Raw genomic sequence first — 56,816 nt, forward strand, 5'->3', positions numbered from 1 at the left:
CAGCTGGGGCTCCGGTCTTCGCCCCTCCCGGATGTCGCAGGGAATAAGGGCGGGGGACAAACACAGGCACCTTCGCCCTTGGACGGCAGCGGGCCGTGTCGGTGGGCGCATCCCGAGGGGGGCCGGGACACTGGAACGGGCAAACATCCATGCGGGGGTGCTCCCGGCGATGTCTGCGCGACGGGCGGTACGCGTTTGTCTTCAGATCGAAGGCGACACGGCGGGTCATTTTCACTTTTCAGGCCATTGCGGGCGCGCCCGGCATGGCCCCGGTTCCGCCAGAACGAGGGCTCCTTCCGCGACGTGACCCCCCTGTCACCACGGCAGGCGCACAAAGCGATTTCAACTCTCCGCGCCACCGCCTAAGCTCCGCGCGGATTTGCCGGTACGACCCGGCGCCGACGGGAAAGGGGCGCGTGATGGACATCCTGACGATCAATGACCGGCCGGGGCAGTATCCGGCCAGCTGGTACGCCGCCACGGCGGAGGCACCCGGCCTCTTCCCCCAGGCAGAGGGGGAGATCCGCACCGACGTCTGTGTCGTGGGCGGCGGCTTCTCCGGTCTCTCGGCGGCGCTGCACCTGGCCCGCCAGGGTCTTTCGGTGGTCCTGATCGAGGCCAACCGCCTGGGCGGGGGCGCCTCGGGACGCAATGGCGGGCAGGTTGGCACCGGCCAGCGCGTTGAACAGCCGGAACTGGAAAACCTGGTGGGGGAGGACAGGGCGCGCGAACTCTGGCAGCTTGGCCTCGACTCCGTCGACCTGGTGCGCGACCTGATCGCCGAAAGCGGCGAGGACTGCCAGCTGGCCCCCGGTATCCTGCATGCCGACCACCGTATCCGCTATACCCCCCATACCCGCGCCTTTGTCGATCACCTGCGCGACCGCTACGATTACGACAAGATCCGCTTCCTCGACCGCGAGGCGGTGCAGGCGGAGGTTGGCTCGCCCGATTACGTCTCCGGCGCGCTGGACATGGGAGGCTTCCACGTTCACCCGCTGCGTTATGCTTTCGCCCTGGCGCGACTGGCGCAGGCGGCGGGGGTCACCCTGCACGAAGGGTCACGCATGACCGGGCTGACCCCCGGCGCGGGCGGCCAGCCCGCCCGGGTGACCACCGACCGCGCCAAGATCAGCGCCGACCACGTCGTTCTGGGTCTGAATGGCTATCACAACAACATCGCCGCGCCGCTGGCCCAGCGGGTGATGCCGATCAACAATTTCATCGCCGTCACCGAACCTTTGGGCGAGGGCGCGGCGCGGGCGCTGATCGCCAACAACCACGCCGTGGCCGACAGCCGTTTCGTCATCAACTACTTCCGCCTGTCGCCCGATGACCGCATGGTCTTCGGCGGCGGCGAAAGCTATGGCTACCGCTTTCCCGCCGATGTCGCTGCCAAGGTGCGTGGCCCGATGCTGCAGGTCTTTCCGCAGCTGAAGGAGGCCCGGATCGACTATGCCTGGGGCGGCACCCTGGGCATCACCATGTCCCGCCTGCCGCATTTCGACCGGCTGGGCGACAACGTGCTGTCGGTGGCGGGCTTCTCGGGGCATGGGGTGGCGATGGCGACGCTTGCGGGCCGCATGGCGGCGCAGGCCGTGGCGGGGCAGGCGGGGCAGTTCGACCTGATGGCGGGCTTGCCCACGGCGCCCTTCCCGGGGGGCAAGCGCTTGCGCTCGCCACTGCTGGCGCTGGCGATGCTGTGGTACGCGATGCGCGATCGGCTGTGACCCTTGCACCCCGGGGGCGCCCGCGAAAGGATGGGCGGCAAAGGGAGTGCGACGATGACCGACTACAACCAGCCGCTCGGCGGCAACGAGATGCCCCGTTTCGGCGGGCCGGCCACGATGATGCGCCTGCCTGCGGCGGATACGGCGGCGGGGCTGGATGCTGCCTTTGTCGGCATCCCGATGGACATCGGCACCTCCAACCGCCCTGGCACCCGCCTGGGCCCGCGCCAGATCCGCGACGAAAGCCGGATGCTGCGCCCCTACAACATGGCCACCGGCGCCGCGCCCTTCGAGCGGATGCAGGTGGCCGACCTGGGCGACGTTCCGATCAATACCTTCGACCTGAAGAAATCGGTGGAGATCATCGCGAGCCATTACGCTGATATCCTGTCGCACGGCTGCATTCCCCTGACGCTGGGGGGCGATCATACGCTCACCTGGCCGATCCTGCGCGCCATGCGCGACCGCCATGGCCCCGTCGCCCTGATCCACGTCGATGCCCATGCGGACATCAACGACGAGATGTTCGGGGAAAAGGTCGCCCACGGCTGCCCCTTCCGCCGCGCCTGGGAGGAGGGCTGTCTGCAGAACGACAAGGTGTTCCAGATCGGGCTGCGCGGCACCGGCTATGCGCCCGAAGACTTCGACTGGGGCCGCGAGCGCGGCTGGCGCGTGGTGCAGGCGGAGGAGTGCTGGTGGAAATCCCTGACCCCGCTGATGGCCGAGATCCGCGAGGTGATCGGCGACACCCTCTGCTACCTCTCCTTCGACATCGACAGCCTGGACCCGGCCTTCGCCCCCGGCACGGGGACGGTGGAGCCCGGCGGGCTGACCACCTGGCAGGCGCTCGAAATCGTGCGCGGCTGCGCCGGTCTCAATCTCGTCGGCGGTGATCTGGTCGAGGTCTCGCCCCCCTATGATCCCACGGGTAATACCGCGCTGATCGGGGCCAATCTGCTCTATGAGATGCTCTGCGTTCTGCCGGACAAGACGTGACCGCCGGGGCCGGGCCGTCGCGCCAGTTCGGCTTGCGGTGGTCCCCGCACCGGTGCATCTTCGCCCCATGGCAGAGCCTTCCGACACCCCCGACAGCGCCCCGCGCCTTCGCATTCGCCTGTCCTACGGCGACGGTCAGGTGATGGGCCCCGGCAAGGCCGAACTGATGGAGGGCATCGCCCGCACCGGCTCCATCTCCGCTGCCGGTCGCGCCATGGGGATGAGCTACAAGCGCGCCTGGCAGCTGGTCGAGACGATGAATTCCATGTTTTCCCAACCTCTTGTGTCCTCCTCGCGGGGGGGCGCGAAGGGCGGTGGCGCACATCTGACGGAGGCGGGCGAAGAGGTGTTGGCGGCCTATCGCGCGCTGGAAGAGGCCAGTCGCACCGCCGGCGCCCCGGCGCTGGCGCGGCTGGCCGCCCTGCGATCCGATATGTCCGGCGGAAAATAACGCTTGGCACTTCGGGGGATTGCGTTATGTTTTGTGAAACATAACGCGGATTTCCCCATGAAGACCTTTCGCCCCTTCCTTCTCTCGATTGCTTTCAGCGCCCTGGCCCTGACTGCCGCCGCGCAGGAGGTCACGCTTTTCGCCGCCGCTTCGCTGAAAACGGCCATGGACCAGCTCGAACCGGCCTTCGAGGAGGCCACCGGCGCCGACCTCCGCGTTTCCCTTGCCGGCTCCTCGGCGCTGGCCCGGCAGATTCAGCAGGGGGCGCCGGCGGATGTCTTCATCTCCGCCAACCCCGGCTGGATGGACCAGCTCGAAGCGGACGGGCTGATCATGCCTGAGACGCGCAGAGACCTTCTGGGCAACGACATCGTGCTTGTGGCCCACGACCCTGACGCCGCGCCGGTGTCGCTGAACGCTGACCTCGATCTGCCCGCGTTGCTGGGCGGTGCGCCGCTGGCCATGGCGCTGGTCGATGCGGTGCCCGCCGGCATCTATGGCCGCACCGCCCTGCAATCCCTGGGCCTGTGGGACAGCGTCGCCCCCCATGTGGCCCAGGCTGACAACGTCCGCGCGGCGCTCGCCCTCGTCGCCCTGGGGGAGGCGCCCCTGGGCGTCGTCTATGCCACCGATGCGGCCGCCGAACCGGATGTGACGGTGATCGGCACCTTCCCCAAGGGCAGCCACGACCCGATCCTCTATCCCGTTGCCGCGCTCGCAGACAGCGCCAACCCGCTGACGGCGGATCTGCTGGATTTCCTCTCCGGTCCCGAGGCCCGCGCGATCTTCGAGGGGCAGGGGTTCACCTGGGCGGCCGACTGACATGACCGACTGGCTCGGCCCCGAGGAATGGCAGGCGCTCCGGCTGTCGCTGAAGGTTTCCTTCTGGGCCATGCTGGCGAGCCTGCCGCTGGGCCTGCTGGCCGCCTACGCCCTGTCGCGCTGGCGCTTTCCGGGGCGACAGCTCTTGAACCTGCTGATCCATCTGCCGCTGGTGCTGCCGCCCGTGGTCACGGGCTATCTGCTGCTGCTGACACTTGGGGCCAGGGCGCCCCTGGGCGAGTTCCTCGGGCAGTTCGGCATCACCTTCGCCTTCCGCTGGACCGGCGCCGCGTTGGCCGCCGGGATCATGGGCTTTCCGCTGATGGTGCGGGCCATTCGCCTGTCGCTGGACGCCGTAGATCCCAAGCTGGAGGAAGCCGCCGCCACCCTCGGCGCGCGCCCCCTCTCGCGCTTCTTCACCGTCACTCTGCCGCTGATCGCGCCGGGCATCCTGGCGGGCGCCGTGCTGTCCTTCGCCAAGGCGATGGGAGAGTTCGGCGCCACCATCACTTTCGTGTCGAACATCCCCGGATCGACCCAGACCTTGCCCTCGGCCATCTACGCCTTCCTGCAGGTGCCCGGCGGTGAGGCCTCGGCCCTGCGCCTGGTGGCGCTGTCGGTGGTCATCGCCATGGGGGCGCTGCTGCTGTCGGAACTGCTGGCCCAGCGGGTCGCGAAACGGGTGGCGGGCAAATGAGCCTGTCTGTCTCCCTCCACCATGATTTTGGCGGCTTCGCCCTCGACGTGGATTTTCGCGCGCCGCCCGGCCTGACCGTGCTCTTCGGGCGCAGCGGATCGGGAAAGACCAGTGTGATCAAGGCGGTGGCGGGGCTTTTGCACCCCGACGCGGGACGCATCGCCACCGCCGATCGGGTGCTCTTCGACGGCGTCACGGGCCGCGCGCTGCCCGTCCATCGGCGGCGCATCGGCTATATCTTCCAGGAGCCGCGGCTCTTCCCGCACCTGAGTGTGCGCCGCAACCTGACCTATGGCCGCCGCTTCGCCCCCCGGCGCGGCGACAGGGCCGAGGTCGATCGCGTGGTCGAAATGCTGGGCCTCGGCGCACTGCTGGATCGTCGCCCCGGCGGCCTCTCGGGGGGCGAACAATCCCGCGTCTCCATCGGGCGCGCCCTGCTGTCGGCGCCGGAGATCCTGCTGGCGGACGAACCCCTGGCGGCCCTGGACGAGGCCCGCAAGGCGGAGATCCTGCCCTATTTTGAGCGCCTGAGAGATGAGACCGACATTCCCATCCTCTATGTCAGCCACTCAGTACAGGAGGTGGCGCGCCTGGCCACCACGGTCGTCGCCATGGAGCAAGGCCGCGTCACCCGCGCCGGCCCGGCAGTAGAGGTCTTCGCCGATCCTGCCTTCTCCCCCACGGGGCCGCGCGACGCCGGCGCCCTGATCGAGGCGCGGATCCTGACCCACCATGCCGACGGTTTGACCGAGGTTCAGGCAGGGCCGGCCCGCCTGCACCTGCCGCGCACGCCCGGCACGCCGGGTGATCCCCTTCGCCTGCGCATCGCCGCCCAGGACGTGATGCTGGCGCGCGAGGCGCCGCAGGGCCTCTCGGCTCTGAACATCCTGCCCGGCACGGTCACGGCCATCCGCGAGGACGCAGGCCCCGGTGTGCTGATCTCGTTGACCACGCCCGCCGGGCCAATCCTGGCGGCCATCACCCGCCGCTCTCTCGCGGCCATGGGGCTGACGACAGGCACGCCCTGCCATGCGATCATCAAATCCGTGGCCATCGCGCAACGCGAGGACCCGCGTGTGGGCTAGTCTCATCCGACAGCTGAAAATACTCCCGCCGGAGGCCCCCGCCCGCAAAAGGAAAACGGCCCGCGGGATCTCTCCTGCGGGCCGCCAAATGCATAAAGGAAGAACGCTCAGGCGTTCCAGGCCTTGTCTTCGCCGTTCACCTCGACCCGGGTCGGCAGGCCGATGTCATCCAGGATGGTGAAGAAGGGCTTGGGGTCCATTTCCTCGACGTTCTTCATGGTGCCCGCGTCCCAGTCGCCCTGCGCGATCAGCATGGCGGCGGCGACGGGCGGCACGCCGGCGGTGTAGGAAATGCCCTGGCTGCCCACTTCCTCGTAGGCTTCCTTGTGGTCGGCCACGTTGTAGACGAAAACCTCTACGTCCTGGCCGTCCTTGGTGCCCTTCACCAGATCCCCGATGCAGGTCTTGCCGGTGTAATTCGGTGCGAGGCTCGACGGGTCGGGCAGGCAGGCCTTCACCACCTTCAGCGGCACGACTTCCTGCCCCTCGGCGGTGGTGACGGGCTGTTCCGACAGCAGGCCGATGTTCTTCAGCACGGTGAAGACATTGATGTAATGCTCGCCAAAGCCCATCCAGAACCGCACGTCGGCCTGGGGGTAGTTGGTGGCCAGCGAATGCACCTCGTCATGGCCCGATTGGTAGGCCCGCTGGGTCCCGACGACCGGCAGGTCCCAGTCGCGGCCGGAGGCGAACATGGTCGTCTCCTTCCACTGCTGGTCTTCCCAGTAGTAGACCACGCCGGTGAACTCGCGGAAATTGATCTCCGGATCGAAGTTCGTGGCGAAATACTTGCCGTGGCTGCCTGCGTTGATGTCGACGATGTCGATGGATGTCACCTCATCCATGTATTCGTCGATGGCAAAGCGGGCGAAGGCGTTGACGACGCCCGGATCGAAGCCCGCGCCCAGGATGGCGGTCACGCCCTTCTCGGCGCAGAGATCGCGCTTCTTCCACTCGTAGTTGGCGTACCACGGCGGGGTTTCGCAGATCTTGTCGGGCTCTTCGTGAATGGCGGTGTCGATATAGGCGGCGCCGGTCTCGATGCAGGCGTCCAGCACCGACATGTTGACGAAGGCCGTGCCCACGTTGATGACGATCTGGATGTCGTTTTCCCGGATCAGCGCGGCGGTGGCGGCCACGTCGAGGGCATCCAGGGCATGCGATTTGAACACGCCGTCCACTTTCATCGCCTTCTTTTCCTCGACCGAGGCAAGAATGGCGTCGCATTTCGATTTCGTCCGGCTGGCGATGTGAAGATCACCAAGAACATCGTTGTTCTGGGCGCATTTATGCGCCACGACCTGGGCGACGCCGCCGGCGCCGATGATGAGGACATTGCGTTTCATCAGTACGGGAAACCCCCTTTTTGTTCAGGTTGGTCTCCGTCCCGGCCAGGGATCACCCCAGGGCCGAGACGAAATCGTCATAGTCGAAGTCGCGCACGAGGCGCTCGGTGCCATCCAGCTCGCGGATGGCGATCGCAGGCATTTTCACGCCGTTGAACCAGTTTTTCTTGACCATCGTGTAACCGGCCGCGTCCTGGATCGACAGGCGATCGCCGGGCTTGATGGCGGAGGGGAAGCGGAATTCCCCGAAAATGTCACCTGCAAGGCAGGACTTGCCGCAGATCATCCACTCCTGGTCGCCGCTCTCGTTCATCTTGGCGCTTTCGCGGTAGATAAGCAGATCCAGCATATGCGCCTCGATCGAGCTGTCGACGATGGCCAGGTTCTTGCCGTTGTAGAGCGTATCCAGCACGCTCACCTCCAGGGTGGTCGATTTCGTGATCGAGGCCTCGCCGGGTTCCAGGTAGACCTGCACCTCGTTCTCGCCGGCAAAGCGTTTCAGCCGTTCGGCCAGCTTCTCCAGCGGGTAGCCCTCGCCGGTGAAATGGATGCCGCCGCCAAGGCTGATCCAGTCCATCCGCCGGATCAGATGGCCGAAACGCTGTTCGATCATGCCCAGCATGGCGTCGAAGCGTTCGAAATCCGCGTTCTCGCAGTTGTTGTGGAACATGAAGCCGGAGATCATCTCGGCCACCGGCTCGATGTCCTCGGGGGCATGTTCGCCCAGACGCGAGAAGGGGCGCGACGGATCGGCCAGGTCGAAATCGCTGGTGGACACGCCCGGGTTCACCCGCAGCCCGCGGATGTGGCCCGACGACTGCGCCTCGAACCGTTGCAGTTGCTGCGCGGTGTTGAAGATCACCTTGTCGGAGTTGGCCAGCACCTCGTCGATTTCATGATCGGCCCAGGCGACGGAATAGGCGTGGGTTTCGCCCGGAAACTTCTCGCGCCCCAGCTTCACCTCGTAGAGCGAGGAGGAGGTGGTGCCGTCCATGTAATCGGACATGAAATCGAAGACGCCCCAGGTGGCGAAACATTTCAGCGCCAGAAGGGCCTTCGCGCCGGAGGCTTCGCGCAGCTGGGCGATCTTCTCCATGTTGGGCAGAAGGCGGGCCTTGTCGATCAGGTAGTAGGGGGTCTGAAGCATGGCGTCTCTCCGGTCTGGCGGCGTGCGTCGGGCGGGCCGAGTCGGCCCTGCTCCCGTGGATGGGGCGCGGTGGCCCTTTCGCCGCTTTGGCCCCCCCGCGCAAGGAAAAATGCAGCCTTCAGGGAGCTGAGGACCGGCGCCGGGCAGGGTTAACGACTGCGTAACCGTTTTCCAGTTAGCTCGATCCCAGGTTCGACAAGGCCGCACGGGCCGTTGGGGGCGGGATGGGGCGTGTTCTTTTCTTCGTGCATGTGCCGAAATGCGCGGGCATGTCGCTGACCCGGGCGCTGGAACGGCATCTGCCTGCGGACGAGGTATACCAGAGCACGTCGCTTATCGCCAACCTGCGCGCCGGGCGCCCCGATTTCATGGAGATCGCCCAGCCGGATCGGTTGCGCGCGGTGATCGGCCACTGGCTGCACGAGGCGATGCTGCCTTACCTGCGCGGCGATCTGCGCTTTGCCACATCGCTGCGCGAACCGGCCGCGCGGATCCGCAGCCAGTACCGGTTCGACATGGCCCTGCGCGCACCAGGCTGGCAGCCCGCCAGCCCGGAGGCCTTCCTGGCGCGCAATCGTAACGTTCTGTGCTCCTTCCTGCTGGCCCCGTTCCCGACCATCCGCGCGGAAAGTGCCTCGGTTCTGGAGGGGGCGAAGGCCGTGCTGGCGGGGATGGACACGGTTTTCGACATGGATCAGGCGAGTGCGGCGCAGGCTGCGCTGCTCGCCGACCTTGGCATCGCGCAACCGGAGCCGCGGCGGGAGAACGTCTCCACAGGGCGTGGCGGAGACTTCCCCGGAGAAGATGCCGCGTTGCGCCGGGCGGCGGGCGATGACGTGGCGCTCTACGAGTGGTTCCGCGACGCCAGGGAGCGGCAGCGGAGCGAGAATCCTCTGGCCAACCCGGTCTTCGACCCGGCGGCCCGTGCCAGGCTCGGCGCGCTGCGCAAGGCCCCTTTCAAGCCCGACCTGCTGGCCCGCTACCTGGCCGGGAAACTGGCGCGAGAGTTGCAGATCGAGACGCCCGACCGGGCTGCGATGCAATCGCGGCTCTACCGCCGGCATGTCTATGCCCAGGCGCTGCACCGGGCTTTCGCGGAACTGCGCGAGGGTTAGCGCCCGCGCACCGTCACGCGGGCAGGTCCGCGCGTACCATGTCCACGTGCATCTGCGGCGCGTCGAGATAGGCGAAGACATAGCTGTCGCCGAAGGCGTCGAGCTGTCGTGCTACCCGTTTCACCTCGCGCGCGAAACTGTCGGGCAGGGCGCGGTTCCGGGCGAAGGGCTCCAGGTCCGGGCCCCAGACCTTCAGCATGTAGACCCACAGCTCTGCCGCGCCGCGCAGGAAGCCGTCGCGCAGATCGGGGCGCAGGCCCGCGTGGCTCCATTCCAGGGTGTGGAAGAAAGAGACGGCGACGGGACGGAAATCGGACCAGCCCTCGGCCACGGCGCGGCGCAGCACCAGGCGGTACATCTCCAGCGAATAGACCGCGCGTTCGTCCCCCTGGGCGATGTCCTGGCCCGGGTGTTGGCGGTAGAGATAGCGCAGGTCGGCGCGCGCGGGGACATGGCCCGCGTGGTAGCCGCTGACGATCTGAAATATCTGGTCGTCGAAGGCGCGGATATGTTCCGGGAACCAGATGTCGTGCCCGTCAAGGAAATCGCGCCGGTAGACACGCCGCCAGATCGTCGGCGGGCCGATGACGACCTCGGGCCAGGGCACATCGAAGACCTGCGTCGCGCCGAAGGGACGGCGGGGCAGCTCGGCATGCGCCTCCGCCTCCGGGATCGGCTGCCAGATGCGCCCGCGATCCGCGCTGTCGCGGAAGGCCTGGAAGGCGCCCTGGACCGCGCCCTGACCGGAATAGCGCGCCAGCTCCAGCAGGGCGGCGTAGAAGCCCGGGTCGACCATGTCGTCGGCATCCACGAAGGCGATATGCGCGGCGCGGGAGTGCATCCGTCCCCAGTTCCGCGCCGAGGCGCAACCGCCGTTCGGCTTGTGCAGCAGGCTCAGCCCCGGGGGATCGCCGAAGGCGGCGCGCAGCCGGCCCGCGCCGTCGTCGGTGGAGCCGTCGTCGACCACCCAGATATGCTGATCCGGGGGGGCATCCCGCAGCAGGCTGTCGACACAATCGACGATGGTCGCGGCGGAATTGTACATGGCGACAATGATATCGAGACCCGCGGGATGGGCCGAGCCCGTCGCGTCCTGCAGCCGCCAGGAGGTGCCGGCCAGCGGCATGTGGACCCGCCCCTTGCCCTGCGCCACCGGCGTGGAGGCCGGGGGATCGCCCCAGCATTCGCCCAGCACGAACGGGGGCAGGGCGGTGCCGAAGGCGTCGAGGATCGCACGTTCATGGCCCGGCGCGGTCAGTTTCAACAGTGTCGGGGTCAGCTCCGCCAAGTGTTCGGCGGATCGGGCCGGGAAAGGCTCGGCCCGCGTGCCGCGCTGCCATTGCGGCGTGTCGGCGCTGAGGAACCCCGGGCGCTTACGGTCGCGGCGCAACAGGCCACGGTCCCCCGCGCCCGGAAGGATCGCCGCGCGTTCTGCCCGAACCTGACGACCAAGGTTCAGCGCCGTGATATTGCGCCGGAGCGCCTCGAAGGCGCTCTGCTCGGGCTCGAAACAGGTGACCTGCCAACCGGGATGGGCCAGCGCGAAGAGCAGCGCGAAGGCGCCGAAGCCCGCCCCCACGTCCACCGCATGCCCGGTCTCGGGCAGTGCCCATTGCGCCAGGGCCGGTTCATGGATTTCCCGCAGGCGCCACCGACTGTCGTCGGCACTGAACCCGTCGCCGGGGATCTCAAGCGCGGCGCTTTGGCCAAAGGCGTGGAAAACGGATGGGGTCGGGGGCATCGGAAACCTCTCGGATCGGGGGGGCGGCCAGTCGCGGATCTGCCAGCACCTCCTGCAGCCAGCTGCGCGCCGGGGCGAAGGCGTTGAAGGCCGCGGGCAGGTCGCTCGGCAGGTCCCGCACCGCCGGGTCGGACAGGGCCATCACGGCCGTGAACCCGTCGCGGAAGACGGCCCGATGATGATGCGACAGCATGCTTTCGCACCAGGCCGCCAGCTTCGCCGCTGACAAGAGCAGCGCCGCCCGGCAGTGCGGGTCGCGCGCCTCCGGCAGCGGCGCGAAGCGGGCCAGCAGCAGGCGGATCACCGCAAGAATGTCGAAGCGCAGCGCATCGCGCGCCCCGGTGATCTGCCGCGCGCCGGGGCGGCGATGATAGGTGAAGGTGGGCTGCGGACAGAGGGACAGGTTTTCGGCAGCCGCGACCGAGAGCGCGTGGAAGTAGAGATCCTCGAAGAAATGCCCGTTGGGAAAGCCGAGGCCCGCCCTCTGCAGCAGGTCCCGGCGCAGGCACTTGTTGGCCGATTGCGGCTCCGCCAGAAGGGCCAGCGCCTGAGTGCGGCGGTAATGCGGCGTGCCTTCGCCGCCCGGCGCGGCGGCCAGCTGCCGTTGAAGCGCCTCCAGCGTGGCCTGGTCGTAAAACCGTGACAGCTGCCCCGTCTCCTCCGACAGGATGCCGGGTGCCAGGATCAGGTCCGGGGCGCCGGCGTCGATCGCCCGCGCCAGGCTTTGCAGGGCCCAGGGCGGGCGTGTGTCGTCGGCGTCGAGAAAGCAGACGTAGTCGCCCCGCGCGGCCACCAGCCCACGGTTGCGCGCCGAGGACAGCCCGTCATTGGCCTGCCGCAGGAGGCGCAGGCGCGGGTCGTTCTGCCGTTCCGCCTCTGCCCGCGTCGCGGCATCGGCGCCGTCCATCACCAGGATCAGTTCGAAATCGCGAAAGTCCTGCCGCCACATCGACTGCAGGCTTTGCCGCAGAAGCGGGCCTTCGTTGTAGCAGGTGGTGATGCAGGAAAAGGTGACCACCTTCGTCCCTCCCGGCCGTCCTCAGCCTCGCCTCTCCCGGCATCGGACCGGCGGCGGACGGGGCGAGTGTTGGGGCAGGAAGGTTAAATTTCCGTTGTGCCGAAACCGGCCCGGACGGGCTCTGAGGGGGCTGCTGGCGGCGGCATGCGGCACAGACATGCGACCGTCCGTCTCGGCCACATAATTTTAACCGGTTTTTAAGCCGCGGCGGATTTTCTCCAAATTGCAACGAGGGGTTGCGGGCCTGGCGGCTTTGCCCGGGCCAGCCCTTCCTCATGACCGTTTCACCCGTGATGCGCGTCCCACAAGGGGGCGCGGCCGGGGGGACAGGGGGACAGATGATCAGATTCGCCGGCCGCGCCTGCAGACTGCCCATGGCACCCGATGTCACCGCCTTCGAGGCGCTTCTCTACGACGGGCGTTCGGCGGTGACCCAGATCCCGGAGGACCGCTGGCGCCATGCGCCCTTCTTCCATCCGGTGCCGGGGACGCCGGGGCGCTGCTACAGCTTCGCCGCCGGCGTGGTGGACGGGATCCATGCCTTCGATCTCGCGCCCTTCGGCATCTCGCCCCGGGAAGCGGCCTACATGGACCCGCAGCAGCGCCTGTTCCTGCAGGTGGTCTGGGACGCGCTGGAGGACGCCTGCCTGAAGCCGTCCGAGCTTGCAGGCAAGGAGATCGGTGTCTTCGCCGGCGCCTCGCTGATGGATTACGGCGCGGGCCTGGGCTACGATCCGCAGGCCGCCGACAGCTACGCGATGAGCGGGTCCTCCCTGGCGGTGATCGCCAACCGGGTCAGCCATGTCTTCGACTGGCACGGGCCGTCGATGACCATCGACACGGCCTGCTCCTCGTCCCTCTTCGCCCTGAATGCCGCCCGCAAGGCGCTGGAAAGCGGCGAGGTGGAGATCGCGGTGGTCGGGGCCACCAACGCCCTTTTGCTGCCCAGCCAGTTCGTCGGTTTCGCCGCGGCGCGGATGCTCTCGCCCAGCGGTCTGTGCCAGGCATTCGGCGCGGGCGCCGACGGCTATGTGCGGGGCGAGGGCGCGGTGGCCTTCGTTCTGGTCCGCGACAGCGCCGAGGCGCCCCTGTCGCCGCGCGACCGGGGTCGGTTGCTGCACGTGGAGACGAATACCAGCGGGCAGACAGTGAACATCGCGCTGCCCTCGGCGCAGGCGCAGACAGCGCTTCTGCGCAGCGCCTACGACCGGGCCGAGATCGATCCCGACCAGCTGGCCTTCGTGGAGGCCCACGGCACGGGCACCGCCGCCGGCGATCCGGTGGAGGCCGAGGCCCTGGGGCTTGCCCTGGGCCAGCGGCGCGGGGCGCCTCTGCCCATCGGGTCGGTGAAGACCAACATCGGCCATCTCGAACCCGCCGCCGGCAGCGCGGGGCTGCTCAAGGCGCTGATGGCGCTGGAGCGGGCGGAGCTTCCGCCCAGTCTCAATGCCGACGAGCTGAACCCGGCGATCCCCTTCGACCGGCTGAACCTCGACCTGGTGCGGCAGCGGCGTCCGCTGGACGGCGCGGCGATGGCGGGGGTCAGTTCCTTCGGCTTCGGCGGGGCCAATGCCCACGCCATCCTGGGGGCGCCAGACCCGCGTCCGCTGCCTGCCGAGGACGGGCAGGGGCCGGTCCAGGAAACGCGCCCGATTCACCTCGCCTCGGCCTTCTGTCGTGAGGCGCTGCGCGAGATGCTGGAGGAGCAGGGCGCGCGTCTTTTCGATCCGGCAGGGCAGCAGAACGCGCGGCTGGTGGACGAGGCGCTGCATCATCGCGACCTGCACCCGCACCGGGTGGCGATCATCGCCCGAACGCCGCAGACGGCACAGGCGGCGCGCGCCGCCTTCGAAGCGGGCCAGCGCCACCCGGCGCTGGAAACGGCCGGGTCGCGACTGGTCGATGCGCCCCCCGTCTTCGTCTTCTCGGGCAACGGCGCGCAGTACCCTGGGATGAGCCGTGCGGCCTATGCCGGCAGTCCGGACTATCGTGAGGCCTACGACCGGATCAACCGCGCCTGGCAGGCGCAGGCCGGCTGGTCCCTGGTGGACCGGATCGGCGCGGAGGATGTGGGGGCGCAGTTGTCCAAGGCCCCGGTCTCGCAACCGCTTCTCTTTGCGGATCAGGCGGCGACCGCCCTGGCGCTCATGGCACGGGGGGCGCGGCCTGCGGCGGTGATGGGCCACAGCGCGGGCGAAGTGGCGGCGGCCTTCATCGCCGGTGCGCTCGACCTCGCCTCGGCGGTGCGCCTGGTGCATGCCCGGTCATTGACGCAGGAGGCGCTGGCGGGGCAGGGCACCATGGCTGCGCTGCAACTGGGGATCGAGGAGGCGCGGGAGATCCTGGCCACCCATGGGGATCGACGGATCGAGATCGCGGCCGACAACAGTCCCCGCTCGGTCTCGCTGGTCGGACCTCGGGACGCGTTGGAGGCCTTCACCCGGCACGCCCGGCGCAGCCTGAGGCTGGCTTGCGTGCCCCTGCGCGTCGACTACCCGTTCCATTCCAGCGCCCAGGAGGCCCTGCGCGCCTCGCTCTTCGACCACCTCGGGGTCCTCGACCCTGGCCCTGAAACCATGCCGATCTATTCCAGTGTCACGGGCAGGCGGCTGGTCGGGGGTGATCTCGACAGTTTCCACTGGTGGCGCAACATGCGTCAGCCGGTGCTGTTCCGCCGGGCGGTGCAGGCGCTGGCCGAGGACGGGCATCGCCTGTTCCTGGAGATCGGGCCGGATCCGGTGCTGACGGCCTACCTGCGCGACAGCCTCGGGACGGAGGCCGGAGATATCGCCGTGCTGCCCAGCCTGGCGCGCAAGGACGAGGCATCGCCGGACCCGCTGGACCGCGTGCTGGCCCGGCTTCTGGTGCAGGGGGCGCGGCTGGACCGCACGGCCCTGGCGCCACCGCCCGACGGGCCCTCGCGGGAGCTGCGGCCCTATCCCTGGCAGCTGAGGCATCTCGCCGCCTCCGATACCCCGGCCCTGAGCCGCGACAGCGGGCGCAGCGGTTTCCACCCCCTTCTCGGGCGGCAGGCGGATGCCAGCGCGACGCTCTGGACCAATGAGATGGATCCTGATCTGCAGCCGGCCTTCGCCGCGCACCGGGTGGCGGAGCGCTGCCTGTTGCCGGGGACGGCGCTGGCGGAAATGGCGCTGGCCGCCGCGCAGCGCAGCCTGGGGGCCGAAGCGGTCACGCTGGATGACTTCGACATGACGGCGGCCCTGCCGCTGACGCCGCGCAGCCTGACCGAGGTCCGCACCGAGGTCGTCCCGGCCGAGCGGCGCCTGCGCATCGCCTCGCGGCCCCGCTGGTCCGAGGAGGCCTGGCGCGGCCACGCCACCGGCCGCTTTGCCCGCCCGGGTGGTCCGCAGTCGGTGCCACCGGTCCCTGCGCCCGATCTGGCCTTGCGCCCGGGCGATGGCCCGGCCCACAGGCTTTATGCCCAGGCGGCGGAAATCGGGCTGACCTACGGGCCGGCCTTCCGCAACCTGTCGCACTACCGCATGCCCGGCGACGACGAGATCGAGGTGATCCTGCACGCCCGCCGGCCCGATGGCTACGATCCGGCCGACTACGCGCTGGATCCGGTGGGCGCGGATGCCGTGCTGCATGGGCTGATCGGGGCGCTGCACCAGGGGCGCTTCGCGGATGAGGCCCTGGCCTTCGTGCCGACCCGCATCACCCGGCTGAACCTCTTGCACCCGGGCAGCGCCCTCGCAGCGGGCCGCATTCACCTGAGCCGGCGCGGCGACCGGAGCCTGCGCGCCGATCTGACGCTCTTCGACGCGGCCGGTCGGTTGGTGGCCCGCATGGACGGGGTCGAACTGCGCGCGCTGCGGGCGACGCAGCTGGTGGACCTGTCGCGCCATGCCTTCGGACTGGAGACGGTCCCCATCGACCCACCGGGCCTGGTGCAGGAGGCACCCGCGCCCTGGCCGGCACCGGAGGAGATCGCCGCGCAGCTCGGTCCGCTCTCTGGGGAGGCACCCGAGGCGCCGGAGGAGGCGGCGCTGCTGCTGGATGCACTGGCGCAGAGGATCGCCTTCGATACCCTGGCGGCTGTCGACGTTGCATCCGGCGGCGGGGTGCAAAGCGACGCCGCGAGGGCCCTGCGACAGGGCCTCTCGGATATTCTGGCGCCGCTGGATCTGCCGCAGCAGACCCTTGGCCTGGACTGGCAACTGGAGTGTGACCTGCCTGACGCCGCGGCCCTGATTGCCGGGATCTCGGCGGAATACCCCGCGCTGATCGCCGAATGTACGGCGCTGGCGCATCTGGCGGAGGCGCTGCCGCGCTGGCTCGCCACCGGTCTGCCTGAAAGCGACGAGGTCGGTTTCGGCCGCGCAACGCTCGACGGGCTGGAAGGGGGCTCGGTCGTGACCGAAGCCCGCGCGCGCCTCGTTGTAGAGGCGCTTGGCACGCTGCTCGCAGCGCGGCCGGTCCGGTCCGGTCGACCGCTTTGCGTGGTCGAGCTTTGCGATGGCCCCCCGCGTCTGTTGCCGCATTTGCAGGGCGTGGGCGATGGCGCCGCCTGGACAGGCTGGGCCCTGGAGGAGGACCGGGCCACCCTGTTGCCGCCCAGCTTGGGCGGGGGGATCGGCAGGTTGGGCCCGGCGCATCTGGCCGAGATCGGCCCGGTGGACCTGGTGCTGGGCTGTGGTTCCGCGATGACGGCGGTCACCTGGTCGACCCGGCTGGCCGCCCTGCGCCCGGCCCTGCGTCCCGGAGGGGCGGTGATCCTGGCCGAGGCCAGGCCGCGCCCGCACCTGGCATTGCTCCGCCTACTTGGCGAGGCACTGGCCGAAGAGGCCTCGGATCGGCCGCGCCCGCCGAAACTGCAGGAGGCACCGGGCCTCGAAGAGGCGGCCCGTGCGGCCGGCTTTGATGAAGCGTGGGCCCAGCCCTGCGCAGGGGCCTGCGGGCTGACGCTGTTGATCGCCCGGACACCGGGCGGGGGCGCCATAGAGGGTGGTGCGCCCAGTGACCCGGACGCTCAGCAGGCAGAGGGCACGGGACTGGAGGAGACGCTCCGCGCCGCGCTGATCGGAGAGGTCCTGCCGCCGGAAGAGACGGCGGAGCCCTTGCCGGTCCTGGCCGGGGCGGAGGGGGCAGGTCCCCTGGTGCTCTTTGCGCCGCCCCCCGGGCCGGAGGGACAGGAACGCCCTGGCGCGCCCCTGCTCGCGGCGCGTCTGCTGGCGCTGTCGACCTGCTTGCGCCGCGAAGAGGCCCGGGGCGCGCGGGACATCTGGCTCATCTGCCCGGGCGGCGCGGGGGCCGGAGGCCTCGCCCCGCCGGATCCGGACCAGGCGGCGCTCTGGGCGGTGATGCGCACGGCAAAGAACGAATACCCCGGCTTCGACATCCACGCGGTGGATCCGATGGGGCTGCCGCCGGCCGAGGCCGCGACCCGGATCGCCGCGCTGATCGAGGCCGGCACCCCGGAAACGGAGCTTTGTCTGACATCAGATGGCCCCCGGGCGCTGCGGGTGCGGGCAGGCGAGGCGGCCAGGGCGGTCGCGTCGCCCGCGGTGCGGCTCGCGGCGGATCCCGCCGGAGGCCTCGACCGCCTGGCCTGGCGCGCGGCGCCCCTGCCGGAGCCCGGGCCTGGCGAGGTTCGGGTGGATGTAGCGGCCGCGGGGCTGAACTATCGCGATGTGATGTGGTCCATGGCGCTGCTGCCCGAGGAGGCATTGGAGAGCGGATTTGCCGGGCCGACCCTCGGCCTGGAATGTGCCGGTCGCGTCGCGGCCCTGGGCGCGGGGGTGACCGAGTTGGCCGTGGGGGATGCCGTCGCCAGCTTCGGCCCGGCTTGCCTGGCCAGCCACATGGTGACCGACGCCGCCTGGCTGACGCGCCTGCCCGATGGGCTCTCTCCGGAAGAGGCGGCGACGCTGCCCGTGGCCTTCTTCACCGCCTTCTACGCGCTGGAGCACCTGGGGCGCATGCGACCGGGGGAAACGGTGCTGATCCACGGCGGGGCGGGGGGGGTCGGCCTGGCCGCGATCCAGGTCGCGCAGTGGCGGGGCGCCCGGATCATCGCCACCGCCGGCACGGAGGCAAAGCGCGCCTACCTGCGCGCCCTCGGGGTCGAGCATGTCCTGTCGTCCCGCGACCTGGCCTTCGCGGCGGAGGTGCGGGCCCTGGGCGGTGTCGATCTGGTGCTGAACGCCCTGGCCGGCGAGGCGATGGAACGCAGCCTCGGGTTGCTGCGCCCCTTCGGTCGGTTCCTGGAGTTGGGCAAGGTCGATTTCTACGCCAATACCGGCATCGGCCTGCGCCCGCTGAAGGACAATGTGACCTACCACGGGGTCGATATCGACCGCCTGCTGCGTCACGATCCCGCCCTGGCGCGAGAGCTCTTTGCCCAGGTGATGACCCTGTTCCGGGACGGGGCATTGGCCCCCCTGCCGGTGCGCGCCTTCGATGGCACGCAGGTCGAGGAGGCCTTCCGCCTGATGCAACGGTCGGGTCATGTGGGCAAGGTGGTGATCCGCCCGCCCGCGACGCCCCGTGCCGCGCCGCCCGAGGCGCCGGTGCTGTTCCGGCCAGAGGCGGAGGGCGTCGTGGTGATCGCCGGCGGCGGCAGCGGCCTGGGGCTTGCCCTGGCCGCGCGGCTGGTGCGCAATGGCGCGCGCAAGATCGCCGTGCTGGGGCGGCGGGCCGAGCCTGCGCCGGCCCTGCTGCTGGAAATGGCCCGCGCCGCGGACCTCGGCGCGGAGATCCGGCCGGTCTGCTGCGACATCGCCGATGCCGCTGCGCTGGAGGACAGCCTGCAGGCGCTGCGGGACTGGGGACCACTGGACCTGGTGGTCAATTCCGCCATGGTGCTGCAGGACATGCGGCTGGCCGATCTTTCGGCGCCCGTCCTGAAGAAGGTGTTGGCGGCGAAGGTGACGGGCACCCGCAACCTTGATCGCGCGACCCGGGGCGACGCGCTGCGCGGCTTTGTCGTCTTCACCTCGATGGCGACCTTGATCGGCAATCACGGGCAAGGTGCTTATGTCGCTGGCAACGCCTGGGCCGAGGCCCTGGTGCGCCAGCGCCGCGCCGCCGGTCTGCCCGCTCTGGCCGTCGGCTGGGGCGCGATCGACGATTGCGGCTACCTGACCCGCGACGCCGAGACGGCACAGGTCGTGCGCCGCTTCGGCGGTGGCGTGCGCTTCGGCGTGGCCCAGGCTCTGCGCGCCCTGGACGAACTGCTGGCCTTCGACCAGCAGGAGGATGCGGATCCGGTGATCTGGGTCTCGCCGATGGCCTGGGCCGCGTCCACAGCCAGCCTGCGCCTGCTGCGCGGACCGACGCATCAGGTCCTCCGGGCCCTGGGCCAGCAATCCGGGGAGGGGCCCGAGGGCGACGACCTGCGCGCCACCCTGGCCGCCCTGTCGGCTGAGGCGGCGGAGAAGCGGCTGACCGGCTTCCTCCTGCGGGAGGTTGCGCGGATCCTTCGCGTCCCGGAAAGCGGCCTGTCGGCGACCCGTCCGGTGGCTGATTTCGGCGTCGATTCCCTGATGGGCATCGAGTTGGGTCTGGCCGCCCAGCAGGCGCTCGGGGATGACATCCCGCTCATGGCGATCTCGGATGCGCAGAGCATGGCGGAAATCGCGCGCCGCATCGTGGCCCATATTCAGGGGACGGGCCCCGGTGCCGGGAACACTGGCCTGGGCGATCTGGCGGCACAACACCTGGGCACGGCCCCGGCGGACGGGACGGAGGCAACGGACGGACCGCGCGCTCGTCGCGCCGCAGGCGGTGGCGGTGCGATGGAGGCGGCGGAATGAGCGGGGCAGGACAGCGCCGTGGCCTGACGCCGGAGATCCGCGACGCCGCCCTGGGCGCCGCCCGCCGGGCCTCCGTCGCCGCTCCTGCCGCAAGAGGTCTGGCCGGCGGGACCTCTCGACCTGCCGCGCCTGCGCCAGCCACGGAACCCGTGGCCCGAACCGATATGGCTGGGGTCCGCCCCAGGGGACTGCACCGGCTGGAGGGATGGCAGCAGATGCAGGCGCTGGACCAGACGACGGAGGCGCTTGGCGTGGCCTCGCCTTACTTCCGCCGGCATGAGGGGCGGGCGGCCGATACCACCCGGATTGCCGGGCGGGACTGTCTGAACTTCGCCTCTTACGACTACCTCGGCCTCAACGCCGCTTCGGGGCCGCGGGCCGCGGCGCGGCAGGCGCTGGACACATATGGGGTGTCCGCTTCGGGGAGCCGGATGGTCTCCGGCACGCGGCCCGTCCATGATGCGCTGGAGGCGGCGCTGGCGCGGCACTACGGCTGCGAGGCGGCGCTGAGCTTCGTCAGTGGTCATGCCACCAACGTCAGCTTGATCGCCACCCTGATGGGAGAGGGCGACCTGGTGCTGTCGGATGCCTATATCCACAATTCCGTCAGCACCGGCATGGCCCTGTCGGGCGCGGCGCGGCGCAGCTTTCCGCACAACGACCTGGCCGCGCTGGAGCGGATCCTGGAAAACGCCCGGCCGCTGCACCGCCACGTGCTGATCGTGGTCGAGGGCCTGTATTCCATGGATGGTGACTTGCCCGATCTGGCCGGCCTGCTGGCGCTGCGCGACCGTTTCGACGCCTGGTTGATGGTGGATGAAGCCCATGCTCTGGGGCCGGTCGGCCCGACCGGGCAGGGCGTGTTCGAGCATTTCGGCCTGGAGCCCGCGCTGGTCGACATCTGGATGGGCACGCTCAGCAAGACCTTGGCCTCCACCGGCGGCTACGTGGCAGGCAGCGCAGACCTGATCCGCCTGCTGCAGCACCGCGCGCCGGGGCACGTCTTTTCGGTGGCCCTGCCGCCGGTGCTGGCGGCGGGGGCCGAGGCGGCGCTGGTTCAGATGGGGGAAGAGCCCTGGCGGGTCGAGAAGCTGCACGCCAACGGGGCGCATTTCCTGACCACGGCGCGCCGGCTTGGGCTCGACCCCGGGGCGGGGCAGGGGTTCGGCGTCCTGCCGGTCATGGTGGGCGACAGCCTGCAGGCCGCGCGTCTGTCGGAACGGTTGCTCGCCCGGGGCATCAACGTGGCGCCGGTGACCTTCCCGGGCGTGCCCATGGGCGCGGCCCGGCTGCGTTTCTTCCTGTCATCGGATCACGACACCGCGCAGATCGACCAGGCGCTGAAGGCCTGTGCGGAGGAACTGGCGCGGCTGCGCGACGACGGCCTGGGCCGCCTGATGAGCGGCAGCCGACGAAACGAAAGGGCAGGATCATGATGGACGCAGGCAGCACTGTCCCGGCACCGAAACGCATCCTGGTGGTCGGCGCGGGCCTCTCGGGCGCTGTCGTCGCGCGCGAACTGGCCGATGCGGGCCACCATGTGACGGTGCAGGATGAACGTCGTCACATCGCCGGCAATTGCCATACGGAGGTCGATCCGCGGACCGGCATCCTGGTCCATGCCTATGGCCCCCATATCTTCCACACCGACGATGCCGCCGTCTGGGCCTATGTCACCCGCTTCGCGGACATGGTGCCGTTCCGCCACCGGGTGAAGGCCGTGGCCGGCGGGCGGGTCTATTCGTTGCCCATCAACCTGCACACGATCAACCAGCTCTACGGCCGGGCTATGACCCCCTGCGAGGCCCGCCATTTCATCCGCAGCCAGGCCATCGCCGGGGACGACGCCCCGGTCAGCTTCGAGGAGCAGGCCCTGCGCTTCGTCGGGCCGCGCATCTACGAGACCTTCCTGCGCGGCTACACGCGCAAGCAATGGGGTGTGGAACCGTCGGACCTGCCAGCCTCGATCCTGAAACGCCTGCCGTTGCGGTTCGACTACGACGATCGCTACTTCGATCACCGTCACCAGGCCATGCCGCGGCACGGCTACACGGAGATGGTGGCGCGGATCCTTGATGCCCCCCGGATCGAGTTGCGCCTGAACGCCCCCTTCGACGGGCGCCCCGGTCCGGAGTTTGATCACCTGGTCTACACCGGCCCCCTGGATCGCTACTTCGGCCAGGACCTGGGCCCGCTGGGCTATCGGACGCTGGAGTTTGAGCGTTTCGAGGTCGAGGGCGATGCTCAGGGGACGGCGGTGGTGAATTTCTGCGATGAAGAGGTGCCATATACCCGCGTGACCGAACACCGGCATTTCTCCCCCTGGGGGGAAACCCCGCCCGAGCGCAGTGTCTGCTTCCGCGAATACAGCCATGCGGCGCGCCCGGGCGACATCCCCTATTACCCGCTGCGTCTGCTGGGCGACCGCAAACTGCTGTCGCACTATCGCGCCCGCGCGGAGGCGGAGGAGGGCGTGACCTTCGTGGGGCGGCTTGGCACCTACGCCTATCTCGACATGGACAAGGCCATCGCGCGGGCACTGGAAACCGCCGGGGCCCTCAATGCCGCCTGGGCGCGGGAGGCGGAGGCCCCGGCCTTTGTGCATGCCCCGTGAATGCGCCCGGCATTTTCCCCAACGAACCGATCCACCGGCTGCAGGAGGTCCTGTTCCCGGCGCCCGCGCGACCGCCGGACCTCTACCTGCAGGCGGAGCCGGGCGCGGTGGAGGTCAGCGGTGGCACCCTGGCCTGCCTGGCGGGGACGCGGCTCGACTTCGGCACCTGGTTCAACAGCTTCTACCTCGGATTCTGGTCCGCCCACGCGCAGATCCGCCGTCTGATCCTGCGGCTGAGCTTTCACGGCGCCCTGCGCATCACCGTCGAGTTGCGCCGCGACGGTGTGCCGCCCCGTGTCCTCGCCCGGCAGGAGGTCGAGGGCGCGGGCGAACCCTTCGTGTTGCCCCTGCCGGATCCGGGGGAGGTGGGGCGGCTGGCCCTCTTGCTCGACTGTCTCGGCGCCTGCCGCCTGGTGGAGGCAGCCTTTTGCACTGATGTCGCGCCGGCCCCCGTGCGCCTGTCGATCGGCATCTGTACCTTCAACCGAGAAGAGAAGCTGCGGTCGACGCTGGACAATCTGGCCCGGATCCGCGCAACCCTGCCGGAGTTGATCGACATCATTCTGGTCAACCAGGGTGATCCCTTGGCCACGCCCGAGACGCGGGCCGCGCTGGATCGGGCGGGCGCCCGGCTGATCCATCAACCGAACCTCGGGGGCGCCGGCGGCTTCACCCGGGGTCTGGACGCGGCCTGTAGCAGCCCGGGGGACCCGACCCATCACCTGTTGATGGACGACGATATCGCCCTGGATCCACGCATGATCCGCCGCCTGGTCGAGGCGCTGGCCTACGCGCGGCCTGATCGCGCCCTAGGTGGCGCCATGCTGGAGACGGAGCGTCCGCGTGTCTTGCACGAGGCCGGGGCGCGTTTGCAGCGGGGCTGGGGAGTGGCCTCCTTCGGCACTGGTCGGGCGCTCGGGCGGCAGGAAACGCTCGGGCTCTTCGATCGGGTGGCCCGGGCGGACTACAACGGCTGGTGGTTCTGCGCTGTGCCCATGGCGGCGGTGCGTCGCGCCGGGTTGCCGCTGCCGCTGTTCATCCGCGGCGACGACATCGAGTATGGCTGCCGGCTGGGCGCGGGGGGCGTCGCCAGCGTGACCCTGCCGGGCTGTGCCGTCTGGCACGACGCCTTCGCCGGCAAGGCGCGTCCCTGGCTGACCTACTACGACTACCGCAACCTTCTGGTGAATGCGGCCCTCCATCCGCAGGTCGCGCCGCCGCCCGCTCCGGTGGAGGTGCTGGGCGCGCTCTTTGCGCGGTTGCTGTGCCATCAGTACGGCATGGCCGCGGCAGTGCGCCAGGCGGTGTCAGACTACCTCGCCGGGCCCGGGCAGATCGACCGGATCCCCCTGGCGGAGCGGCACACCCAGTTGTCCGCCCGGTTCAGCCGGGAGGATGGCCAGCCGCTGGCCCCCGGGACACCGGCGCCCCCACCGGGACCCGCGCGGGCCAGGCCGCAGGCGATCGGGCGCGTCGTGGCCCTGTTCCTGCGTCGGTTCATCCAGATCTCACGCGGCGCCGGGCGTGGCGATCCCGTCACCGCCAGCTACAGCCTGCACCAGATCACCCCGGCGGCGGTCGGCCCCGGCCCCTATGTGCGCCGCGCCGATCCGGAGGGGCGCCGGTGCCTGATCCTGTCGCCACATCGCGCGCGGCTCTGGTGGGGCGCGCTGGCGGCACTAGCGCTATGGCTACACTACCTCTTGCGCCACCGTGCCGCGGCGCGCCGCTGGCGGGACGGGGCCAGTGCGCTGGCGGAACGGGAGGCCTGGGCGCGCCGGTTTGCCGGGGCCTGTGCAGGGCCGCAGAGCGGGGACCGTTCCGATGGCGCCTGACGCATCCGCCGCGCCCAAGGTGCTCTTCCTGCAGGGGCCGCCCTCGGATTTCGCCCGCGCCCTCGGGGCCGAGCTGACGGCCCGGGGTGCGCGTGTGCACCGGGTCAACCTCTGCGCCGGGGACTGGATCTACTGGCATGGCCCCGGCACGCGCAGCTATCGCGGCAGCCTGGCGGGCTGGCCCGACTGGCTGGACAGGGTTCTGGAGACCGAGGGGATCACCGATTTGCTCTATTTCGGCGATTGCCAGCCTTATCATCGCGCCGCCCGTCGCGTGGCAGAACGGCGCGGGGTCCGCACGCTGGCCTACGAATACGGCTACCTGCGACCTGACTGGATCGTGGCGGAGCCGGGCGGGCAGAGCGCCTATTCCCGCCTCACCGCAGATCCTGCCCGTCTGCGGGCCGCGGCCCGCGATCTGCCCGCGGTGGACCTGGCCCCGCGTCACCGGATCGACCGGAGGCGCGAGGCGCGGGGCGACGTGATCTATCACCTGGCCAACTACCTGCTTGCCCCGCTTTACCCGCGCTTTCGTCGCGACCGGGTGTTCAACCCGATCCTGGAGTACCTATCCTATCTGCCGCGGCATCGCCGCGCCCGGCGGGGGGAGGGGCAGGCGCGGCGGCTGGCCGACCGGCTTGGGGCCGAGGGCGCGCCGGTCTTCCTGGCGATTCTGCAGATGCAGAACGACTATCAGATCCGCGCCAATTCGCCTTACCGCGATCAGCGCCACTACCTGGAGGAACTGGCCGCCTCTTTCGCGAAGCATGCGCCGCCGCAGGCCCAGCTGGTGGTGAAACTGCACCCCCATGACAATGGCCTGACGCCCTGGCGCCGCTGCCTGGGCCGCCTGCACCATCGGTTCGGCCTGGCGGGGCGTCTGCACCTGCTGGACGGCGGCCGGGTGGAGGACTGGGCCCGCCGCGCGCAGGGCGTGGTCACGATCAACAGCACGGCCGGGCTGACCGCGCTGTCCTGTCGCGCTCCGGTCATCGTGTGCGGGGTGGCGATCTACGACCTGCCGGGGCTGACGCATCAGGCTGGGCTGGACAGGTTCTGGCAGGTGCCGCAGCCACCCGACCCGGACTGTCTGGAGGACATGCTGCGGGTCCTGGCCCATTATCTTCACGTTCGGGGGGCCTTCTACGGCGGATCGGGGCAACAGGCCGCCATCAGCGCCATGGCGGATCGGATCATGGCCCCGATGCCGGCGCCTCTGATCTTTGAGCCGGTCCCGCCGCGACTGGCCCATGCCCGCGCCATGGGGGTGCCGGTCGATGCCTGATCTGCCCTATCGCCGCATCGCCATCGCCGGGGGCAGCCGGGGCATCGGTGCGGCCCTGGCGCTGGCGATGGCCGGCCCGGGGCAGGAGCTTTGGCTTTGCGCGCGCGAAGGGCTGCCGCTGGAGGAGACGGCGCGGGACTGTCGGGCCAAGGGCGCGCGGGTGCAGTGCCGCAGCTGCGATCTCAGTCAGCCCGGGGCGGCGGCGGCTTGGCTCGACGAGATCGGCGAGCGGGGGCCGCCTGACCTGCTGATCGTCGCTGCCGGGATCTTCGGCGGGCGGCCTGACGGCGCGGAGGGGACGCCGGAGACGGTGACGCGCCAGGTGATCGCGGTCAACCTGACCGGCGCCCTGGCCCTGGCCGAGGCGGGGGCGCTGCGGATGCGCCGCGCCGGGCGGGGGCAGATCGTCCTGCTGGGCTCGCTGGCAGCGCGGGATCCCTTGCCCGACGCCCCGGCCTATAGCGCCAGCAAGGCTGGCCTGGCCTGCTACGCACGGGCCCTGCGCGCCGACCTTGCCGGCAGCGGGGTCGGGGTGCTGCTGGTGGAGCCGGGCCACGTCGAGACGCGCCAGACCGCCCAGCACCAGGGATCGCTTCCGCTGCTGATGTCGCCGCCCGCGGCGGCAGAACGGATCCTGCGGGCGCTCGACCGTGGCCGCGACTGCTTGGCGTTTCCTCGCCGGGCCGTGCTGGCGCTGTGGCTTCTCGATCTTCTGCCGACCGCCTGGCGCCTGGCGCTGCTGCGGCGGCATCGGTTCAGCGTGCGCAACCTTGCGCCTCCGGCGCCGCCGGTCGCCCGGGGACGGGGCGGGCAAGGCTGATGGCCCGGCTGATCCTGCATATCGGCACCCACAAGACCGGCACGACCGCGATCCAGCATTGGCTGGCCGGCCACCGGGTCGCGCTTGCCACCCTGGGCTGGCACTACGGTGCGACCGATCGGCCGCCGCATCCGCGCCTGCCGAAACACAGCAGCCTCTACCGGGCGCTGGTGCAGGGGCGCTACGGCGCCGAGGAGGCCGCGATTCTGGCCGATCACGCGGCCTCCGAGCTGCCCGATCTGATCCTCAGCGAGGAGGGGTTGTCGCTGCCGGCGTTCCGCCGCTTCGCCCCGCTTCGGGGACTGGCGGAGCACTTCGACTTGACGGTCGTGGCCCTGTTCCGCCGCCAGGACATCTTCCTCGAGTCCCACTGGCGGCAGCTGTGCAAGGAGGGACAGACCGGCGCCTCTCTCGACAGTTTCCTGCAGCGGGACTGGACCCGCCAGCGCATGCGCTATGACCGCGTCCTCGATTTCTGGGCGGAGTTCGCAACCATCCGCGCGGCCCGCTACGACCCCGGGCACCCGGGGGGCGCGGTCGGTCAGGTCCTGGCGCTGGCGGGGCTGCCGCTTGATCCCGGGCCGGTCCGGCGGGCAAACCCCTCGCTGTCCCCCGGCGCGGCGGCTCTTTGTGCGCGGCTGACGCGCAACCGCCTCGCCCCGCTGGTGCCGGTGGTTGCGCGCCTGGCCCGGGGGCGCGGTGGCGAGGGATCGGGGATGAGCATGGCGCGTCGCGCCGCGCTGTTGGCCGAGGCCGCGCCCGGCAACGCCCGCCTGGCGGAGCGATACGGCATCCACTTCGACCCGCCGGACGCGCCTGGGACGGACAGCCCTCGCCCCGCACCCGTCCACGCCCCCCGGGACGATCCGCCGCAGTCGGCAGGCGGTCACACGCAAACGTTAGGAAACACCAGGTGACGATTGCACGAATTGAGTGCAAAATGGCCTAAGGGTTTGATCGAGGGGGGAATATTGTTTGACGGGTCAAATTATTTGCCCTATCGTCACCCTGACTTTCACATCAGAGCGCACCCATGCCCAAGAGCCAACCCTACTGGCAGATGCCTGCCTTTCTCGAAGATACCGGCGGCCCCGATTACACGATGATGGATCATGAGGATTACCTCACCTATCGTATCGGCATGCTGTCGGGGGAATTCAACCGCAATATTTCCAAGTACAACGCCCGTCATTTCGACCTGACCCTGGCCGAGGGCCGCGTGCTGACCCGGCTGGTGGACAGCGAGCCGCTGTCCTACGGCGAGATTTGCGAGAAGCTTTTGCTGGACGGCGCTCAGATCAGCCGCGCGGCCGCCTCGCTGGTGGAACGCGGCTACATGCGCAAGGCGACCGACCCCAAGGATGCCCGCCGCGCCATCTTCGAGTTGACGGAGAGCGGCGAGGAGGTGGGGCGGTCCGTGCTGAAAGTGGGCCGCGCCCGGCAGAAATACCTGCTGGAAAAGCTGACGGCGGCGGAACGGCGCACGCTCTACCGCTCGCTGTCGAAACTGATGGGCGTGATGGCGGATCTGAACGCCTCGGGCACCCTGCTGGGCGAGGCCGCGACCGCCGCCGAAGACTGAACGCGCCGCCGGCTGCAAGATCCGGGGCACCCCGCGTGGCCGGGTGCTCCGCGGATGCGGCGGCCCGAGACCGGGCCAAGTTCTCGTTGCGCTGTCACATGCGCGTTACCACGAAGGTGCATTTCTCCCCCACACAAATTTCCTGACGGGGGACACCATGACCTTTCGCGTGACCGCTCTGACCTCCCTGCTGGCCCTGTCGGCCGGCATGGCGAGCGCCGAGATGAACTTCAACCGCATCGCCAGCTTTCCGACGCCGCTGAACATGGCCGAGGGTGAGGACCGCTCGCGCACCACCTCGGCCGAGATCATCGCCGCCACCGAAGACGGCATGACGCTGGCTTATACTGACAGCCCGCTGGAGGCGCTCGGTCTGATCGACATCACCGAGCCGGCCAATCCGCAGCCCTTGGGCAATATTGCCCTGGGCGGTGAGCCGACCTCGGTGGGCATCGTCGGGCAGACCGCCTTCGTCGGATTGAACACCTCCGAAAGCTACACCGATCCCTCGGGCAAGCTGCTGGTCATCGACATCGCCACGCGCGAAATCACCGGCGAATGCGACCTGGGCGGCCAGCCCGACAGCGTCGCCGTGGCCAAGGATGGCAGCTTCGTCGCGGTGGCGATCGAGAACGAGCGCGATGAGGATCTGGGCGATGGCCGCGTGGGACAGATGCCCGCGGGTGACCTGGTGCTGGTTGGTGCCGCCGACGGCGCTGCCGATTGCGCCAGCCTGCAGCACGTGGCCCTGACTGGCCTGGCCGAGATCGCGCCCGAGGATCCCGAGCCCGAGTTCGTCGACATCAACGGCCAGGGTGAGGTCATCGTCACCCTGCAGGAAAACAACCACCTGGTGGTCGTGTCGAAGGAGGGCGAGATCCTCAACCACTTCTCCGCCGGGGCGGTCGATCTGGAGGGCATCGACGTGGACGAGGAAGGCGCGCTGACCTTCAACGCCGCGCAGGAGGGCCGCAAGCGCGAGCCCGACGCGGTGAAATGGATCGACGACGATCATTTCGCCATCGCCAACGAAGGTGACATGGACGGCGGGTCGCGCGGCTGGACGATCTTCAACAAGGACGGCTCGGTCGCCTACGAGGCCGGTGTGTCCTTCGAGTATGCCGTGATCGAAGCGGGCCACTATCCCGAGAAGCGGTCGGGCAACAAGGGTGTCGAGCCCGAGTCGATCGAGACCGGCACCTTTGGGGACACGCCGATGGTCTTCGTCGGTGCCGAACGTTCCTCCATCGTGGGGGTCTACGACGTTTCCGACCTGTCGGCCCCGGTGCTGACGCAGCTGCTGCCCTCGGGCATCGGGCCGGAAGGCTACGTCGCCATCCCCGAGCGCAACCTGCTGATTTCGGCCAACGAGGAAGACCTGGTCGAGGACGGCGGCGTGCGCGCCCATGTCATGATCTTCGAATACCAGGAAGCGCCGGCGCGCTATCCGATGCTGACCTCCGCGGGGCTGAGCGAAGACGGCAAGCCGGTCGGCTGGGGCGCCAATTCCGGCATGGTGGCCGATGGCGATCACATCTGGGCGGTGAACGACAGCTTCTATGCAATGCAGCCCTCGATCTTCAAGATCGACCCGTCGCAGACGCCGGCGAAGATCGTCGATGTGATCCGCGTGACCCGCGGCGGTCAGCCGGCGCAGAAGCTGGACATGGAAGGTATCACCTTGGACGGCGAGGGTGGTTTCTGGATCGCCTCCGAAGGTCGCACCGATCGCGTCGTGCCGCATGCCCTTTATCACGTGAATGCCGAGGGTGAGATCGAGGACGAGGTGGGCCTGCCGTCCGAGCTGATGGCGGTGGAGCGCCGCTTTGGCTTCGAAGGGATCACCAAGGTTGGCAACACCCTTTGGATGGCCGTGCAGCGGGAATGGGGCGACGATCCCGAGAACCACGTGAAGCTGGTGGCCTACAACATCGAGACCGGCGACTGGGGCGCCGTGGCCTATGAGAAGGCCGCGCCCGAAACCGGCTGGGTCGGCCTGTCGGAGATCGTGGCCCGGGGCGACAGCTTCTACGTCATCGAGCGCGACAACCAGATCGGCGCCGAGGCGGTGACCAAGAAGATCTACCGCATCCCCGCCGCCGAAATGGTGCCTGCGCCCCTGGGTGGCGAACTGCCCGTGGTCAGCAAGGAAGAGGTCCGCGACCTGATCCCGGATCTGAAGGCCACCGGCGGCTATGTCCTCGACAAGGTCGAAGGCCTGGCGATCATGGAGGATGGCACCGCCTGGGTGTCGACCGACAACGATGGCGTGGATGACCATTCGGGCGAGACGATGTTCTTCACCATCGGCAAGCTCTGATCCCGTCACCGGGGTAAGATTGGGCGCGTCCGGGCAACCGGGCGCGCCCTTTGTGTTTCGGGGGGAGGGGGCTTGCCCCCCCCGCGCGGTGCGCGCTCCCCCCAGAGTATTTTGGGCTGTCGGATGAGCAGGGCGGGGCGCCTGGGGTCAGCGGGCCGCGAGCAGCCACATGAGGCCCGAGAGGGCGGCGGCGGCCGTGCGGATGTGGTTCAACCGGGTCCAGTCGCGGGCATAGCGGGGCCAGTAGCTGCGGGCCTCGGGGCCGGTGGCGGACATCGCATCCAGCCGGTGGTTCATCGGCACATTGCCGCGCCCGGTGACCATCGCCACGCCGAGCACATAGGTCAGGGCGGCGGCGATCAGCAGCGGTGCGCGCGGCAGGGCACCCGCCAGCCCGGCCCCGGCCAGGGCCAGCGCGACTGGCAGCAGCCCGATCAGCAGCACCATGAAGAGCGAGCGATAGACTGTCCGGTTCAGGCCTTGCATGGCGGCGGCGCCGGCCGGGATCGGGGCCTCCTGCGCGATGCCCCGCATCACGAAGTCGGAGAAGCTGAGGAAGACGCCCGCGACCAGCAGCGACGCGATGCCGGCGGCGAAGGGAAAGAGGGTCGAAAGCATGGGGGCGCTCCCTACTGACTGAGGCCGACGGCGCGGCCGAGGTAGCGGGTGTCGCCTGCAAGCCCTGCGAGGAACCGTGCGATGGCGGCGCGCGGCATGGTCAGCGCGAGGCCCCGCTGGTCCGCCGGCACGTCTTCGAGGTAGGGCGCCTCGGCCGGGCCATCGATGAAGGCCGAGGGGCGCACCAGCGTCCAGTCGAGGCCCGAGGCACGCACCATGTCCTCTTGCCGTTCATGATCGCGGAAGACCGCGCGCAGGAGGCCGCCGAACATGAGCCGTTTCCAGTAGAAGTTAAGGTTGGCCCAGCTTTCGTGGGCGCCCATGGTCGACTGGCAGATCAGGCGGCGCGGGCCGCCTTGGCTCGCTGCGGCCTGCATGGCGCGGATCACCGTCAGCGTGCCGGTCGCCCGCACGGTTGAGCGAAGGGCCTTGCCGCTGCCGAGGGTGATCAGCACCACCTGCTGGCCCGTCAGTGCGGCGCGGACGGCGGCGGGGTCGGTGACGTCCCCGGCCCGCAGGGTCAGCTGCGGATGGGTGAGGGCCAGCGCCTCGGGGCGCCGGGCGAAGGCGGTGACGGCATGGCCGCGCGCCAGAAGTTCGGTGACGGCCAGGCGGCCAATGCTGCCGGTGGCGCCGAAAACGATGACGTTCTGCGGTTCGGAAGGGGTGGGATAGGTCTGGGTCATGAGAAGGGCCTCTCGGATGGATGAGTTGACACGGTGTAAAGTTGACAGCGTGTCAATAGGTGGTAGCTTGACGCCATGTCAAGTGAGAATCCCACCCGCCGAAAAATCCTCAACGCCGCTTGGACCCTGCTGGAGCAGGGGGGCAGCCAGATCCGCATGTCCGATATTGCCAGGGCCGCGGGGATCTCCCGCCAGGCGCTCTACCTGCATTTTCCCAGCCGGGCCGAGCTGCTGGTGGCCGTCACCCGGCATCTGGACGAGGAAAAGGATATCGACGCGCGTCTGGCGGAGAGCCGCAATGCGACCACCGGCCAGGCGCGGCTTGCGGCGTTCATCGCCGCCTGGGGTAATTACATTCCCGAGATCCGGGGCGTCGCCCGGGCGCTGATGGCCATGGCCGACAGCGACGCGGAGGCGCGCGCCGCCTGGGACGACCGCATGGATGCCGTGCGCCAGGGCTGCGCCGCCGCCGTCACGGCCCTGGCGCGCGACGGGCAGCTTGACCCGGCGCTGGACGAGGGGCGCGCCACCGATCTGCTCTGGGGGCTTCTGTCAGTGCCGCTCTGGATCCAGCTGCGAGAAACCTGCGGCTGGAGCCAGGAGGCCTATCTGGCCGAGATGCAGCGCCTGGCGGGCCGGGCGTTGCTCGCCGAAGGGTAGGGCGGCCTAGCCCAACCGGTCGAGGATCGCTGAGACATCGCTGCCCGCCATGGCGCCGGTGATGCGCCCCGCCTCGCCCGCCAGTCGGGTGGCGGTGAAGGCATCGGCCACCGCTGCCGGGGCGTGGCGGATCAACAGAGAGGCCTGCAACAGCAGCGCCAGCCGTTCCGCAAACCAGCGCGCCTCGGCCTCGGGCGGCAGGGCGGGCCAGCGGGCCTCATGGGCCTTCAGCGCCGCGTCGTAGCGCGGATCGCTGCCGGTGGCGGCCATGAGTTCGGCGCGCAGGGTCTCGGCCGCCAGCGGCTCTTTCGCCAGGGTGCGCAGGATATCGAGGCAGATCACGTTGCCGGACCCTTCCCAGATCCCGTTCAGCGGCGCCTCGCGGTAGAGCAGCGGCAGGGGCGTGTCCTCGACATAGCCCATGCCGCCCAGGGCCTCCATCGCCTCATAGGTCACGACGGGCGCGCGCTTGTTCGAGTGGAACTTGGCGAGCGCCACGGCGATCCGGGCAAAGGCGCGGTCTTCGGGCGTGGGGCCATCGAAGGCACGCGCGGTGCGCAGGCCGAGGATCAGCGCCGCCTCGACATCCAGCGCCAGGTCAGCCAGCACGGCGCGCATCAGCGGTTGGTCGATCAGCCGCCGCTGGAAGGCCGCGCGGTGGCGCACCCAATGCAGAGCCTCGGACAGGGCCCCGCGCATCAGCCCGGCCGGGGCCATGGCCGTGTCCAGCCGCGTGTGATGCACCATCTCGATGATCGTGCGCACGCCCTGGCCTTCGTCGCCGATACGCAGGGCCAGGGTGTCGTGATATTCGATCTCGGACGAGGCGTTGGAGTGGTTGCCCAGCTTAGCCTTCAGGCGCTGGATCTGCACGCTGTTGCGCTCTCCCTCCAGCCAGCGGGGGACGAGGAAACAGGTCAGCCCCTCGGGCGCCTGGGCCAGCGTCAGGAACCCGTCGGACATCGGCGCCGAGCAGAACCACTTGTGCCCCCTCAGCCGGTAGTGATCGCCGTCGCGGGTGGCACTGGTGGTATTGGCGCGCACGTCGGATCCGCCCTGTTTCTCGGTCATGGCCATGCCCAGGGTGGCGCCTTGCTTGGCATCGACAGGGGTCATTGCCGGGTCGTAGCGGCGCGAGGTCAGCTTGGGCGCCCAAGCCTCCGCGATCTCCGGCGCGGCGCGCAGGGCGGGGGTGGCGGCATAGGTCATGGTCAGCGGGCAGCAATGGCCCGGTTCCACCTGGCTGGCCAGGTAGACCTGGGCGGCATGGGTCACATGGCCGCCCGGCGCGTCCTCCCAGGCCACGGCGGCGTAACCGGCGGCGATGCTGGTCTGCATGAAGCGGTGATAGCTGGGGTGAAAACGCACCTCGTCGAGACGCCGGCCCGCACGGTCGAAAAGCACCAGCTCGGGCGCGTGGTCATTGGCCTCGCGGCCCGCCGCGCGCATCTCCGCGCTGCCCAGGGTCGCCCCGTAGGGGGCGAGGGTGTCGGCCTGTCCGCCTTCGCGCGCGATGGCCTCGCGCAGGGCGGCGTCCCCGGCCCAGAGGTCGCGGTCGCCCTCGGGGTCGGGCTGGTTCAGCACCTCATGGGTGGCAAGCTGGTCGCGTGCGGGCAGGTCGGTCATGGGCGGTCTCCTCTCTCGCCCAGAAGGCTACGCCCGGTGCGCGACGGGAGAAAGCGTGCCGTTGCGACGCAGCCCGCGCCGCGCGCCTCTTATCCGACAGCCGGAAATACTCCGGGGGAGGCCCGGCCCTGCCGGGGCGGGGGCAGCGCCCCCTTCCTCGCCTGGCCTTCGACCCCGCTCAGGCGCCAACCAGTGGTGACACCGGCGCACCCTGGGCCGCGCGATCCAGCCAGATCGGGTTCGACCAGGCCCGCTTGCCCGCCCGGTCGATCACCGTCACTCGGATCCAGTCGGAATTGGCGAACCGAGACAGGGCGATGCGCGCCGTGGTCAGGCTCTCGCCATGCACCGCCGTCGCCGCCGTGCCCGCCCCCTGCACGATGACCGAGGCCACGGCGGAGCTGTCGATGACCACCTTCTTGCCCTCGATGCGCACGTCGCGCAGCTCCGGCCCTTGCGTGGAATAGAAGGCGCCGTCCTTCAGCGCCGCCAGCAGGGCTTCAGGGGTGTTTTCAGGCGCCTTCACCATGACCCAGCCGCCGAAATGGTCGGGTTCGGAGAAATGCGCGTCATCGGTGGCCACCAGCGACAGACGGCGGCCCTCGGTCAGCAGCAGGTCGGCGATGGCAAAGCCGTCGGGCCGGTCACAGCCCATGGCGCAGCCGTGGTTGTAGATCTCGACCGCATGGGCCGCCTCGATCCCGCGCGCATCGGCCAGGGTAAGGCCTGACCACTGCGGGTGTGCCACGGCGACGAAGGCCCCGGCTTCGACCGCCCGCGCGGCGATCTCCGCGCCGCTTTCCTGTCCCTCGACGGGGGCGAAATGGGGCGAGTTGGACGGGGCGAAATCACTGGGCAGCCCCACGGCCAGGATATGCCACAGCTCGCCATTGGCCATGGCGCCGGAATGCAGCTCGGCCCCCAGCAAGGTGGTGAAACCCTCATCGCGGAAGGGCAGGGTATCGGCGATAGGATAGCCGAAGAGGCCGATGAAATGATCGGTCAGGGCAATGAAATCATAGCCTTCGGCACGATACCGGCGGCAGACCTCGCGCGGCTCCAGGATCCCGTCGGACAGGGTCGAATGGGTGTGCAGGTTGCCGCGCCAGAAGCGGCCGGGGCGGGTGAAGGCGGTCAGTGGCATGATCTCTCCCAGTCCTGCGACCGTCTCTCCTGGACGGTCTCGCGATCCTTTCATGACAGGCTTGCCTTGGTCGTGCCAGTCCCCCAGAACGGGGAGATGAGCGTTGCAGAGGAACTTTCCGCCGCCCTTGCCGCCGGTCGCTGGCCGGAGGCCGAGCGGTTGCTGACCGGGCTGGCCCCGGGGGGGCATCCCTCGGTGCTCTACAACCTCGGTCGGGTGAAGATGGAGCTGGGTAAATGGGCCGAGGCCCGCGACTGGCTGACCCGCTGCCTGGGCGCCGCGCCGCGCCATGCGCACGCCTGGTTCGAACTGGGCCGGACCGAGCTGGAACTGGGCGCGCTGGAGGCGGCCCGCGATGCCTTCGCCCACGCGGTGACGCTGGACCCTTCCGACGGCGACGCCCGGCTGAACCTGGCCCGCATCTGCCTGCGCCTGGGCGACTACGCCCCGGTGCGCGAGCTGCTGGCCCCCATGGCGGGGCAGACGGCGGAGATCGACGCGCTGCGGTATCGTGCAGCGGCCGAGCTGGGGTTGCCGGAGGCTGTGGCGGAAGGCGAGGCGCTTTGGGCGCGGGATGGCGGCCGGGCCGAGGCGCTGAAGGCGCTGACGCGGGTGGCCAAGGGGCGGATGCGGCTGGATTTGTGACGACCACTCGGGAAGGGGCGCGACCGGCTTTGCCTGGACGCCCCTTGTTTCTCAGGTGCCTGGCTTCGTCTCTTATGCTGAAGGGCGGTCCAGCCACGCATCGATCCGACGGTCGAGGTCCGGCCAGTCCGTATACTCGTGATCCGCATCGGGATCGGCTCCGGGGTCCTGCGCGGCCACGATTCGCCGCATGACGAAACGGCGGAAGATATCATAGCGCGACGGCATGTAGGCCCCGGCGACCTGCGCTACCTCATCCGGGGTCCAGCCGGTCGCTGCGGCCAGATCTGTCGCGATCTTGTCCAGGGCGCGCCAATCCTCGGCTTCGTGCCCGGCGGCGGCCAGGGAGACGGACAGAAGCAGGCTGGGTTTCGCGGGCAGTTCAGTCGCTTGGGCGGCGGCGAAGTCCGAAAGGGCGCGGTGGTAGTGCCCCAGGTGGATCGAGCTCGCCAGGATCACCCGATCGTAGGGGGCGAGGGACAGGCCGCCAGCCTCAGCCAGGGGTAGGAGTTCGGCCGAATGGCCCGCCTCGGTGATCCGGCGCGCGACGTGGCGGGCGATCTTGGCGGTCTGACCTTCGGTGGTGGCATAGCCGATGAGGATGAACATGGCAGCTCCTGCGGGAGAACGCGTGGTAGGGGGCCGAAGACGCTCGGCTTCGAACGTCTCCGCATCTATCCGACTGTATCATGAAACGGGCGGTGCAGGCGCGCGGCGCAGGGGCGCAGCAGGGCGAATGGCACGCCCATCTGGCTACCGCCGATATCGCTTCCGATAGACCCCTGCCTCGCGCCCCAGCTCCTTCTGCACCCCCCGGTTGGCCGCCACCTGGTCCGCGTCCATCACCCCGACCTCCAGCGCCGGCGCCTCGGCGGGCACCGGAATCACCTGGGCCACCGGGGTCCCGGCGGGCAGGACGCCGGTAAACTCCCGCGTGGTCCAAAGCGCCGGGAAATGCACATAGCCGTCGTGGAAGCTGTCGCAGTCGACAACGCCTGAGAGGGTGCGGAAGGGCAGCTCCTCGCGGTTCATCGGGTGGGTGAACAGAAGCGACCAGCCCGGCGGCGCCTCCAGCGTCCAGAAGTTCATGAACTTCAGCACCGAGTTCACGGCCAGCGGCCAGGGCGCGCCAGTGGCCTGTTCCGGCACGTGCATCCCGATCGGCGCGCGAGAGATCAGCGTGTCGGGCAGGGGCGGAAAGTCCCAGTCCCAGCTGACCGCGCCGTCCTTGAAATGCAGGTCGCAGGCCAGCGGGATCATGATCCCCAGCGACAGCGCGTCGAGGAAGGGGGGGCAGTGTTTCACCGTGCGCACCATGGCGCCGTCCAGAGCTGCCGAGGGCGCCTCGGACGGCATGGCACGCACCCAGTCGGGCAGGGCGCGTTTCGCCGCCACGGGTTTCGGCAGCAGTGCCTCCAGCGCAGGGTGGCAGCGGGCTTTGATCGCGGGCAGGGACATCTGTCCGGGTTACTCCCCCTTGCCCTCGCGCCGCAACAGGAAGGTGTGGGCCAGGGTCGCCATGACGGTGACGGCGATGATGATCGTGCCGACCGCGTTGATGACCGGCGGGTGGCCGTTGGGGTTGCGGCCCATGGCGCCGATCTCGGTCGCGAGCGTACAGGAGCCGCCCTTGGCGAACATCGTGGTGTTGTAGTTCTCCATCGAGGCCATGAAGGCGATGACAGCGGCGGAGATCAGGGCGGGCGCCAGGTAGGGCAGGGTCAGGCGGCGGAAGACGCGGAAGGGCGAGGCGCCGAGGTCCAGCGCAGCCTCCTCCAGTTCCACCGGCTGCCGTTGCAGGCGCGCCATGAGGATCAGCATCGGGTAGCCGGCGATGAAGGTGGTCTGTGCCATGATGATGGTGAAGAGCCCGGCGTTGACGCCGAGCCGCCCCCAGAAGACCAGCGCCGACAGGCCCAGCACCACGCCCGGCGCCAGCATGGGCGACAGCAGCACCCACCACAGCACCCCGTTGGCGGCCGAGCGCCAGCGCGTCAGCAGCACCGCGCCGGCCAGACCGAGCAGAAGCGACAGCGGCACGACGATGGCCGCCACGCGGAAGGAATTGCCCAGGCAGGAGACGAAGCGATCGCGGTCGATGGCGCGCAGCACGCTGTCCGCGCGCAGGGCCTCTTCAGGCATCCAGAAGAAGGCGTACCATTTGCCCGTCAGCCCGTTCCATTCGGTGACCGAAGGCGGCGAGGCGTTGTTGAAGGACGAGATCACCATCAGCAGCAGCGGGCCGAACATGAAGATCAGGAAGGCCCAGGTATAGGCGGTCAGGAGACGGTTGGAGGTCATGGCCGGGCTCCGGTAATCTTGGGGCTGCTGTGCCGATCTTTCGCCCGGCGCGCACCGCCGGGCAGCCCCTGACCGCCCCGTTGCGCCGGAGGCGAACCTGCGGTTCGACGGGGGCTGCCCTCTGTTCTGTCGTGGGTCCGTTTGGGATGTCCTGTTCGGGGACAGGGGCGCTCATGAAGACTCATCACTGCACCCTCGCGAAGTCTTTCAGCCGGGTCCGCATGGCCCACATGAAGACCGCCACCAGCAGGAAGCACAGCAGCGTGTAGCCGAAGCTGTAGGCGGCGCCGATGTTGGAATTCTCGCTTTCGAAGAACTTGTTGTAGATCGTCTGGCTGAACCATTCCGCCTGCAGGCCCCGGCTGATGATGCGCGGCACGGAAAAGGCCCCGGCCGACAGCATGAAGGTGGCGATGCAGCCCACGGCGATGCCGGGCTTGGAATGCGGGATGATGACCCGGCGATGCACCCGCACGGCGCTGGCGCCCAGGTCCTTGGCGGCCTCGATCTGGTTGCGGTCCAGCGTCGACATGACGTTGAAGATCGGGAACACCATGAACAGCACGTAGGTATAGACGATCACCAGGAAGATCGTCGCCGGGAAGCGGTTGAACTGGATCGGGTCAGAGATGACGCCGGCCCAGGACAACAGCGCGTTCACCAGCCCCTGGTTGTCGATGATCGTGGTCCAGGCATAGACCCGCATAAGCTCGACGATGGTGTAGGGGATGATCAGGCCGAGGAAGAGCCAGACCGCCTGGCGCGGTGGCGAGGCCAGGGCGACCTTGTAGGCGATGGGATAGCACAGCACCAGCGCCAGGGCGGTGGCCATCAGGGCGAAGACGATGGTGCGGGTCAGGGTGACCAGGCCGATGCGTTCGTAGACCACGCCGTCGACCTCGTATCGCAGACCCACGGCGCTGAGCAGCCGGTTCGACAGCAGCTTGTCCTCCTCGGCCCGGGCGGCGTCGGACATCGGGATCAGGCGCGGCGCGGCCAGGGTCTCGAAGTTGTCGAGCGTGTAGGGGAAGGCATTCGCCTCTTCCACGACCAGCCGGTCGTAGAGGGCGCTGGCCGTCACCTGGATCTCCTCGGCGGCGGCGATCTGATCGTCCAGCGGAAGGTCCGGGTCCACCGCCAGGGCGGGGATGCCGTAGAGCGTGTCGAGATGGGCGATCTCCTCGCCCTCGCCGCGCACCAGCCGGGCATGGGTATCGGCCCGGTCGCATTGCAGGATATAGGGCCGGCTGTCGTCCGCCGGGGGGGCGCCGCCCATCGAAGGCACGGCCATACCGCCGGAGGAGGGCGGCGACATCGAGGGCACCGCCAGCCCGCCGGAGCTGCCACCGCTTGCCGACGGCGTTGAGATCGACGGGATCGCCAGTCCGCCTGAACTGCTGGCGCTGTCCTCCGCCGGGGCCTCTGCGGGGCGATAGGTCTCCAGCAACGACATGCAGGTGCGCGCGTCGCGGGCCACCTGGCGGGCGATGGAACTGTCCAGCTGCCGCGCCGGCGGCGTCACCGCGCGTTCCAGCATCGTCAGCTGCGGCAGGATGATCAGCATCAGCCCCCAGACGGCGGCGGCGGCGAAGAACAGCGCCGTCAGGCCGCGCCCGTATCCCCGGATCAGCGATCTCATTGCGCCGCAAGCTCCCGGCCCGTGCGGGCCATGTCGCCCTCGGGCAGCACAAGGGCGGTGTCGGCGGCAAAGCCCACGCGCGCGGTCTCGGGGCGCGCGCCCGATGGGCCGGTGTTGGGTTCCTGCAGGACCAGGCGCTGGCCGGTGGCAGTGGTAAACTCGTAGTTGATGAAGGCGCCTTCCAGGTCGCGCCGGCGCAGGGTCACGTCGAAGGCGTTCTGCGGCGCGTCGAAGCGCATCTGTTCGGGCCGGACGAAAAGGATTGCGCTGTCGCCCTCGGACAACCCGCGCGGGTTGCGTGCCGTCAGCGGCCCGCCTGCGGTCTCGATCCGGGCCATGCCGCCCTCGGTGCCGATGATGCGGCCGGGCAGGGCGTTCACCTCGCCCACGAAACTGGCGACGAAGGCGGAGGCGGGGTCGGAATAGACCTCGTCGCCGGTGCCCACCTGTTCGATGACGCCCGCGTTCATCACCGCGATGCGGTCGGACATCGTCAGCGCCTCGCCTTGGTCATGGGTGATGTAGATGAAGGTCACGCCGGTCTTCTGCTGGATCTCGCGCAGCTCGGCGCGCATGTGCTGGCGCAGCTTCAGGTCCAGCGCCGACAGCGGCTCGTCCAGCAGCAGCACGGCCGGTTCCACCGCCAGGGCGCGCGCGATCGCCACGCGCTGACGCTGGCCGCCCGACAGTTCCGAGGGCAGCTTTTCCCCCTGATCGCCAAGCGCCACCAGCTCCAGCAGCTCCTGCGCCTTCTGGCGCCGGGCGCGTTTGCCCACGCCGCGAGCCTCCAGCCCGAAGGCCACGTTTTCCCAGACGGGCATCAGCGGAAACAGCGCGAGGTTCTGGAAGATCAGCGCCGTGGGCCTGGCATTGGGCCCGATGCCACGCATGTCCTGGCCCCCGATCAGCACCTTGCCGTGCGACGGTTCGACAAAGCCAGAGACCGCGCGCAGGATCGTCGTCTTGCCACAGCCCGACGGCCCGAGGATGGAAAAGAACTCGCCCGCCCGGATCTTCAGATCCGTGGGCTGCACCGCGGTGAACCCGTTGGGATAGGTCACCTGCATCGCGTCCAGATGCACATCCTGTCCGCGTCCGCTGCCGTTGGTCATGATCGTCCCCGTCGCTCGGGCGTCTGACGCGCCCTGTTCATTTTCTGGCTGGAAATATCCCCGCCGGAGGCTTCCGACGGCGCCACCCGCGGCGCGGATGGCAAAAGGGGTGCGCCGCGCACGGCACACCCCGGCAACGCGCATCAGGCGTTGGTGATGATTTCGACCATCTCGTTCACGACCGGCGCGTAGAACGGGGTGTCGGACTGCCACCACCACATGTTCGACAGGACCTCGGGGGTGTAGGTCTCGTTGAACTGCGACTTGAACTCTTCCGAGGCGAATTCGGCGGCGCCGGCCACGGCCGAGTTGTAGCCGGTGTTGTTGGCGAACATGCCGCCCACTTCGGGCTGCAGCATGAAGTTGATGAAGGCGACGGCCTGTTCCTGGTTCTCGGCGCCGCGCAGCATGCCGAAGCTGTCCAGCCAGGTGATGATGCCTTCCTTCGGCGCCCGGTAGACGTAGTCCGAATTTTCGCGGTTCAGCAGCAGGCCGGTGGTGTCCCAGGTCTGGCCGATGACGCAGCCGGCGTCCTTGAAGGCCGAGGTGGCCTCGGTGGCGTTGTTCCAGAAGGCGCCGAAGTGGTCCTTGTTGGCGACCATGTACTCGACGATGGCGCCGAAGACGCGGCGGGCATCGGCCTCGGACTTGTAGACGTCCAGCATGCGGTTCGATTCGATCTCACCGGCCGCATCCAGGTAGAGGCCCACGCCGATCAGCGCGGATTTCTGGCGGAAGGCGGATTTGCCCTCGGTGCCGTCGGCAAACAGGTGGCCGTAGGACAGCTCGCTGTCCGAGACGGGCAGGGCGGCGCGGTTTAGGGTGATGCCCTCGGTGCCCCAGTCGAAGGGCAGGGCGACCTGTTCGCCGTTCTGCACGCCGCCCAGGGCGGCGCTGTCACGCAGGAAGGAGGGGATGATGGCGTCGGTGTTCACGCCCTCGGGGATCGGCTGGAAGTAGTGCTCGCCGTCGTCGTCGTAGTAGTTGGCGACGTTGGTGATCGAGGGGAAAACCACGTCGAAACCCTTGCCACCGTTGGCGCGCACGGTCGACTCGGCCTCGTCGTTGGAGCCGAAGGTGGTCAGGTCCAGGGTGATGCCGGTTTCGGATTCGAACTTCTCGGCGATGTTGGGCTGGATGTAGTCCTGCCAGGCGAAGACCTTGACGGTGCCGGAGGAGGCCAGCGCGTCGGAGGCGCGCAGGATGGTCGGTGCGGCAACGGCGCCGGCGGTCAGCTGCAGCGCGGTACGGCGAGTGATGGTCATGAAAATTTCCCCTGTGGATGGTTATGCCTTGCGACCGGGCGTGCGCCTCGACAATCGGGCGAGGTTTGGCCGCCAAGCGACTGCGTCGCTCTAGACCCGGTGTGTCTCCGTTCTGTGACGGTTGGTTAACACGCGCATGAAAGGCGGAACTGACCAGTTGGTCAACGTGGTTTTTGCGCAGCCCCGGGGTTGGCGGTTCCAAGCCCTTGGGACCCTACGTCACCCGCGCGTGCCGGCGTGGCGAAAAATGTGTCACGGACGGTCGGGACCGGCGGAAAGATGTATCTGAGTAAAATGCTCGGATTGACAATCCCGACCGGATCAGTCAACTTTTGATCGTCCAGCCATGCCGCCCTACCACGTGGCAAAGCCGATAGAGACCCGAACGAGGATTCGAAATGCCGAGCGACTGGACCGGTCCCGTGCCCCGCAGCCATCAACGCCCCGCAGAGGGTGATCTTTACCGACCTGTAGAACTTCTCGCGAAGATGTTCGAGGGGCCGGAAGGCGGGCTGGCCGGGTTGGAGCATGTCCTGGAACGGCTGGAATGGAAGGAAACGACGCGATGATGTCCGAAAAAATCGACCGGAACACGGCCCTGCCGGCAATCCCCCAGCATTCTGCCCAGGAACTGACCCAAGGCGGCGCGACCGCCCAGATCGTCCTGAACGAGCAGGTCTACACGCTGCGCATTACCCGCGCGGGCAAGCTGATCCTGACAAAGTAGGCGGAGGGACGCCCGGCGGCCCATTTTTTCGGGCCATCGGGGTGACCTTCCCCCGCATCCTGCCTTATCTGGAGAGCCGTTGACCGGATCAGTGAAAGGCTCTCGCCCATGTCCCGCATTCTTCTTATCGGCGCCACCGGCGGTGTCGGCTCGCGCCTTGCCCCGATGTTGATCGCGTCCGGCCACCAGGTCACCGGGCTGCACCGCAGCCTGGCCCAGGCCGAAAAGCTGCGCGCCCAGGGGGTGACCCCGGTCGCCGGCGACTTGATGGAGATGGACGCGGAAGCCCTGGCAGAGATCGCGCGCGATCATGACATCATCATCTTCTCCGCCGGTGCCGCGGGTAGCGGCGCCGAACGCACCAGCGAGATCGACGGGCGCGGCCCGCTGAAGATGATCGCGGCGGCCAAGGCCTGTGGCATCGCCCGCGTCTACCTTGTCTCGGCCATGCCCGAGGCCGGGCGCGGCGGACAGCCGAAGCTGGGGTTCGAGCACTACATGCGGGTGAAGAAGGAGGCCGACGCGGCGCTGGTCGCCTCGGATCTCGACTGGGTCATCCTGCGCCCCGGCACCCTGCTGGCCGAAGACGGGGATGATGCCGTGTCGCTGGCGCCGGCGCTGGTCTACGGCAAGGTCAAGCGCGGCAATGTCGCCGCCGTCCTGGCCGGCCTCGTCGAATGCCCGGAGATCCGCCGCGAGATCCTCGAACTGACCGACGGCACAACTCCGGTGGCCGAGGCCGTCGCCGCCTGCTTCCGCGACTGACCCCGGGGCGCCCGGGCGCCACGCCCGGGCCACCGCCCCTGTCATCCGACAGCTGAAAATACTCCCGCCGGAGGCAGGCCTGCATCGCAGGCCCCCCTAGCGCGACAGCCGCGCGGCGGCGCGGGCGATCACCAGCTCCTCGTTGGTGGGGATGACCAGCACCCTGACCCGGCTGAATTCGGTTGAGACCAAGGTGTCGTTCATCGCATTGCGCCGCTCGTCCAGCTCGACCCCCAGCCAGTGCATGCCGCGGCAGGTGCGCGACCGGATCTCGGCCGCGTGTTCGCCGATGCCGCCGGTGAAGACGAGCGCGTCCAGCCCCTCCAGCGCGGCGGCCAGCCCGCCCAGCTCGCGCCGGATGCGGAAGCAGAAATAGTCGATCGCCTCGGCCGCGTGCGGGCTGTCGGAGGCCAGCAGCGTCCGCATGTCGGAGCCGATCCCCGACATGCCCTTCAGACCCGATTCCTTGTAGAGCAGATCCGAGATCTGCTGCGGGTCCATCCCCTCCTGATCCATCAGGTAGAGCAGCACCCCCGGATCCAGCTGCCCCGACCGCGTGCCCATGGGCAGCCCGTCCAGCGCCGAGAACCCCATCGAACTGGCGACCGAACGCCCGCCGACCATCCCGCACATCGAGGCGCCATTGCCTAGGTGCGCCACCACCACCCGGCCCGCGTGCAGCGAGGGCGCCATCTGTTTCAGCTGGCCGGAGATGTAGTCGTAGCTCAGCCCGTGGAAGCCGTAGCGCCGCACGCCCTTGTCGTAGAAACGGCGGGGCAGGGCGAAGGTGTCGTTGACGAAGGGATGGTGGCGGTGAAAGGCGGTGTCGAAACAGCCCACCTGATGCGCCTCCGGAAAGGCCGCCTGCGCCGCCTCGATGCCGGCCAGGTTATGCGGCTGGTGGAGCGGCGCGAAAGGCACCAGGGTTTCAAGGTAGCTCAGCGCATGGTCGTTCAGCACCACCGGCTCCGCGTAGTTGCGCCCGCCATGGACGATGCGGTGACCGCAGCCGAGGATATTCGCTTCGGGGAAGGCGTCGAAGAGCGGCGTCAGGGCCGCGTGCAGGGCGCCCCGGTGGGTGGCGCCCTCGGCCTCGGGCAGTGTCTCATCCGCGATCACCGCACCGCCCGCGCGTTTCAGATGCAGCTCCGCCGCGCCACCGATCCGTTCGATCAGCCCGGTGGCCAGGGCCATGGGCTCCGCCTCGGCGGTGAACAGGCCGAATTTCAGCGAGGAAGAGCCGGCGTTCAGGACAAGAAGGTGGTTCAGGCTCATGCGCCTTTCCCCGAGATCCGCGCGTCATGCAGCGCCGCCACGGCGCAGGAGGCCAGCCGCGCCATGTCGTCATCGGCGCGCGAATTGAGGATGATTGGCACCCGGGCGCCCAGCACCAGCCCGGCGCCCTCGGCGTGGGAGATATAGGTCAGCTGTTTCGCCAGCATGTTCCCGGCATCCAGGTTGGGCACCACCAGCACCTCGGCCCGACCGGCGACGGGCGAAGTGATGCCCTTGGTCCGGGCCGCGCCCAGGTCCACCGCGTTGTCCATGGCCAGCGGCCCGTCGACCAGCCCGCCGGTGATCTGGCCGCGATCGGCCATCTTGGACAGCAGGGCCGCGTCCAGCGAAGAGGGGATATCGGGGTTCACCGTCTCCACCGCCGAGAGCACGCCAACCTTGGGTTCGGCAATCCCTAGCGACAGGGCCAGGTCGATGGCGTTCTGGCAGATGTCCATCTTGGTCTTCAGGTCGGGCGCGATGTTGATCGCGGCATCCGTGACCAGCAGCGGATGCGACAGCCCCGGCACATCCATGACGAAGATATGGGTGAAGCGGCGCCCGGCGCGCAGCCCCGTGGCTCGGTCCAGGGCGGGGCGCAGCAGGTCGTCGGTGTGCAGATGCCCCTTCATCAGTGCCTGGGCGCGGCCCTCGTTCACCAGGGCAATGGCGCGGACGGCGGCGGCACGGTGCTCGGGGATGTCGATCACCTCGATCCCCTCCAGCGTTTCCCCCAGCTCGGCGGCGGTGGCGGCGATTTTCACCGCACTGCCCACCAGGATCGGCTCGATCAGCGTGTGGCGCCGGGCGAGCAGGGCACCGCCCAGGGAGTTCGGCTCCTCGGGGCAGACAACGGCGGTCTTCAGCGCCGGCAGCGGTTCGGCCAGCTCCAGCAGGCGTTCGAAATGGCGGTGGCGCTGGACGATCAGTCCGGGGATGTCCTGGGCATTGCGGTGGATCTTCACCTTGGGGGCATAGACGCAGGCCTCGCCCGACAGGATCAGCGTGTCGTCCACCGGGCGGCGGATCTCGGTCGCCAGCGTCACGCAGCCCGTCGCGGGGTCCTTGGCCGTCACCGTGACCCGCGACAGCAGTTCCTCCCCGGCGTGGGCGCGGGCGTGAAAATCGAAGTGCTGCGAGCGGTAGAGGGTGCCCGCGCCGGGCAGGATATTGCCCAGCACCGCCGACACCATCGAGCCCACGAACATCCCCGGGGCCACCGCTTCGTTCACCCCGTCGCCATCGCCGTCGCGGTCAGCCAGGTGCATCGGGTTGTGGTTGCCCGAGACATTGGCGAAGACGATCATGTCGTCCGGCGTGCAAAGCCGCTTCAGCTCGGCCGTGTCTCCGATGGCAAGCTCGTCGAAGGTCGTGTTCTCGATCAGCATGGGAACTCCTGTCTGGTGCCGGCAGGCTGGCAGATCCTGATGCAGAAACCGTGACATGGATCAGATCGCGGGGAAAAGAGCGGAGCGGCAGGGACCTTGCGGCCGGGCGCGATTGCGCCGGTGGCGGTGAAGGAGAGGGCAGGGGGCGCAGCTTTGCCGATAGGTTGCGGTCCCCGGCTGCTTCGGTGGTGCCTGCGGCGCGGCTCCGAACCTGTCGATGCTACGTCGCCAAGGGTTGAGAGGGCGGAGGGGGGCTCTGCCCCCCATCCCGGGCGGGGCCCGGGACTCCCCCCGGAGTATTTCGGTCGAGGTGAAGACAGGGGGAGGCGCACCATGCGGGCCGGGCGCCCCTCTGGCCCCTGCAGAACCCGACTTTGGCAAAAGGCGGTCGATCCAGCCGAAAGGCGCGCACGGTTCCGTGTTCCGCGCGCCGCCCCTCGTTCACCTTGTCTCAAATACCTCCCGCCGGAGGCCATCGACCGCAGGTCGATACGCTCCGTCTCAGGCGGTGGCCGGCCGCTTCACATGCTCGGCCGCGCGGAGGACCAGCGGGTCCAGACCTTCGCCACCCGCGTCCACATGAGCGAAGAACTGGGCCCGCATGCGCGGCTCCCAGAAGTCGTTCAGGTGGGCTGCAACCTTCTGGGGCGCATCATCGCCCGGCTGGGTCTTGAAGAAGGTGGCGATCTGGTTCGCCATCATGACGAGTTTCTCAGGCGACATGGGTCTCTCCTTCGCGTATCCGCTCTGCATGGGCGTAGATGTCGAAGCCCTCGCCCCGGGCGAAGGCGGCAAGGGTGATGCCGGCGCCTTCGGCCAGGCGCACGGCATGGGCCGTCGGGGCCGAAACGGCGATGAGGGTGGTGCAGCCGGTCTGGGCAGCCTTCTGAATCAGCTCCACCGACAGGCGGCTGGTCATCACGAAGGCGCCGTCGGCGGGGCGTATCCCGGCGCGGGTCAGGGCGCCGATCAGCTTGTCCAGCGCATTGTGCCGGCCCACGTCCTCGCGCGCCATCACCAGCCCCTGTCCCGGCAGCAGGAAGCCCGCCGCATGGACCGCGCGGGTCTGGTCGTGCAGGGGTTGCCGGGCGCGCAGGGCCTCGGTGGCGCTTTCGATTTCAGCCACCTCGAAACGCGGGCCGGTGCCCACCCGAGGCAGCGGGCGCACCGCCTGATCCAGCGAGTCGATACCGCAGAGGCCACAGCCCACGGGCCCCAGCATCGCGCGGCGCCGGCGGGTCAGAGCCTGGCCGCGCTCGGCCACCAGCCAGAACCGGCACTCGCTGCCGGTCTCGTGTTCGACCAGTTCGAAATCGCGGATCTCCTCGGCGCCCTTGATCATCCCCTCGGAGAGGGAAAAGCCCAGGGCGAAATCCTCCAGATCCTGCGGCGTGCACATCATCACCGCCTGGGTGGTGCCGTCGTAGACCAGCGCCACGGGCCATTCCTCGGGCAGCGCGCGGGTGATCTCCCGCGTGCCCTCGGGGCCGATGGCGTGGCCCGGCAAGGTCCTGACCGGCTGCGCCATCACTCGGCCGCAGGCAGGATCCGGCGCGAGCGTTCGGCCTGCGCGTTGTATTCCTCCTGCCAGTCGGTCGGCCCGTTGGACAGCGACACCTGCACCGCCGTCACCTTGTATTCCGGACAGTTGGTCGCCCAGTCGGAGAAGTCGGTGGTGATGACGTTGGCCTGGGTGTCCGGGTGGTGGAAGGTTGTATAGACCACACCCGGCGACATCCGGTCACTGACCTTGGCGCGCAGAGAGGTCTCGCCCGACCGCGAGGCCAGGCGCACCCACTGACCATCGGTCAGTCCGCGCACCTCGGCATCGTGGGGGTGGATTTCCAGCACATCCTCGTCATGCCAGATCGAGTTGTCGGTCCGGCGCGTCTGGGCGCCCACGTTGTACTGCGACAGGATCCGCCCCGTGGTCAGCAACAGCGGGAAGCGCGGGCCGGTCTTTTCCTCGGTCGCGACATACTCCGTCACGATGAACCGCCCCTTGCCGCGCACGAAGCCGTCGACATGCATCAGCGGCGTGCCATCGGGGTGTTCCTCGTTGCAGGGCCACTGGACCGAGCCCTTCTCCTCCAGCACGTCGTAGGTGACGCCGGCGAAGCTGGGGGTGGTCAGGGCGATCTCCGCCATGATCTCGGACGGGTGGGTGTAGGACCAGTTGGCACCCATGGCATTGGCGAGCAGTTGCGTCACCTCCCAGTCGGCGTAGTCCGCCTTCGGCGCCATCACCTCGCGCACGCGGTTGATGCGGCGTTCGGCGTTGGTGAAGGTGCCGTCCTTTTCCAGGAAGGTGGAGCCGGGCAGGAAGACATGGGCGTAGTTCGCCGTCTCGTTCAGGAAGAGGTCATGCACGATGACGCATTCCATGGCCGCGAGACCCGCCGAGACATGCTTGGTGTCCGGGTCCGATTGCAGGATGTCCTCGCCCTGGCAATAGAGGCCCTTGAAGGTGCCATCGACGGCGGCGTCCAGCATGTTGGGAATGCGCAGGCCGGGTTCCGGGTCGATCTCCACCCCCCAGGTCTTCTGGAAGATGTCGCGCACCTCCTCGCCCTTCACGTGGCGATAGCCGGGAAGTTCATGCGGGAAGGAGCCCATGTCGCAGGACCCTTGCACGTTGTTCTGACCGCGCAGCGGGTTCACGCCCACGCCCGGACGGCCGACGTTGCCTGTCAGCATGGCGAGGTTGGCGATGCCCATGACAGTGGTCGAGCCCTGGGAATGCTCGGTCACGCCCAGGCCGTAGTAGATCGCGCCATTGCCGCCGGTGGCAAAGGTACGAGCCGCCGCGCGCAGTTCCTCCGCCGGCACGCCGGTCAGTGCCTGGGTCTCCTCGGGGCTGTGACGGTCCTCGCTGATGAACTCGGCATAGGCCAGGTATTCGTCCCAGTCGCAGCGCTCGCGGATGTAGGCCTCATCCGCGAGGCCCTCGGTGACGATGACATGGGCCAGAGCCGAGACCACGGCGACGTTGGTGCCGGGGCGCAGCGGAAGGTGGTGGTTCGCGGCGATATGGGCCGATTTCACCAGGTCGATCTTGCGCGGGTCGATGACGATCAGCTTGGCGCCATCGCGCAGCCGCTTCTTCATGCGGGAGCCGAAGACGGGGTGCGCATCGGTCGGGTTGGCGCCGATGACGATGATCACGTCGGTCTGTTCGACGCTGTCAAAGTCCTGGGTGCCCGCCGAGGTGCCGAAGGTCTGGCCCAGGCCGTAACCGGTCGGCGAATGGCAGACACGGGCGCAGGTGTCGGTGTTGTTGTTGCCGAAGACGGCGCGTGCCAGCTTCTGCACCAGGTAGGTTTCCTCGTTGGTGCAGCGCGACGAGGTGATGACGCCGATGGACTTCTGCCCGTATTTCTCCTGCAGCCCGCGCATCTTGCCGGCGGCGAAGCTCAGGGCCTCCTGCCAGCCGACCTCGCGCCAGGGCTCGTCGATGCTGTCGCGGATCATCGGCGACAGGATGCGGTCAGGGTGATCGGCATAGCCATAGGCGAAACGGCCCTTCACGCAGGAATGGCCACGGTTGGCCTTGCCGTGTTTCCAGGGCACCATGCGCACCAGCTGATCGCCCTGCAGCTCTGCCTTGAAGGAACAGCCGACGCCGCAATAGGCGCAGGTGGTCACGACGGACCGGGTCGGCGTGCCCATTTCGGCCACGCTCTTTTCCTGCAGGGTCGCGGTCGGGCAGGCCTGCACGCAGGCGCCGCAGCTGACGCAATCCGAGGACAGGAAATCATCCAGCCCGGTGCCCGCCGAAACGCGGCTGTCGAACCCGCGGCCCTCGATCGTCAGGGCGAAGGTGCCCTGCACCTCTTCGCAGGCGCGGACGCAGCGGTTGCAGACGATGCATTTCGACGGGTCATAGGTGAAATAGGGGTTGCTCTCGTCGCAGGGCAGATACTGCGGGTTGGCCTCGCCCTCGGGGGCCTGGGCGCGGCGGTCGCTCTTGGACAGCATGCCGGCCAGCGAAGGGGAATAGTGGTTCTCCCCCGTCTCGTAGCGCATGTCGCGCAGGCCGACGGCGCCGGCCATGTCCTGCAGCTCGCAATCGCCATTGGCCGAACAGGTCAGGCAGTCCAGCGGGTGGTCGGAGATGTAGAGCTCCATCACGCCCTTGCGGATCTTGCGCACCTTGTCGGACTGGGTGTGCACCACCATGCCGTCATGTACCGGCGTGGTGCAGGAAGCCGGCGTGCCGCGCCGCCCCTCGATTTCCACCACGCAGAGGCGGCAGGAGCCGAAGGCCTCCAGGCTGTCGGTGGCACAGAGCTTGGGAATGTCGAGCCCCGCTTCGGCCGCCGCCCGCATGACCGAGGTGCCTGCGGGCACGGTCACTTCAGCGCCGTCGATGGTCAGGTGCACCGGCTTGCCCGTCCGCGCCGGCGTCCCCATGTCCTTCTCGTCAAAGGACTTGTCGTTGGGAATGATGAAATCCTTCATGGCTCAGGTCCTCCCTTTGGCCACATGGCGCAGGCCTGCTTCTATACGATGGCTGCAAATACTCCGGGGAGCGCGAGGGGCTGGCCCCTCGCCCGTGCGGCTTGCGTGATGCCGGATCATTCCGCTGCCTCCTTGGTCAGGCCGAACTCTTCGGGGAAGGATTCCAGCGCAGACATCACCGGATAGGGGGTGAAGCCGCCGAGCGCACAAAGCGAGCCATCCTTCATCGTCTCGCAGAGGTCCGTCAGCAGCTCGACCGCCGCGCCGTCGCCCTGCTTGATCCGGTCCAGCGTCTCGACGCCGCGCACCGCGCCGATGCGGCAGGGCGTGCACTTGCCACAGCTTTCCACGGCGCAGAATTCCATCGCGAAGCGCGCCATGCCCAGCATGTCGGCGCTGTCGTCGAAGACCACGACGCCCGCATGGCCGATCAGCCCGCCCTGGCCGTCGAATTCTTCATACCCGAAGGGCGTGTCGAACTTGTCGCGCCCGAAATAGGCGCCCAGGGGTCCACCGATCTGCACCGCCTTCACCGGGCGGCCCGAGGCGGTGCCGCCGCCAATATCCTCGACCAGATCGCCCAGGGACATGCCGAAGGCGGTCTCGAACAAGCCGCCGTGCTTCACGTTGCCCGCGATCTGCACCGGGATGGTGCCGCGCGACCGGCCCAGGCCGAAGTCCGCGAAATGCTGCGCGCCCTTCTCGAAGATCACCGGCACGGTCGCCAGGGAGATCACGTTGTTGACCACGGTGGGCTTGCCCAGGAAGCCCTCCAGCGCCGGCAGCGGCGGCTTGGCACGGACCACGCCGCGCTTGCCTTCGAGCGAGTTCAGCAGGCTGGTTTCCTCGCCGCAGACATAGGCGCCCGCGCCCACGCGGACCTCCATGTCGAAGGCGCGGCCTGACCCCAGCACATCATCGCCGAGCACGCCCGCGGCGCGGGCGCGAATTATCGCCTCGCGCATCACCGCCACGGCGTCGGGATATTCGGACCGGGTGTAGACATAGCCCTTGGTCGCGCCGGTGCAGAGGCCCGCAATCGCCATGCCCTCGATCAGGCAGAAGGGGTCGCCTTCCATGATCATCCGGTCGGCGAAGGTGCCGCTGTCGCCCTCGTCGGCGTTGCAGACGATGTACTTCTGATCCGCATGGGCCATGCGGACGGTGTCCCACTTGATCCCCGTCGGGAACCCCGCGCCACCGCGCCCGCGCAGGCCGGAGGTCTTCATCTCATCAATGATCGCCTCGCCGGTCATGGTGGCGGCCCGGCGCAGGCCGGCGAGGCCGCCATGGGCCTCGTAGTCGGGCAGCGACAGCGGATCGATCACCCCGCAGCGGGCGAAGGTCAGACGGGTCTGCCGGGCGAAGAAGGGGATCTCCTCGGTCAGGCCAAGGCTCTCGACCTCGCCGGCCAGGATGCCGGCCACGTCCTCGGGCGCCACGGGGCCCCAGGCCTCGCGGCCTTGGCCGCGGTCAATCTCCAGCAGGGGTTCCAGCCAGACCATGCCGCGCGATCCGACGCGGATCACCTCGACCGTTTCGCCACGGGCTTCCAGCGCGGCACTCAGCGCTACCGCAACCTCTTCGGAGCCAAGCGCCTTGGCGGCGCTGTCCATCGACAGGTAGATCTTCATCCCTCAGCTCCCTCGACAGCCGCCATCAGCCGCGCCTCGCTGGCGCGCCCCATCAGGGTATCATCCAGCATCACCGCCGGCGCGCAGGCGCAGAGACCGAGGCAATAGACCGGCTCCACCGTCACGCGGCCATCGGCCGAGGTGCCGTGCCAGTCGAGGCCAAGCTGCGCCAGCAGCCGTTCGGCCATCGCCTCGCCGCCCATGGACTGACAGGCCTCGGCCCGGCAGATCTTCAGGACGTGGCGCCCGGCGGGTGCCTTGCGGAAATCGTGGTAGAAGGAAATGACCCCGTGCACCTCGGCCCGGCCGAGGTTCAGCGCCGCCGCCAGCATCGGTACGGCCGTCTCAGGAATATGGCCAAAGGCCGCCTGGATGTCGTGCAACATCGGCAGCAGGGGCCCTTCCAGGTGCAGATTGCGGTCGATCAGCGGCCGGATCTCCTCCTCTCCGACCTCTGGCAGCGCCTGCGGCGCGCGTGGCTGCGGGTTCATGTTCGTCTCCCCTCGCTGGCTTGTCGGGGAGTCATGGCGAAAAGGCGATACAGGATCAATATCGCATTTCCGTCATTCGATTGATGAAATCTATCAACCTACGGAACCGCATCCGCCGCAGCGCAGCGTGACGGCAGTCCGCAGACGCAATAGATCAGGGCGCCGCCAGCTGCTCCGCCGTGTCCAGCAGCGCCTGCAGGACAGGGGTATGCGGCTCCTGGTAGGGTGCGACCAGACCGACGGCCGGGCCGGTGCCCCCCGGCGCCACGGGCACCGTCACCAGGTTGCGCCCCGACACCAGGAAGGCCGCCAGATCGTCGGGCAGGACCGTGATCAGCCCGGCGCCCTCGACATGGCTGGCCAGCACCACGGTCGAATTGCTTTCCAGCCCCGCCCCCGGCGCCACTCCGGCCTCCAGAAAGGCTCGGTTGATGATCCGGCGGTTCTGCATGTCCGGGGTCAGCAAGCACATGTCCTGCCCGGCGAAATCGGACCAGTCCAGCACCTCGCGCGCCGCCAGCGGGTGATCGGGCCGGCAGACCGCGGCATAGCGTTCGCGGTAGAGAAAGGCGGTCGACACATGCCCCAGCGGTTCATTATCGAGGTAGGAGATCCCCGCCTCGACCTCGAAGTTCTCGAGCATCGTCAGGATCTCGGCCGAGTTGCGGCTGAGGATGGTGAACTCCACCCCGGGATGGCTGGCGCGGAACCCCGTGGCCAGGCGCGAGGCCCAAGTCAGCGCCGTGGGAATCACGGCGATGCGCAGGTGCCCCGCCAGCCCCTCGCGGGCGAAGCGCATCTCTTCGCGCAGGCGCCGGGCATCACCGACGATCTGGCGCGCCCAGACCAGCGCCCGCTGGCCCTCGGGCGTCAGCCCGCCGAAGCGGGATCCGCGCAGCACCAGCTTTACCCCCAGTTGATCCTCCAGCTGGCGGATGCCCGTCGACAGGCTGGGCTGGGTGATGCCGAGGCTTTCGGCCGCGCGGCCGAAGTGCTGCTCCCGGGCCAGCGCCATGAACATTTCGAGTTTCCCGATCATCCCCCCTTTTCCCCCGAAACGCGCCCCTTGCCCAGCCCCCACGCACGGCGCACCCCGGCAGGATCCGGGGCGCCCTCCGCTTGCAGGACGCCACCAACTGCCCAGGCAAGATCGGCATCCTGTAGACACCCCGCCATACCCCGTCCGGACGGTTGCCGTCGCCTTGCCGCGCACCGGGGATCGCGCTCCACGCCCTTGCTTCACCTTGTTTGAAATACTCCGGGGGTGAATTGGGCCGCAGGCTCAAGAGGGGGCAGCGCCCCCTTCCATCCCTCAGGTCAAGCGCAGGATCCGCATTGCCTCGAAGATCGCGGCATGGATGTTGCGCGCGGCCACCGCGTCGCCGATGCGCACCAGGTCAAAGGCGGCCTCGGGGCGGCGCTGTGGGAAGGGATCGCCCTCGGCCGTGACCAGGGCGTCGATCGACACCTCGCCGCCGTTGCGCGACAGCGGCTTCAGCTCGAAATACAGGTCTTCCATCGGCGTCGTGCCCGCGTTCACCAGCACGGCGTCGTAGTGCCCTTCGGTCGTCCAGTCGGAATACTCGGTGCCGATCGAGGCGCGCAGGCCGTTGCCGTCGCGGGTCAGCGCATCAAGCCGGCGGGCCACGGTGAAGGTCACACCCTTGTCCTGAAGCGCGCGCATGTAGGGGACGAAGTTCATGCCGAGGATCTCTGCCGAGAGGCCGCGTTCGCGGTTCATGATCTCCACCGTGCAGCCAAGCGCCACCAGCTTCTCGGCGGCTTGAAGCGCGGCGTGGTCCCCCGCCTCGTCGTAGATCAGCACGGAGCCCGAGGGTTTCGCGTCACCTGACAGCACATCCCAGGCCGAGAGCGCCAGATCGGCGCCTTCGATCACCTCCGTATGGGGCAGGCCGCCGGTGGCGATGACCACCAGGTCGGGGGAGAGTGCGGTCACATCCTCGGCCTCGGCGAAGCAGTTGAACCGGAAGGTGACGTCAAGCGCCTCGCATTGCGCCATGCGCCAGTCGATGATGCCGATCATCTCGGCCCGGCGGGCCTGGGCCAGCAGGCGGACCTGGCCGCCGGGTTGATCGGCGGCCTCCAGCACCGTCACCGCATGGCCCGCCTCGGCGGCGATGCGCGCGGCCTCCAGCCCGGCGGGGCCGGCGCCGACGACGACCACCCTGCGCGGCGTGGCGGACGTCGGCGTGGCATGCGGATGGGTCAGCTCACGCCCGGTGTGCGGGTTGTGCACGCAGAGCGCCCCGCCGGAGACATAGACCCGGTCGATGCAATAGGTGGCGCCGACGCAGGGGCGGATCTCATCCTCGCGGCCCGCGGCGATCTTGGCCACGATATGCGGGTCGGCGATATGGGCCCGGGTCATGCCCACCAGGTCCAGCTTGCCCTCGGCCACGGCGTGACGGGCGGTGGCCACGTCGGCGATGCGCGCGGCATGGAAGGTGGGCAGGCCGACCTCGGCCTTGATGCGCCCGGCAAAATCCAGGTGCGGCGCGGCGGGCGTGCCGCCGAGGGGAATCACGTCGGTCAGGTTCGGTTCGCTGTCCACGCGGCCGCGGATCACGTTCAGGAAATCGACCAGGCCCGAGGCCTTTAAACGGTGGCCAATCTCGATCCCTGTCTGTTCGTCGATGGATCCGGGGTGCAGGTCATCCGCCGTGTAGCGCACGCCCACCAGGAAATCCGGCCCGGTGCGGTCGCGGATCGCCTGCAGCACGTCGAGGGAGAACTTCATCCGCGCGTCCAGATCACCGCCATAGGGGGCGTCCAGCTGGTTCAGCTCCCCCGACCAGAAGGCGTCGATCAAGTGGCCGTAGCATTCCAGCTCGATCCCATCGAGGCCGGCATCCTTCATCCGCTCGGCGCCCAGGGCGAACTCCTCGATCACCCGGGCGATGTCGAACTCCTCCATCACCTTGGGGATGACGCGATGCGCGGGCTCCTTCCGGCGGCCCGGCGCGATCACCGGCAGCCAGTCTTCCACGTCGTAGCGGGTGCGCCAGCCCAGGTGGGTCAGCTGGATCATGACGGCGGTGCCATGGGCGTGGCAGGCCTCGGTCAGCTTCGCCATCCAGGGCACGACCTCGTCCTTCCAGGCGGCGACATTGCCGAAGGCCGCCGGGCTGTCGCGGGACACCACCGCCGATCCGGCGGTCATCACCATGCCCACGCCGCCCTTCGCGCGCTCCTCATGATAGGCGCGGTAGCGGTCCTTGGGCAGCCCGTCCTCGGTATAGGCGGGCTCATGCGCGGTGGTCATGATCCGGTTCTTCAGCGTCAGGTGACGCAGCTGGTAGGGTTGCAGGAGCGGATCGCGGGAGGCGGTCTGGCGGGCGGCAGTGGTCATTGGGCTGGTCCTGAAGTCTGGCAGTCGGGAAGGGCGACGCCAGCCGGGCGGCGATCCGGCAGGGCAGGGCGGCCCGGAGTGAGCCAAGCATGCGCGCCGTGAGTCTGCCAAGACGCCGGTTCACGCTGACCGGCTGTGCGGACACGAATTTTCGCCAAGAGCGCCGTTCGGCTACGCATTTCAGCCACCTGAAGTGGCGGCCTGGCCTGCCACAAGGGCCGGCGGATCACGGACTCTTAAAAGCCAAACAAAATACTCGGGATTGACTTGGCTGAGCGTTTTCGTCAGAAAAGCCGCAAAGGAGACCCCATGACCTCAGCTGGCTACGCCCATTCTCTGCCCTGCCACCTGGCCGCGTGCCGGGGCGCGACGGGGTGTCGGGCATGAGCGCGGTGCGCGGCGCCGAGGCGGTGGCGAAGATCACCACCCTGCCGCTGCACGAGGCGCTGGTCATCGGCGCCCTGCGGGCCCGCTGTGACGGCGCCGCAGCCCATGGGACCTTCGTGGACGAACTGGCGGGCCTGATGGGGCCGGCCACGGCCGAGCGGATCGAGGCGGCGCTGGACGGCTTCTTCGATCTGGTGCTGCGGCACGGGCGCCGCCCGGTCCTGCGTCATTCCGCCAGCT

45 protein-coding genes (1 of these 45 running past the window's edge) are annotated in these 56,816 nt (G+C 69.0%); 22 read left to right on the forward strand and 23 right to left on the reverse strand.

All coding sequences use genetic code 11. From position 1 onward, the window contains the following. Positions 1–419 precede the first annotated feature (419 nt). From LC066_RS05480 to modC, 6 genes are all read left to right on the forward strand, one after another. Positions 420–1,730, forward strand: a complete 1,311-nt coding sequence (locus LC066_RS05480; protein ID WP_224897053.1) for an NAD(P)/FAD-dependent oxidoreductase — start codon at positions 420–422, stop codon at positions 1,728–1,730. Between the two features lie 54 nt (positions 1,731–1,784). After that, a complete protein-coding gene (gene speB / locus LC066_RS05485; RefSeq protein ID WP_224897054.1) occupies positions 1,785–2,726 on the forward strand; it encodes an agmatinase in 942 nt (313 codons plus the stop codon). 67 nt (positions 2,727–2,793) lie between these two features. Next, complete coding sequence (locus LC066_RS05490; RefSeq protein ID WP_224897056.1) at positions 2,794–3,177, forward strand: winged helix-turn-helix domain-containing protein; 384 nt, start codon at positions 2,794–2,796, stop codon at positions 3,175–3,177. Between the two features lie 57 nt (positions 3,178–3,234). Next, on the forward strand, positions 3,235–3,999 hold the full coding sequence (modA, locus tag LC066_RS05495; RefSeq protein ID WP_224897058.1) for a molybdate ABC transporter substrate-binding protein: 765 nt from the start codon (positions 3,235–3,237) through the stop codon (positions 3,997–3,999). A gap of 1 nt (position 4,000) precedes the next feature. Further along, on the forward strand, positions 4,001–4,696 hold the full coding sequence (gene modB / locus LC066_RS05500; protein ID WP_224897060.1) for a molybdate ABC transporter permease subunit: 696 nt from the start codon (positions 4,001–4,003) through the stop codon (positions 4,694–4,696). Further along, complete coding sequence (modC, locus tag LC066_RS05505; protein ID WP_224897062.1) at positions 4,693–5,781, forward strand: molybdenum ABC transporter ATP-binding protein; 1,089 nt, start codon at positions 4,693–4,695, stop codon at positions 5,779–5,781. Before modB ends, modC begins: the two co-directional genes overlap by 4 nt. Before the next feature lie 107 nt (positions 5,782–5,888). On the opposite strand, the gene LC066_RS05510 is transcribed toward modC, so the two are convergent. Continuing rightward, positions 5,889–7,127: a saccharopine dehydrogenase family protein gene (locus LC066_RS05510; RefSeq protein ID WP_224897063.1), complete on the reverse strand. Its 1,239-nt coding sequence runs from the start codon at positions 7,125–7,127 to the stop codon at positions 5,889–5,891. Positions 7,128–7,179: 52 nt separating this feature from the next. Continuing rightward, positions 7,180–8,274: a carboxynorspermidine decarboxylase gene (locus tag LC066_RS05515; RefSeq protein ID WP_224897065.1), complete on the reverse strand. Its 1,095-nt coding sequence runs from the start codon at positions 8,272–8,274 to the stop codon at positions 7,180–7,182. Positions 8,275–8,498: 224 nt separating this feature from the next. On the opposite strand from LC066_RS05515, the gene LC066_RS05520 reads away from it, so the two are divergent. Next, positions 8,499–9,389, forward strand: coding sequence for a hypothetical protein (locus LC066_RS05520; protein ID WP_224897067.1), 891 nt, complete (start codon positions 8,499–8,501; stop codon positions 9,387–9,389). 13 nt (positions 9,390–9,402) lie between these two features. Here LC066_RS05520 and LC066_RS05525 read toward each other — a convergent pair whose 3' ends face one another. Next, positions 9,403–11,130, reverse strand: coding sequence for a glycosyltransferase (locus LC066_RS05525; protein WP_224897069.1), 1,728 nt, complete (start codon positions 11,128–11,130; stop codon positions 9,403–9,405). After that, positions 11,078–12,148 (reverse strand): glycosyltransferase family 2 protein, encoded by a 1,071-nt coding sequence (locus LC066_RS05530; RefSeq protein WP_224897070.1) that lies wholly within the window; start codon positions 12,146–12,148, stop codon positions 11,078–11,080. The genes LC066_RS05525 and LC066_RS05530 overlap by 53 nt, the downstream gene beginning before the upstream one ends. 338 nt (positions 12,149–12,486) lie before the next feature. Between LC066_RS05530 and LC066_RS05535 the strand changes: the two genes are divergently transcribed. The 9 genes from LC066_RS05535 (at position 12,487) to LC066_RS05575 (ending at position 30,382) form a co-directional block, all read left to right on the forward strand. After that, positions 12,487–19,926, forward strand: coding sequence for a type I polyketide synthase (locus LC066_RS05535; protein WP_224897072.1), 7,440 nt, complete (start codon positions 12,487–12,489; stop codon positions 19,924–19,926). Then, complete coding sequence (locus LC066_RS05540; protein WP_224897074.1) at positions 19,923–21,362, forward strand: aminotransferase class I/II-fold pyridoxal phosphate-dependent enzyme; 1,440 nt, start codon at positions 19,923–19,925, stop codon at positions 21,360–21,362. Before LC066_RS05535 ends, LC066_RS05540 begins: the two co-directional genes overlap by 4 nt. Then, entirely contained in the window at positions 21,359–22,540 is a 1,182-nt protein-coding gene (locus LC066_RS05545) for a UDP-galactopyranose mutase (protein WP_224897077.1), read from the forward strand. The genes LC066_RS05540 and LC066_RS05545 overlap by 4 nt, the downstream gene beginning before the upstream one ends. Beyond that, a complete protein-coding gene (locus tag LC066_RS05550) occupies positions 22,537–24,375 on the forward strand; it encodes a glycosyltransferase (protein ID WP_224897079.1) in 1,839 nt (612 codons plus the stop codon). The genes LC066_RS05545 and LC066_RS05550 overlap by 4 nt, the downstream gene beginning before the upstream one ends. After that, on the forward strand, positions 24,365–25,660 hold the full coding sequence (locus LC066_RS05555) for a capsule biosynthesis protein (protein ID WP_224897081.1): 1,296 nt from the start codon (positions 24,365–24,367) through the stop codon (positions 25,658–25,660). The genes LC066_RS05550 and LC066_RS05555 overlap by 11 nt, the downstream gene beginning before the upstream one ends. After that, complete coding sequence (locus tag LC066_RS05560) at positions 25,653–26,480, forward strand: SDR family NAD(P)-dependent oxidoreductase (RefSeq protein WP_224897082.1); 828 nt, start codon at positions 25,653–25,655, stop codon at positions 26,478–26,480. The genes LC066_RS05555 and LC066_RS05560 overlap by 8 nt, the downstream gene beginning before the upstream one ends. Next, entirely contained in the window at positions 26,480–27,397 is a 918-nt protein-coding gene (locus LC066_RS05565) for a hypothetical protein (protein WP_224897084.1), read from the forward strand. Before LC066_RS05560 ends, LC066_RS05565 begins: the two co-directional genes overlap by 1 nt. 116 nt (positions 27,398–27,513) lie before the next feature. Next, positions 27,514–28,062 (forward strand): MarR family winged helix-turn-helix transcriptional regulator, encoded by a 549-nt coding sequence (locus LC066_RS05570; protein ID WP_224897086.1) that lies wholly within the window; start codon positions 27,514–27,516, stop codon positions 28,060–28,062. A 157-nt stretch (positions 28,063–28,219) separates the two neighbouring features. Next, the gene (locus tag LC066_RS05575; RefSeq protein ID WP_224897088.1) at positions 28,220–30,382 is read left to right on the forward strand and encodes an esterase-like activity of phytase family protein; all 2,163 of its coding nucleotides are present in this window, start codon (positions 28,220–28,222) and stop codon (positions 30,380–30,382) included. A gap of 147 nt (positions 30,383–30,529) precedes the next feature. Here LC066_RS05575 and LC066_RS05580 read toward each other — a convergent pair whose 3' ends face one another. Together LC066_RS05580 and LC066_RS05585 are read right to left on the reverse strand one after the other, a co-directional pair. Further along, the gene (locus LC066_RS05580) at positions 30,530–31,000 is read right to left on the reverse strand and encodes a DUF1772 domain-containing protein (protein ID WP_224897089.1); all 471 of its coding nucleotides are present in this window, start codon (positions 30,998–31,000) and stop codon (positions 30,530–30,532) included. Positions 31,001–31,011: 11 nt separating this feature from the next. After that, positions 31,012–31,686 (reverse strand): NAD(P)-dependent oxidoreductase, encoded by a 675-nt coding sequence (locus tag LC066_RS05585; RefSeq protein ID WP_224897091.1) that lies wholly within the window; start codon positions 31,684–31,686, stop codon positions 31,012–31,014. A 75-nt stretch (positions 31,687–31,761) separates the two neighbouring features. On the opposite strand from LC066_RS05585, the gene LC066_RS05590 reads away from it, so the two are divergent. Next, positions 31,762–32,346, forward strand: coding sequence for a TetR/AcrR family transcriptional regulator (locus tag LC066_RS05590; RefSeq protein WP_224897093.1), 585 nt, complete (start codon positions 31,762–31,764; stop codon positions 32,344–32,346). A 6-nt stretch (positions 32,347–32,352) separates the two neighbouring features. Here LC066_RS05590 and LC066_RS05595 read toward each other — a convergent pair whose 3' ends face one another. Together LC066_RS05595 and LC066_RS05600 are read right to left on the reverse strand one after the other, a co-directional pair. Continuing rightward, positions 32,353–33,972, reverse strand: coding sequence for an acyl-CoA dehydrogenase family protein (locus LC066_RS05595; RefSeq protein ID WP_224897095.1), 1,620 nt, complete (start codon positions 33,970–33,972; stop codon positions 32,353–32,355). A gap of 178 nt (positions 33,973–34,150) precedes the next feature. Further along, a complete protein-coding gene (locus LC066_RS05600; protein WP_224897097.1) occupies positions 34,151–35,116 on the reverse strand; it encodes a PHP domain-containing protein in 966 nt (321 codons plus the stop codon). A gap of 96 nt (positions 35,117–35,212) precedes the next feature. Between LC066_RS05600 and LC066_RS05605 the strand changes: the two genes are divergently transcribed. Further along, positions 35,213–35,761 carry a tetratricopeptide repeat protein gene (locus LC066_RS05605; RefSeq protein WP_224897099.1) on the forward strand — a complete coding sequence of 183 codons (549 nt, stop codon included), beginning with the start codon at positions 35,213–35,215 and terminating at the stop codon, positions 35,759–35,761. A 72-nt stretch (positions 35,762–35,833) separates the two neighbouring features. Here the strand turns inward: LC066_RS05605 and LC066_RS05610 are convergent, their stop codons facing one another. The 6 genes from LC066_RS05610 to LC066_RS05635 form a co-directional block, all read right to left on the reverse strand. Then, entirely contained in the window at positions 35,834–36,370 is a 537-nt protein-coding gene (locus LC066_RS05610; protein WP_224897100.1) for a flavodoxin domain-containing protein, read from the reverse strand. Positions 36,371–36,514: 144 nt separating this feature from the next. Next, a complete protein-coding gene (locus LC066_RS05615) occupies positions 36,515–37,219 on the reverse strand; it encodes a hypothetical protein (protein ID WP_224897102.1) in 705 nt (234 codons plus the stop codon). 9 nt (positions 37,220–37,228) lie between these two features. Continuing rightward, entirely contained in the window at positions 37,229–38,062 is an 834-nt protein-coding gene (locus tag LC066_RS05620) for an ABC transporter permease (RefSeq protein ID WP_224897103.1), read from the reverse strand. A gap of 184 nt (positions 38,063–38,246) precedes the next feature. Beyond that, complete coding sequence (locus LC066_RS05625) at positions 38,247–39,701, reverse strand: ABC transporter permease (protein ID WP_224897105.1); 1,455 nt, start codon at positions 39,699–39,701, stop codon at positions 38,247–38,249. Then, positions 39,698–40,813, reverse strand: a complete 1,116-nt coding sequence (locus LC066_RS05630; RefSeq protein WP_222476753.1) for an ABC transporter ATP-binding protein — start codon at positions 40,811–40,813, stop codon at positions 39,698–39,700. Before LC066_RS05630 ends, LC066_RS05625 begins: the two co-directional genes overlap by 4 nt. Positions 40,814–40,956: 143 nt before the next feature. Next, on the reverse strand, positions 40,957–42,078 hold the full coding sequence (locus tag LC066_RS05635; RefSeq protein WP_224897107.1) for an extracellular solute-binding protein: 1,122 nt from the start codon (positions 42,076–42,078) through the stop codon (positions 40,957–40,959). 398 nt (positions 42,079–42,476) lie between these two features. Here LC066_RS05635 and LC066_RS05640 point away from each other — a divergent pair, with 398 nt between their 5' ends. From LC066_RS05640 to LC066_RS05650, 3 genes are all read left to right on the forward strand, one after another. Further along, positions 42,477–42,647, forward strand: a complete 171-nt coding sequence (locus LC066_RS05640; protein WP_222476757.1) for a hypothetical protein — start codon at positions 42,477–42,479, stop codon at positions 42,645–42,647. Further along, the gene (gene hemP, locus LC066_RS05645; RefSeq protein WP_100148423.1) at positions 42,644–42,805 is read left to right on the forward strand and encodes a hemin uptake protein HemP; all 162 of its coding nucleotides are present in this window, start codon (positions 42,644–42,646) and stop codon (positions 42,803–42,805) included. The genes LC066_RS05640 and hemP overlap by 4 nt, the downstream gene beginning before the upstream one ends. Before the next feature lie 108 nt (positions 42,806–42,913). After that, positions 42,914–43,570, forward strand: coding sequence for an SDR family oxidoreductase (locus tag LC066_RS05650; RefSeq protein WP_222476759.1), 657 nt, complete (start codon positions 42,914–42,916; stop codon positions 43,568–43,570). Between the two features lie 96 nt (positions 43,571–43,666). Here the strand turns inward: LC066_RS05650 and LC066_RS05655 are convergent, their stop codons facing one another. From LC066_RS05655 to LC066_RS05695, 9 genes are all read right to left on the reverse strand, one after another. After that, positions 43,667–44,845 (reverse strand): acetate/propionate family kinase, encoded by a 1,179-nt coding sequence (locus LC066_RS05655; protein ID WP_224897108.1) that lies wholly within the window; start codon positions 44,843–44,845, stop codon positions 43,667–43,669. Then, positions 44,842–46,233, reverse strand: a complete 1,392-nt coding sequence (locus tag LC066_RS05660; RefSeq protein WP_224897110.1) for a bifunctional enoyl-CoA hydratase/phosphate acetyltransferase — start codon at positions 46,231–46,233, stop codon at positions 44,842–44,844. The genes LC066_RS05655 and LC066_RS05660 overlap by 4 nt, the downstream gene beginning before the upstream one ends. Positions 46,234–46,734: 501 nt before the next feature. Beyond that, positions 46,735–46,956, reverse strand: a complete 222-nt coding sequence (locus tag LC066_RS05665) for a formate dehydrogenase subunit delta (RefSeq protein WP_085888521.1) — start codon at positions 46,954–46,956, stop codon at positions 46,735–46,737. Then, positions 46,946–47,761 carry a formate dehydrogenase accessory sulfurtransferase FdhD gene (gene fdhD, locus LC066_RS05670; RefSeq protein ID WP_224897112.1) on the reverse strand — a complete coding sequence of 272 codons (816 nt, stop codon included), beginning with the start codon at positions 47,759–47,761 and terminating at the stop codon, positions 46,946–46,948. The genes LC066_RS05665 and fdhD overlap by 11 nt, the downstream gene beginning before the upstream one ends. Continuing rightward, complete coding sequence (fdhF, locus tag LC066_RS05675; RefSeq protein WP_224897114.1) at positions 47,761–50,694, reverse strand: formate dehydrogenase subunit alpha; 2,934 nt, start codon at positions 50,692–50,694, stop codon at positions 47,761–47,763. The genes fdhD and fdhF overlap by 1 nt, the downstream gene beginning before the upstream one ends. A gap of 116 nt (positions 50,695–50,810) precedes the next feature. Further along, on the reverse strand, positions 50,811–52,328 hold the full coding sequence (locus tag LC066_RS05680; protein WP_224897115.1) for a formate dehydrogenase beta subunit: 1,518 nt from the start codon (positions 52,326–52,328) through the stop codon (positions 50,811–50,813). Continuing rightward, positions 52,325–52,819: a formate dehydrogenase subunit gamma gene (locus LC066_RS05685; RefSeq protein ID WP_224897117.1), complete on the reverse strand. Its 495-nt coding sequence runs from the start codon at positions 52,817–52,819 to the stop codon at positions 52,325–52,327. The genes LC066_RS05680 and LC066_RS05685 overlap by 4 nt, the downstream gene beginning before the upstream one ends. Before the next feature lie 154 nt (positions 52,820–52,973). Then, positions 52,974–53,858: a LysR family transcriptional regulator gene (locus LC066_RS05690; RefSeq protein ID WP_224897119.1), complete on the reverse strand. Its 885-nt coding sequence runs from the start codon at positions 53,856–53,858 to the stop codon at positions 52,974–52,976. Positions 53,859–54,131: 273 nt separating this feature from the next. Next, the gene (locus LC066_RS05695) at positions 54,132–56,189 is read right to left on the reverse strand and encodes an NADH:flavin oxidoreductase (RefSeq protein ID WP_224897121.1); all 2,058 of its coding nucleotides are present in this window, start codon (positions 56,187–56,189) and stop codon (positions 54,132–54,134) included. A gap of 383 nt (positions 56,190–56,572) precedes the next feature. Between LC066_RS05695 and LC066_RS05700 the strand changes: the two genes are divergently transcribed. Beyond that, positions 56,573–56,816, forward strand: partial view of a hypothetical protein gene (locus LC066_RS05700; RefSeq protein ID WP_224897122.1) — the 5' portion only. It continues 224 nt past the right edge of the window; the window shows 244 of its 468 coding nt (coding positions 1–244); it begins with the start codon at positions 56,573–56,575; its stop codon lies off the right edge, out of view.

It is taken from the genome of Pseudooceanicola marinus, from assembly GCF_020177265.1.
GTDB lineage: Bacteria > Pseudomonadota > Alphaproteobacteria > Rhodobacterales > Rhodobacteraceae > Pseudooceanicola > Pseudooceanicola marinus_A.

What these genes read in the sequence shown, in the direction of transcription:
- LC066_RS05480 (WP_224897053.1), top strand. Translation starts at nt 420, where the DNA reads ATGGACATCCTGACGATCAATGACCGGCCGGGGCAGTATCCGGCCAGC.
- speB (WP_224897054.1), top strand. Translation starts at nt 1,785, where the DNA reads ATGACCGACTACAACCAGCCGCTCGGCGGCAACGAGATGCCCCGTTTC.
- LC066_RS05490 (WP_224897056.1), top strand. Translation starts at nt 2,794, where the DNA reads ATGGCAGAGCCTTCCGACACCCCCGACAGCGCCCCGCGCCTTCGCATT.
- modA (WP_224897058.1), top strand. Translation starts at nt 3,235, where the DNA reads ATGAAGACCTTTCGCCCCTTCCTTCTCTCGATTGCTTTCAGCGCCCTG.
- modB (WP_224897060.1), top strand. Translation starts at nt 4,001, where the DNA reads ATGACCGACTGGCTCGGCCCCGAGGAATGGCAGGCGCTCCGGCTGTCG.
- modC (WP_224897062.1), top strand. Translation starts at nt 4,693, where the DNA reads ATGAGCCTGTCTGTCTCCCTCCACCATGATTTTGGCGGCTTCGCCCTC.
- LC066_RS05510 (WP_224897063.1), bottom strand. Translation starts at nt 7,127, where the DNA reads ATGAAACGCAATGTCCTCATCATCGGCGCCGGCGGCGTCGCCCAGGTC.
- LC066_RS05515 (WP_224897065.1), bottom strand. Translation starts at nt 8,274, where the DNA reads ATGCTTCAGACCCCCTACTACCTGATCGACAAGGCCCGCCTTCTGCCC.
- LC066_RS05520 (WP_224897067.1), top strand. Translation starts at nt 8,499, where the DNA reads ATGGGGCGTGTTCTTTTCTTCGTGCATGTGCCGAAATGCGCGGGCATG.
- LC066_RS05525 (WP_224897069.1), bottom strand. Translation starts at nt 11,130, where the DNA reads ATGCCCCCGACCCCATCCGTTTTCCACGCCTTTGGCCAAAGCGCCGCG.
- LC066_RS05535 (WP_224897072.1), top strand. Translation starts at nt 12,487, where the DNA reads ATGATCAGATTCGCCGGCCGCGCCTGCAGACTGCCCATGGCACCCGAT.
- LC066_RS05540 (WP_224897074.1), top strand. Translation starts at nt 19,923, where the DNA reads ATGAGCGGGGCAGGACAGCGCCGTGGCCTGACGCCGGAGATCCGCGAC.
- LC066_RS05545 (WP_224897077.1), top strand. Translation starts at nt 21,359, where the DNA reads ATGATGGACGCAGGCAGCACTGTCCCGGCACCGAAACGCATCCTGGTG.
- LC066_RS05555 (WP_224897081.1), top strand. Translation starts at nt 24,365, where the DNA reads ATGGCGCCTGACGCATCCGCCGCGCCCAAGGTGCTCTTCCTGCAGGGG.
- LC066_RS05560 (WP_224897082.1), top strand. Translation starts at nt 25,653, where the DNA reads ATGCCTGATCTGCCCTATCGCCGCATCGCCATCGCCGGGGGCAGCCGG.
- LC066_RS05565 (WP_224897084.1), top strand. Translation starts at nt 26,480, where the DNA reads ATGGCCCGGCTGATCCTGCATATCGGCACCCACAAGACCGGCACGACC.
- LC066_RS05570 (WP_224897086.1), top strand. Translation starts at nt 27,514, where the DNA reads ATGCCCAAGAGCCAACCCTACTGGCAGATGCCTGCCTTTCTCGAAGAT.
- LC066_RS05575 (WP_224897088.1), top strand. Translation starts at nt 28,220, where the DNA reads ATGACCTTTCGCGTGACCGCTCTGACCTCCCTGCTGGCCCTGTCGGCC.
- LC066_RS05580 (WP_224897089.1), bottom strand. Translation starts at nt 31,000, where the DNA reads ATGCTTTCGACCCTCTTTCCCTTCGCCGCCGGCATCGCGTCGCTGCTG.
- LC066_RS05585 (WP_224897091.1), bottom strand. Translation starts at nt 31,686, where the DNA reads ATGACCCAGACCTATCCCACCCCTTCCGAACCGCAGAACGTCATCGTT.
- LC066_RS05590 (WP_224897093.1), top strand. Translation starts at nt 31,762, where the DNA reads ATGTCAAGTGAGAATCCCACCCGCCGAAAAATCCTCAACGCCGCTTGG.
- LC066_RS05595 (WP_224897095.1), bottom strand. Translation starts at nt 33,972, where the DNA reads ATGACCGACCTGCCCGCACGCGACCAGCTTGCCACCCATGAGGTGCTG.
- LC066_RS05600 (WP_224897097.1), bottom strand. Translation starts at nt 35,116, where the DNA reads ATGCCACTGACCGCCTTCACCCGCCCCGGCCGCTTCTGGCGCGGCAAC.
- LC066_RS05605 (WP_224897099.1), top strand. Translation starts at nt 35,213, where the DNA reads ATGAGCGTTGCAGAGGAACTTTCCGCCGCCCTTGCCGCCGGTCGCTGG.
- LC066_RS05610 (WP_224897100.1), bottom strand. Translation starts at nt 36,370, where the DNA reads ATGTTCATCCTCATCGGCTATGCCACCACCGAAGGTCAGACCGCCAAG.
- LC066_RS05615 (WP_224897102.1), bottom strand. Translation starts at nt 37,219, where the DNA reads ATGTCCCTGCCCGCGATCAAAGCCCGCTGCCACCCTGCGCTGGAGGCA.
- LC066_RS05620 (WP_224897103.1), bottom strand. Translation starts at nt 38,062, where the DNA reads ATGACCTCCAACCGTCTCCTGACCGCCTATACCTGGGCCTTCCTGATC.
- LC066_RS05625 (WP_224897105.1), bottom strand. Translation starts at nt 39,701, where the DNA reads ATGAGATCGCTGATCCGGGGATACGGGCGCGGCCTGACGGCGCTGTTC.
- LC066_RS05630 (WP_222476753.1), bottom strand. Translation starts at nt 40,813, where the DNA reads ATGACCAACGGCAGCGGACGCGGACAGGATGTGCATCTGGACGCGATG.
- LC066_RS05635 (WP_224897107.1), bottom strand. Translation starts at nt 42,078, where the DNA reads ATGACCATCACTCGCCGTACCGCGCTGCAGCTGACCGCCGGCGCCGTT.
- LC066_RS05640 (WP_222476757.1), top strand. Translation starts at nt 42,477, where the DNA reads ATGCCGAGCGACTGGACCGGTCCCGTGCCCCGCAGCCATCAACGCCCC.
- hemP (WP_100148423.1), top strand. Translation starts at nt 42,644, where the DNA reads ATGATGTCCGAAAAAATCGACCGGAACACGGCCCTGCCGGCAATCCCC.
- LC066_RS05650 (WP_222476759.1), top strand. Translation starts at nt 42,914, where the DNA reads ATGTCCCGCATTCTTCTTATCGGCGCCACCGGCGGTGTCGGCTCGCGC.
- LC066_RS05655 (WP_224897108.1), bottom strand. Translation starts at nt 44,845, where the DNA reads ATGAGCCTGAACCACCTTCTTGTCCTGAACGCCGGCTCTTCCTCGCTG.
- LC066_RS05660 (WP_224897110.1), bottom strand. Translation starts at nt 46,233, where the DNA reads ATGCTGATCGAGAACACGACCTTCGACGAGCTTGCCATCGGAGACACG.
- LC066_RS05665 (WP_085888521.1), bottom strand. Translation starts at nt 46,956, where the DNA reads ATGTCGCCTGAGAAACTCGTCATGATGGCGAACCAGATCGCCACCTTC.
- fdhD (WP_224897112.1), bottom strand. Translation starts at nt 47,761, where the DNA reads ATGGCGCAGCCGGTCAGGACCTTGCCGGGCCACGCCATCGGCCCCGAG.
- fdhF (WP_224897114.1), bottom strand. Translation starts at nt 50,694, where the DNA reads ATGAAGGATTTCATCATTCCCAACGACAAGTCCTTTGACGAGAAGGAC.
- LC066_RS05680 (WP_224897115.1), bottom strand. Translation starts at nt 52,328, where the DNA reads ATGAAGATCTACCTGTCGATGGACAGCGCCGCCAAGGCGCTTGGCTCC.
- LC066_RS05685 (WP_224897117.1), bottom strand. Translation starts at nt 52,819, where the DNA reads ATGAACCCGCAGCCACGCGCGCCGCAGGCGCTGCCAGAGGTCGGAGAG.
- LC066_RS05690 (WP_224897119.1), bottom strand. Translation starts at nt 53,858, where the DNA reads ATGATCGGGAAACTCGAAATGTTCATGGCGCTGGCCCGGGAGCAGCAC.
- LC066_RS05695 (WP_224897121.1), bottom strand. Translation starts at nt 56,189, where the DNA reads ATGACCACTGCCGCCCGCCAGACCGCCTCCCGCGATCCGCTCCTGCAA.